This window comes from Sphingomonas sp. SFZ2018-12 (assembly GCF_022496715.1).
Classification (GTDB): Bacteria; Pseudomonadota; Alphaproteobacteria; order Sphingomonadales; family Sphingomonadaceae; genus Sphingomonas.
In genome coordinates this window covers 112540-156576 of the sequence record NZ_WTFM01000006.1, presented here as the reverse complement: position 1 = coordinate 156576, position 44037 = coordinate 112540, and the positions used below count along the sequence as shown (strand labels likewise).

Sequence of the window (44037 nt, the reverse complement as noted above, 5' to 3'; positions counted from 1 at the left end):
GGCTGCGCGACGTCATCGAACGCATGGTGGACGGCCATCCCGCCAACCGACTCGACGATCTCCTGCCGTGGAACTGGGCGGCTAATCATCGTCTGGCCGCCTGACGTGCAACGACCGGACGGATACGTCCGAATCTTGCTGCCTTGCCGATTCCGCCGATGGTATTCCGCAGCCACCTAAAGGCCGCCAAGCAACGCTTGCCTGCGATGGGCACGAAATGCCCTGCTTTGATGAAGTTTGGCCGGGAAGCGGAACACCCGCCGCAAGCCTCCCTACCTGTCCCCCACTTTCCGGCAGCCTGTTTGTCTGCGCTGGGCTGCGAGGAGTAGCCAGGCGCAGAGGCGGCGATAGAGAGCTGCCTTCGCTTCAGGCAATATGGCGCGCACGAAATCCATCTGACGAAAGCGAAGTTCATGCCCCGCGCCCTGCCCAAAAATGCCGCCATACCGGAAACCCCGCAACTGCCGCTGGAGCCGTTGACCGTGCGTATCCCGGTCGCGGTACAGCTGACAGGAATTGGCCGGTCGAAGCTGTATGAGCTGATCGCGGCGGGCGAGGTCGATGTCGTCAAGATCGGCGCGTCAACACTCATCACCGTTGCCAGCCTGCGCCGCCTTATCCAGAAATCGCGGCGCTAGGCGGCTAGTGGGACAATGCTGCCGTTCGACGTGCGCCGCTCAAACGGCAGACTTCGCCGCAACCCGCCTTAGCTAGCGTGAGATGGGGCGGATGGGGGTCTGGGGCAAAAGGTTTCCGGCTCAGGTGTCAACACCGGGACAAAAAACGGGCCAGGCTGTCAAGACCGGTCGACAGTCGAGCACTGGCGCACTTCGGTGATTACCTCTGCGGTCGGGGATCCCCGAGTCCGAAGGCATACTCGCTAATCAGCGAGCCGCAGACACCGTTATTCCCGCTACATCATCTAGTGGAAGCTATGCACCACAATCATTGCTGGCGACGTTACCGACACGCTGGATCTGGCTTTGCCCCATACCACCTGCCCCCACGAGTTGCACAGTGGCAAGTGGTATGGCTAGCCGCTCATCCTTTAGGTTTCAGCGTCAATGGAAGGCCGGCGAACATTATGACTGCCTCTTCAACCACTGCCGCTATTTCCTGATTGATGCGGCCCGCAACATCGCGAAACCTTCTGGCAAGGGCGTTGTCGGGTACAATGCCCAGACCCACTTCGTTGGCGACCAGAATGACCGGCCCCCGTGCGGCTGAAAGCGAGCGCGCCAGTCCTTCCGTAGCGGTAGCAGTATCGCGTTCCGCTAGCATCAGGTTCGAAGCCCACAACGTCAGGCAATCGACCAGCACCACCGTTTCCGGCGTGCTATATGCCGTGATTGCCACCGCCAGGTCCAGCGGTGCCTCGACAGTTGACCAGCGCGGACCGCGATCGGCGCGGTGCAGCGCGATTCGTTCGCGCATCTCATCATCGAAGGCCTGGGCTGTCGCCAGATAGACCAGTTTACCTGTCAGGGTCTCTGCCCGGCCTTGGGCAAAGCGGCTTTTGCCCGAACGAGCTCCGCCCAGCACCAGCAAATGGGGCAAGGCACTGCTCATGCACTGTCTCTCGCTGGGACGGAGGCGGGGCGTTCCGCCATCGCCAGCGCCACCAGCGCGTCGATATCGAGATCCTCCTCCAGCGCGACTGCGATCTCGTCAAGCGCCGCCTCGACGGTGAAGCCATAGTCCACGCCCCCGGCTTCTACATCCATGCGCGACAGTAGTGCCCGGCGCAGCTCCGCATCGGCCAGCAGGCCGTGGACATAGGAACCAAACACCGTTCCGCCTGCATTAATCGCGCCATCGCAGCGTCCATCGGAAAGCAGGGCGAAGGGCCGCTGCGTGTCCGGCCCGCTGGTTTGCCCCATGTGCATTTCATACCCCTGAAAAGGCGCGTCCATCGCCAGCCCGCTGACCGGGCGCAACGCCTTGTGGGCGTGCAAGGTTGATTCGACATCAAGCAGGCCAAGGCCGCTGGCAGCGCTGGCCGGACCTTCAATCCCATCGGGATCTGCGATACTTTTGCCGAGCATTTGGTAACCACCGCAAATCCCAAGGATCAGCCCGCCACGCCGGTGATGCGCCAGAATATCGATGTCCCAGCCTTCGTCGCGCAAAGCGGCCATATCGGCAATGGTCGCCTTTGATCCGGGCAGGATGATGAGCGCGGCTTCTGCCGGAATCGGCTGACCGGGCGGAACCATGTGCAGTTCTACCTCGTGTTCGAGCTTCAGCGGATCAAGATCATCGAAATTGGAAATGCGCGGCAGGATCGGACAGGCGATCATGGTGCGCCCCCCTGCGCGCATCTTGCCGCGTTCCAGTACCACGGCATCCTCGCTTGGCAGACGCGCGGTGGCCCCCAGCCACGGGACAACACCTAAACCCCGCCAGCCTGACAAGCTTTCGATCTGGGCATAGCCATCGGCGAACAAGGCGGGATCGCCCCGGAACTTATTGATGATGAAGCCCTGGATCATCGCCGCGTCGGCCGGGTCGATAATCGTTTTCGTGCCAACGATGGCGGCAATTACTCCGCCGCGATCAATATCGCCCACCAGCACGACTGGCACGCCTGCCGCGCGCGCAAATCCCATGTTGGCAATGTCGCCTGCGCGCAGGTTGATTTCCGCAGGAGATCCTGCGCCTTCGACCACGACGATGTCGCAGGCCTGACGGAGCCGCTCATAGCTGGCCAGAACTTCGCCCAGCAAAGCGCCCCGTGCCTGCCGGAAATTGCCCGCGCCCAATGTGCCTCGCACCCGGCCATGCACTATCAGTTGCGATGTGCGATCCGCCTGCGGTTTCAGCAGCACCGGATTCATGTCGGTATGCGGCTCCACCTTGCAGGCGATCGCTTGCAAGGCCTGCGCCCGGCCGATCTCGCCGCCATCGCTGGTGACGGCAGCATTGTTCGACATGTTCTGCGGCTTGAACGGCAAGACCCGCAAACCCCGCTGCACCAAGGCGCGACACAGCCCCGCCACCAGCACGGATTTGCCCACATCAGAGCCGGTGCCCTGAAGCATTATAGCGCCCATGCTGCACCTCCTGCAATTCCGGCCGCTATCAACCACAGGCACAGACATGCACGGGCGTAGATGCCCAATCCGCGCTGAATATCCTCTGCCCGGGCCGGGCGGTCTCCCTCCCCAATCCAGAGCTTGTCCGAAAGAATCCCGTCATAAGCGATTGGCCCCGCCAGACGCAGCCCCAGCGCCCCGGCCATCGCGGCCTCGGGCCAGCCCGCATTGGGCGAGGCGTGCCTGGACGCATCGCGCCATACTATCCGCCAGCCACCCCCGCCGCACAGGCAGATCAGCAATCCCGCGAGACGCGCTGGCGCGAGATTCATCGCATCGTCGGTGCGGGCCGCAGCCCAGCCATAGGCGCGCCATCGCTCCTCGCGGTGCCCAATCATGCTGTCGGCGGTGTTGATCGCCTTATAGGCCCAGATACCGGGCAGCCCCAGCACCAGCAGCCAGAACAACGGCGCGACCACCCCGTCGCAGAAACTTTCCGCCAGACTCTCGATCGCCGCTCGGGCAACACCCGCTTCATCAAGCGCCGCCGTATCACGGCCAACGATCATGCCGACTGCGGCGCGCGCGCTGGGCATATCCTGCCGCTCCAGCGCATCGGCAACGGGGCGCACGTGGTCGTACAGGCTGCGCTGCGCCAGACCCGGCCAGGCCAGCACAGCGATCAGGGGCCAGGCCCAAGGCCCGGCGATTGCCACGAGCAGACTTTGCAGCACCCAGCCCGCACCGCCCGCCACACCCAGCAGGAGCAGGACGGTGACCGCCCCGGCCATGCGCCGCTGTCCATCGGACCGCGAGGGGACATTCCAGCGCCGTTCCAGCGCGGCGATAATCCGCGCAAAGATGCCCACAGGATGGCCGATCCGGCGATACAGCGGCTGAGGCCAGCCCACTGCCGCGTCGAGCACCAAGGCCAGGAAAGCAGTCAGATCAATCATCAGCCAGCGCCGCATCAAGGCGATCCAGCGCCTCTCGGTCGGCGGGCAGGCCCAGGCGCAGCCAGCGCGGATCGTAATCGAACGGCCGCGTCAGGATGGCATGGCGCGCAAGGCGTTCGAACAGCGCGGCGGCATTGTCCGTTTCGATCAGCCGGAACAGCGGGCAGGCACCTATCGCGCTGAAACCTCGCCGCGCCAGCACCGCGTCCAGCGCATCCGCCTGTTCAAGCAAGGCCATCCGCATGGCGGCTGTCCAGTCCACATCCTGATATGCCGCCGTGCCGATGGCCAGCGCCGCTGCCGATAGCGGCCAACTGCCCAACCGCTGCCGATATTGCGCGATCAGCGCGCGCGGTCCCAGCACAAAGCCGAGCCGCACCCCGGCCAGCCCGAAGAATTTGCCGAACGAGCGGAAGATGATCAGCCGCTGTTCGTCCTGCACATGGGCGGCAAGGCTGCTGTGCGGGGCGGCATCGACAAAGGCTTCGTCCACGACCAGCCACGCTGCGCTGTCGCGCCGCGCCTCCAGCCAGCCCAGCAGCGTCGCGGGCGGGGTGATCTGCCCATCGGGGTTGTTGGGATTGGCGATGATGAGGGTCGCTTCCTCTGTCCCCGCCAATTCGGTCAGGGCTACGGGACGGCTGCGGGGAATCATCTCGCCATGGGTGCGATAGCTGGGCTGGGCATGGATAGCGGGGCCGGGCAGGATATCGCCAAGCATGCGCAAGCCGATCTCCGTGCCCGGAACAGCGCAGACATGGGCAGGGTCCGCGCCGAAACAGGCGGCGGCGGCGGCCTCCAGATCGTTCAGCGCGCCGGTGTCGGGCAGCGCCTGCCAGTCCACTGCCAGATTGTCCGCGCCGGGCCAGCCATGCGGATTGATGCCGGTGGACAGGTCGATCCACGGCGCCTTGCCCATGCCGAACTGCGCCATGGCATCGGCCAACCTGCCGCCGTGAAAACTAAAACTGTTCATGTCGTGTGTATCCATAGGCCCGTGATTGCCACGCTCAGCAGCAAGCCGGTTTCGATCAACTCGATGCCTGCACCATGGCCATCGCCGGAAATCCCGCCCAACGCGCGGCGCACGTGCCTCCCCCACCACAGAACGAGCAATGGTGTGACAAGCAGCGCCGGAGTGAACCACGCCGCCGCTGCCAGCGCGGCCGCCCAGCCCGCAAGATCGATCGCGCCGATGGCGGAACGGAATCGAGCCGCCAGCCCCTGATGCAGCGGCATCAGCCACCATGTCCACACCAGCGGGCCGATGCGCGCGGCAAACGGCACCAGTACCAGCGCGCCAAACGCCCGTGCATCCACCAGCATATCCAGCAGCACCAACTTGCTCAGCAGTTGGAGCACAATCGCGACAACGCCGAAGCTGCCGACATGGGGATCGGCCAGAACGGCCAGCAGCCGCTCGCGATCTTTATGCGCCGCGCCGCTGGCATCGGCGAGGTCGGCCAGGCCATCAAGGTGCAGCGCGCCGGTCACGCCCACCCAGACGATCAGTGCGGCTAATGTGCCCAGCCGGTGATCGACCAGCGCGCCTGCCCATGCGGCTCCCGCAACCGCTGCACCAATAACCAGGCCTACAGCGGGAAACCAGCGCATCGACCGGGCAAACGCGGCATCATCCACGACTATTGTCCGCAGTGGAGTTGGCATAGGCAGCCGCGTCAGGAATTGCAGGGCGATGATGAAGCCCCTCACGGATAAAGCCCCGCGATCTGTGCCGTGGGGGTTGCTCCGGGCCAGACGCGCAACGTCAGCAGGCAATTGTAGGGCAGGTCAACGGCCCACGTCTGGTGCATGTCAAACCCGCACAACACCGCCAGCGCCGCCCGCATCGCGCCAGCGTGCGTGACGATCAGCGTTGGCCGCGCGGCCAGATCGTCAATGGCAGCGGACACACGCTCCACCAGCGCCGACCAGCGTTCTCCACCGGGCGGCGCATGGCCATCGGGATCGTCCCAAAACCGCGCCAGCGCCGCGCCTTCGACATCGCCCGGCGCCATCCCGTCCCATGCGCCAAAGTCCAGCTCGCGCCAGCGCGGATCGATTGACAGCGGCACATCGGTCGCCAGCCCAATGGCCTCGCCCGCCAAACGCGCCCGTGACAGGTCGGACGCGATCAGCACTTCCGCCGCCAGATCCCGCGCCTGATCGGCGCAGGCCGCGATACCGGCGGCCGTAGGCGGCGCATCGGTGCGGCCGATCAGCCGCCCCGCGCCTTCCGGTTCGCCATGGCGCAAGAGGTAAAGTGGAAAGCTGCTCACAAGCCGTCTGCCACCCCGGCCTCGGCAAATGTCGCCATACCATTGTGCGTGGCCAGCGCTGCCCGGATTACCGACACCGCCAGTGCGGCGCCGCTGCCTTCGCCCAATCGCATCCCCAGCGAAAGCAGGGGATCAAGGCCCAAATGCCCCAGCAGTCGGATATGCCCCGGTTCAGCCGAACAATGGCCCGCCAGGCAATGATCGGTGATCGCCGGAACGGCGGCGGCCAGCGGCGCCAGCGCGGCGCAGCTGATGAACCCGTCCAGCACCACCGGAATACGCAGACGGCGCGCCTCCAGCACGGCCCCGGCAATCGCGGCGATTTCGCGCCCGCCCAACCGGCGCAGGATTTCAAACGGGGTGTCCGGCGCATTGGCATGACAGGCCAGTGCCTGTTCCACCACCGCCACTTTGCGCGCGATTCCGCCCGCATCAACCCCGGTGCCCGGCCCGACCCATTGCGCGGGCGTGCCGCCATAACTGCGCGCGCAGAGCGCGGCGGCGGCGGTCGAATTGCCAATGCCCATTTCGCCGACGACCAGCAGGTGCAGCCCCGGCTCCACCACCGCCGCTCCGGCAGAAAGTGCAGCAAGGCACTCCGTCTCGTCCATTGCCGCAGCGACAGTGAAGTCCGCCGTGGGCCGGTCGAGATCGAGTGCAACCACCCGCAGATCCAGTCCGGCCGCCCCGGCCAGTGCGTTGATCGCCGCGCCGCCAGCAGTGAAATTGCCGACCATCGCGGCGGTCACGCTGGCGGGAAAGGAGCTGACCCCGTGGACGACGAAGCCATGATTCCCGGCAAAGATCGCCGCGCGACCCTGTTCGATCACCGGCTGCGCCGTGCCCTGCCATCCGGCCAGAAACACGGCGATGTCTTCCAGACGCCCTAGCGATCCGGCTGGCTTGGTCAGACTGGTCTGCCGCGCGCGCGCAGCGGCGATGGCGTCCGCATCAGCGATTGGCATATCTGCAAGGGCTGCTTCAAACGCGGCCAGCGTGGCAAACCGGCTCATTCCGCGACGAAGCCCGGCGGCGGGGTGCGCGTGATGAAATGGCCCTTCACGCCTTGCGGCCATTGCTTGAACGGCACCCGGCCATGCTCGCTGGCGGCATAGTGGACCGCATAGTCCAGAATGGCGGTAGCGGCGTCCTCGTCCGGGGCGAAGCGGCCCAGCACATAGCCGACCTTGCCCGGCGCGCGCAGGTGGATGGTGCAGAAATCGGTGCAGGCAAACAGGCAGGCCATTTCCTGCACGGCAACCCCGGCATAGCGCGCGTCGCTCTGCTGAACCGAGCGCAGCGCGGCAACAAGTTGCGCGCCGCCGCGCGTTCCGGCGGCGTCCTCACGCGCATCGGCACTGTGGCGGCAGGTGTTGCAGGCCACGATAGCGGGGCCGTCCTCCACGGGTATCAGCATGGTTTTCTGGTCCTTTGATTGATAATCATCGTTCGAACACCCGGTCGGCCCACGGTTCACGCGGCTGCCAGCCGCGCTGTTCCAGTTCGGGGGTGTCGGAAATATCGGCTGGGTAGCCGATGCACAGCAGCGCGATCAGCGACCAGGTGGCGGGAACGTCCAGCAGGGCATGGACCGCCGGGGGATCGACAATCGACACCCAGCCAAGGCCAAGTCCGCGCAACCGTGCCGCCAGCCACAGATTGTGGATCGCCAGCACGCAGGAATAGCGCAACATTTCGGGCATGGTGGCAATGCCAAGGCCGTGCCCCGCCTCGGGCTGTTCGTCACAGAACACCGCGATCAGTTCGGGCGCCTCACGCAGGCCGTGCAGCTTGAGCGACAAGTAGTGATCGTGCCGCTCCTGCCCGGCATAACGCTCTGCCGCATGGGCGCTTTGCCCGTCGACATGGGCGGCCAGCGCCTTGCAGATGTCCGGCGTCCGTATGCGCACGAACCGCCACGGCTGGGCATTGCCGACCGATGGCGCCAGCGCGGCGCAGGCCAGCAGCGCGCGCATGTCCGCTTCCGCCACAGCGCGGCGATCGAATTGCCGCACATCGCGCCGCCAGCGCAGCAATTGCGTGAATTGCTCCGCAAATTCCGCGTCGAACACAGGCGGGGCGTCGCTCAGAATTCGATCCCCGCCTGCGCCTTCACGCCCGAACGGAAGGGGTGCTTCACCATGGTCATCTCGGTGACAAGGTCCGCCACCTCGATCAGCGCGTCGGGCGCGTTGCGACCCGTAACGATCACATGCTTCATGGCATCGCGCGCGGTCAGCACCGCCACCACTTCATCGACCGGCAGATAGTCATACCGCAGCACGATGTTCAGTTCGTCGGCCAGCACCATGTGATAGCTGGGGTCGGCGATCATGCGCTTGACCTCGTCCCAGCCGGCGCGGGCGGCCGCGATATCGCGCGTGCGGTCCTGTGTGTCCCAGGTAAATCCCTCGCCCATCGGCTTGAATTCGACATTGTCCGGAAAGGCATCGAACACGGCCTTTTCACCCGTTTTCATCGCCCCTTTGACGAACTGGACCACCCCCACTTTCATGCCGTGGCCAATGGCGCGAACCACCATGCCCAGCGCCGCGCTGGTTTTGCCCTTGCCCTTGCCGGTGTGGACGATCAGCAGGCCCTGTTCGCGGGTCTTGCTGGCCATGATCTTGGCCTGCGCGGTCTGCTTCTTGCGCATCTTTTCGGCGTGGCGGGCATCGCCGCCTGCAACTTCTACTTGGTTTTCAGGTTCCATCGGCCAATTCCCTTCGCATGAGATAGACATCCATGATCCAGCCATGGCGCGCGCGCAGTTCCGCCCGGCGCAACGCGATCCGGGGACCGGCTTGCGCCAGGGGGCCCTGTTCCAGCGCCTCGTGCGCCATGCCCAGATAAGCGCCCCACCAGATGGTGATGCCTTGCGGTTGCAGCCCCTCGAACGCGCCGCCGCTATCGAGCATGACGACAATCGTGTCGGCTCCGGCAGGCCAGCCATGGGCGCGCAGCAGCCGCCCGGTGGTGATCGTCACCGGGCCGGCCAGCGGGTTCAACGGCATGGCATGGGCGGCGGTCAACGCCTGAAGGCTGGTGATGCCCGGCACCACCCGCACGGTGATTTCAACGCCCGCGCTGCTCAGCCGATCGGCAATGCGCAAGGTGCTGTCATACAGCGAGGGGTCGCCCCAGACGAGCAGCGCCAGTGTGCCGCCACCGGGCAAATGCTGGGTGATCTGCGCCTGCCACGCATCCGCGATGGCATCATGCCAGGCATTGACGTCATCCAGATAAGTGGCCCCATTACCGCGCACTGGCCCACCTCTTACTGGCAGGTCAAATTCCACAATCCGCGTTGGCCCCGTCAGAACCTGCGCGCAGATCTCCCGGCGCAGGTCGATCAGGTCGGACTTGGCCTGCCCCTTGCGCGGCAACAGGATCAGGTCAGCTTGGTTCATCGCCGCCACGGCCTGCGCTGTCAGGTGATCGGGGTTGCCCGTGCCGATGCCGATCAGGTGGAGGTCGATCATTGGGCTTCTCGGCACGAAGCGGGCGCGATCATGTGGAAATAGCTGCCGGTGACATGGCCGCGATGCGATCCGCTTTCGGCCACCGCCGCGCCTTCGGCATCGGTCACAAGCGCCAGCGGCGCGTCGCTTTGTTCAACGATGGTGGAATAGTGGAACTCGTGCCCGCGCAGTCTGGTCCCGGCGGCAAGGCCCGATATCGGCACCAGCAGTTCGGCATGGCGATAGCCAAGGTGCATCTTGCGCTGGGCATGGCTGGTGACCAGCCCCAGCAGCCCGGCCATCCGGTGCCGTTCACCACTCTTGTCGATCAACCCCTGCCCCAGCACCATATAGCCGCCGCATTCGCCGTGAACGGGCCGCGTTTCGGCATGGCGGCGTAGGCCGGACAGGAATGTCGTGGCGGCGGCGATGGTCCCGGCGTGCAATTCGGGATAGCCGCCAGGCAGCCACACCAGATCGGCATGGGCGGCGGGCGCCTGATCGGCCAGTGGCGAAAACGGCAGGATCTCCGCCCCGGCGCGCCGCCAGCCTTCGATCAGATGCGGGTAGACGAACGAAAAGGCGGGATCGCGCGCCATGGCGATCCGCTGGGCCGGAGGGGCGGGCAGCTTGCCGCCGTCGGCTTGTGGTGCGGCACCAGCGGCAAGGCGAATAGCGTCAAGATCGACATGGGCGCGCAGGAACGCTGCAAACTCGGCAATCGCGCGATCAAGATCGGGATGCTCCACCGCCTGAACCAGCCCCAGATGGCGTTCGGGCAGGGTCAGGTCGCCGCGCCTTGGCAGGGCGCCCAGCACGGGGATGCCCACCGCCTCAATCCCCTTGCGGACCAGCCGTTCATGGCGCGGACTGGCCACGCGGTTCAGGATCACCCCGGCAAATGGCAGCCCCGGATCAAGGCTGCTGAACCCCAGCGCGGTGGCGGCGGCGGACTGCGCCTGCCCCGACACATCCAGCACCAGCACGATCGGCCAGCCCATCCGGCGCGCCATGTCGGCGCTGGCACCATTGCCCGACGCACCCTTGCTGGCCACGCCGTCAAACAGTCCCATCGACCCTTCGGCCAGCACCATGTCCGCACCCCCGACCTGCGCCGCAATGCCAGCGATCAGATCGTCCTCCATCGCCCAGCTATCGAGATTGAACGACGGCCTGCCACTGGCCGCGCGGTGAAACGCGGGGTCGATATAGTCCGGCCCGCTCTTGAACGGCTGCACAGCCAGCCCGTCTTCGGTCAGGGCGCGCAGCAGGCCCAGCATCACCGTGGTCTTGCCTGTGCCCGATGCGGGGGCGGCGATCATCAATCCCGGAGTCTGGTGGCGCGCGCTCATTCGACCGCACCGGCAAAGCGTGACGTGGCATCCTGCGGACGAAAGCGGCGGTCATAACCGGGCGCGTAAAGGCTGCTTTCGGCAAAATCCTGTGCTGCCAGCACCCGCCCGACAAGGATCAAGGCGGTGCGCTCCATACTGCCCGCCACGGCCTGCTCGATCGTGTCGAGCGTGGCCCGGACAATCCGCTGATCGGGCCAACTGGCGCGCCAGACCACGGTGACGGGGCAATCTGCGCCATAGGCCGGCGTCAGGTCCGCCACCACTTGCGCCAGATTGTGGACCGACAGGTGAATGGCCAGCGTCGCGCCGGTCATGGCAAAATTGGTCAGGCTTTCGGCGGGCGGCATGGTGCTGGCGCGGCCCGGCGTGCGGGTCAGCACCAGCGATTGCGACAGCGCGGGCAGCGTCAGTTCTGCCTCCAGCGCAGCGGCGGCGGCGGCGAACGCCGGGACACCGGGCGTCACGGTAAAGGGAATGTCCAGCGCGCGCAGGCGGCGCAATTGCTCGCCCATCGCCGACCAGACCGAAAGATCGCCCGAATGCAGCCGCGCCACATCGTGCCCAGCGGCGTGGGCGGCGGCGATCTCGGCCATGATCTGGTCCAATTCCAGCGGCGCGGTGTTCACGATCCGCGCGCCCGGCGGGCAGTGATCCAGCACGGCCACCGGGATCAGCGACCCGGCATAAAGGCACACCGGGCACTCTGCGATCAGGTCGCGTCCACGCAAGGTCAAAAGGTCGGGCGCGCCGGGACCGGCGCCGATGAAATGGACGGTCATGTTGGGATTTCCTGAAGGTTGACGCTGGCAGCAATGGCGCACGTCGCCATGCGATCGGGGGAGATGTGGCGCGGCGACAGCAGGCGCGCACCCGCGCCAGCAGCGGCAAGCGCGGACGCTTCGGCAACGCTGCCGACGTGACGAGCGTTCAGGCTGGCGATGGAGCGCGTGGGGGTGGAAACGGCGGCCAGTGCATCGGACGCCACGCCCATCAGCGGCAGGTCCAGCACTTCGGCCAGCGGCACCAGCGCCGCAAGCTTGTCATGCGCCGCAGCCAGATGGGTGACCGGCGGCTGCCCCTGCCCCGCCAGCGCGAACGCGGCGCGCAGCGAACACAGGCTGACGCCCGACCGAAAGCCGAAGCCCGCGACAATCACAGCACCGCGCTCCATTGCACCACCGGATAGCGCGCGCGCCAGCCGTGGCGGCTGCCCAGCGGCGCGGCGTCGGCCAGTTCGATGCGCAGGAGGCTCCCGCCCGTCTGGCCATGCCACCGGGCAAGCAGCGCTTCTGATTCCAGCGTCACCGCATTGGCTACCAGCCGCGTTCCGGCGGGCAAACGCGCCCACAGCGCGTCCAGCAAAGCATCGGACAATCCACCGCCGATGAACACCGCATCGGGCGATGGTCCCGGTGGCAAGGTATCCGGCACCGTCCCGACGACCACCTTCAGCCGGTCAACGCCCAGCGCAGCGGCGTTGGCCCGCACACGGTCCGCGCGCACCGGATCCGCCTCTATCGCGCAGGCCCGGTTGGCCGGGTGGGCCAGCAGCCATTCGATCCCGATCGATCCCGATCCCGCGCCAATATCCCACAGCAGCTCACCCGCACACGGGGCCAGCGCCGATAGCGTCAGCGCGCGTACCGGACGCTTGGTCAACTGCCCGTCGGACGCAAACCAGTGATCCGGTCGGCCCGCCGTCAGCGGCAAGGACGGGCCATGCCCGGCACACTCGATCCCGGCCGCTACCGGATGGGCGATGTCGGTGAAAGACAGCCCCTCGGCGCGCGCGGTGCGAACCCGTTCGCGCGGCCCGCCCAGCGCTTCCATCACATGCAACGCTGACGCGCCAAAGCCTTGGCCGGTCAGATAGTCCGCCAGCGCGGCCACCGCCGCGCCATCGCGCAACAGTGCAATGACGCGCCGCCCTGGTGCCAGGTGGGGCTTGAGCCGATCTAACGGCGCGGCATGGAGGCCAAGACAGGCCACATCCTGAACCGGCCAGCCCAGCCGCGCAACCGCCAGCGTGAAGGTGGAAGGCGCGGGGATCGCAACCCATTCGCCCGGATCAAGCAGGCTCGCCACACTGCTTCCCGCCCCGAACCAGAACGGATCGCCCGATGCCAGCATCACCACCCGCTGCCCGCGATGTTGCATCAGCAGGGCAATGCCATCGGCAAAGGGTACTGGCCATTCGATCATGGTACAGGTAATCGCGGGCAGCAGCGACAGGTGCCGTGCCGGTCCCATGACCAGTCCGGCCTGCGCCAGCGCCGTGCCGGCGGCGGCGGAAAGGCCGTCCGGCCCGTCCTCGCCAATGCCGATGATCGTCAACCACGCTTCAGGAGCCATATCAGCCATGCCCAACGTCCTCCTGCTGGGCGGCACGACAGAGGCCAGCGCGCTTGCCCGCCTGCTTGGCGCGCGGGGCATTGCGACGACGCTCAGCTATGCCGGACGGACCGAAAACCCCCGCGCTCAACCGGTGCCGGTGCGTGTCGGCGGGTTCGGCGGTGTGGCGGGGCTGGCCGATTATCTGCGCCACCACCGCGTGACTCATCTGGTGGACGCGACCCACCCCTTTGCCGCAACGATGAGCAGCCATGCCGTGGAGGCGGCCCGTCTGGCCGGAGTGCCTCATGTAGCGCTGACCCGCCGGGCGTGGCAATCGGTCGCCGGAGACCGCTGGACCCGCGTTGCCAGCATCGACGGTGCGGTGGCAGCGCTGGCAGGCCCGACCCGCCGCATCATGCTGGCGCTGGGCCGGATGCATGTGGCAGCCTTCGCTGCCCAGCCGCAGCATCATTATCTGTTGCGCTTTGTCGATGCGCCAGACCAGCCGCCGGGCTTGCCCCATCACACCCTGATCGTCGATCGCGGGCCGTTCACCGCAACAGGCGACAGCGCATTGATGGAGGCGCACGCCATCGATCTGGTGGTGTGCAAGAACGCTGGCGGGCAAGGCGCTGAGGCCAAGCTGATCGCGGCGCGGTATCTGGGCTTGCCGGTCCTGATGATTGATCGCCCCGTCGTTCCGGACCGGGCCGAATGCTATCGCCCTGAAGATGTGCTGGTGTGGCTGGGTCATGATGCCGAACCCAAGGCCGAGCGGGGCGTATAGAGGATGGGGCTAGGCTTTCGCGCACTTGGGCGTTCGATGATCCGCGTCAGGCTTGATCCGACGATCACCATGGTCCGCATGTCGGCCATGTCTGCACGGGCCTGACCCAGCGGTACGATCCGCAATTGCTCGTCCGGCGTCGATACGGCGCGGGCGAACAGGATCGGGCGATCCGGGCCGCACACTTCGCGCAGCAGGTCCAGTACACGTTCGAAACCTTCGGGCCGGGCTTTTGACCTCGGGTTGTAGAAGGCCATGGCAAAGTCCGCCTCTGCCGCCAGCCGCAACCGTTTTTCGATCAAATTCCACGGCTTGAGATTGTCCGACAGGTTGATCGCGCAAAAATCATGACCCAGCGGCGCCCCCGCCCGCGCGCTGGCGACCAGCATCGCGGTGATGCCGGGCAGCACCCGGATGTCGAGATCGCGCCAGTGGGCCGGGCCTGCCTCCAGCGCCTCGAACACGGCGGCGGCCATCGCGAAAACGCCCGGATCGCCCGATGATACCACCACCACGCGCCGCCCCTGCGCCGCGAGGTCCAGCGCATGGGCGGCCCGGGCCAGCTCCACCCGGTTATCGGACGGATGCAGTGTCAGCCCGGCGCGCGGGGCGATCCGGGCGACATAGGGAATATAGCCGATGACATCGCTTGCCCCGGCCAGAGCGGCGGTGACTTCGGGCGTAATCAGCGCCTCGTCGCCCGGCCCTAGACCGGCGATGGCCAGCCAGCCGCTCATGGCCCCGGCACTCATGGCCGGCGCCCCTGGCCGTGAATCAGCAGGATCGAGAAATAGGGCGTGACCGTTTCGGCCTCGATCAGCCGCGTGACCCGCTGACCTGGCATGGCGGCATGTTCGACCAGCCATGCCGCATCCTCGCGCCCGGCAGCGGCCACCGCGCGGCGCAGTTTGGGCAGGTTGCGCCCGATCTTCATCACCACCAGCGCATCTGTATCGCGGATGCGTCGCACCAGTTCATCCTCGGGCAGGGTCGCCATCGCGATGGTCAGCACATCGTCGCCCCAGGTGATCGGGATGCCGGTTGCGTTCCACGCCCCGGCCATGCCGGTGATACCCGGCACCACTGCCACCGGAACCGTGCCCGCCAGCCGGGTGTGCAAATGCATGAACGAACCGTAGAAAAACGGATCGCCCTCACACAGCACGACCACGTCTTCGCCTGCCTGCGCCAGCATGACCAATCGCTGCGTGCATTCGGCATAGAAAGCGGAAAGACAGTCGTTGTAGCGCGGGTCGGATAACGGAATCTCGGTCGTCACCGGATATTCCATCGGGATTTCGATCACGTCGGGGCGGAGCATTCCTTCAACAATCCGCCGCGCCTGACCCGGCCGCCCGGCCTTGCGGAAATAGGCCACGTGGCGGGCGCCGCGCACCAGCCGGTCGGTGCGAACGCTCAACAGATCGGGCGCACCCGGACCCAAACCCACGCCGTGGATCGTCCCGCAGGAAAGGGCCGCGCTCATTCGTTGCCGCTCGCCAAAGCGTTGATCGCAGCAACCGTGATCGCGCTGCCGCCCAGCCGCCCTTCAACGATGCAGCACGGCACCGGCGGCGCGGCCCATAACGCGGCCTTGGATTCGGCCGCGCCGACAAAGCCCACCGGACAGCCGATGATCGCCGCAGGGCGCGGGCAATCGGGATCTTCCAGCATATTCAGCAGATGGAACAGCGCGGTTGGCGCGTTGCCGATGGCCACCACCGCGCCTGCCAGATGCGGCCGCCACAGTTCCAGTGCGGCGGCAGAGCGGGTGTTACCCATTGCCCGCGCCATGTCGGGCACTTGCGGCGCATTCAGGGTGCAGATGATCTGATTATCAGCAGGCAGCCGCGCACGGGTGATCCCTTCGGACACCATCCGCGCATCGCACAGCACCGGCGCGCCAGCGGCCAGCGCCGCCCGCGCCGCACTGGCAAAGCCGGGTGAGAAGCGGATATGCGCGGCAAGGTCCACCATCCCGGCGGCGTGGATCATGCGCACCGCCACCGGTTCCTCATCAGCGGAAAAGGGCGCCAGATCGGCTTCGGCGCGGATCGTGGCGAAAGACTGGCGATAGATGGCCGCGCCATCGGTTTCATAGATATGGGGCATCAAGCGGCTCCGAAATGGGCGAGAAGCTCGGCTGGGCTGAGCGCAGAGCGAACTGGCAACGCACCGGCGGGTGCGTTCAGGGAAAGATCGAACAGGCCATCGCGGCCGGTCAGCGTGACATCGGCGGCGCGCTGGCGGGCGCAGCCCTTGGCACAGCCCGAAACATGCAGCCGCCCGGCGACATGCGGTGCAAGGCGGCGGGCAAGATCGCGGGTTTCAACCGAGGCCTGCGGGCAGCAGGGCGCGCCGGGGCAAGCATCGACATGCAGCAGCGGGTCGGCAGGATTATCGATCAGCCCACCGGCGCAAACGGCAGGCGCGCCTTCCACCAGCAGCACACGCCACGGCGTGATCCGCACCGCTGCGGCGGGCGATGCTTCCACCATCACGGCCAGTATCCGCGCCTCTATCCGGCCAAACGGCAAGCCATAGGCCCAACTCCCATCACGGAGGCCCAGATCATGAAGGCCCGGCACGATGCAAGCAGCCGACGGCGCGGGCAGAATGTCGCCACAGGCCCATTCGGGCAGGACCAGCCGGTGTCGCGCCATGCGCCCCGCTTTCGCGCCGCCGCTGGCCGCAAACCAGTGGGCGAGCGCGATCAGCGCGTCCACTTCCCTGCCAGCAGCAACCGCCATACCGGTGGCGCGGCCATCGGCGCGCAGGATCAGACCGCCATCGCCGCCGCGCTCAATGCGGAAATCGCCCGCCTCGCCACCCAGAATGCAGGTCTGACCGGCATCGATGGCAAAGCACACTTTACCGGGCAGATCGGGCAACTCATCCAGCCGGGTCAGCAATGCGCCCGCAATGCGGTGGCTGTCATCACCGGCGCGCCAATCCGGCGCGACCAGAATGTTGCGCCGCTGTTCGATGACAGGGTCAGGGTCCACCAGATCCAGCACAAGCAACCGGTCGAGCAGCGCCTGCCAGCCAGTTTCAGGCACCCCGCGAAGCTGGAGATTGGCGCGGGCGGTCATGTCGATCAGGCCATTGCCGTGCACCACGGCGGCATCGCACAGGCCCAGCACTTGCGCCCGCGTCAGGCGGCCAAGCCGAGGCTTTACCCGCACCAGCAGCCCGTCGCCCGCCATCATCGGGTGCCAGGCATCGGGGCACCAGCCCTTCACCGCAAAACTGCTCATGCCCTGTCCTCAAGCCTTGGCAGGCTGGCGAGGATGGAATTGCGCCGGGTCTGCCACAGCCCGGCGGCATGGAGCGCGGCAAAGCGGGCTTCCATCGCCGCCAGCGCAGCCGGATTCTCGCGTTCAAGAAATGCGCGAACATCGGTCTGGCCCAGTGTCGCGTCGTGATAAAGGTCGAACAGATGCGGCGGTACGCTGCCTGAAAGGTGCGCAAAGGCACCCATATGGTCCAGCGTCGCGGCCAGTTCTGCCCCCCCGCGAAAGCCGTGCCGCATCATGCCCGCCACCCAGCCTGGGTGCGCCGCGCGGGCGCGGACCACGCGGGCGATCTCTTCGGTCAGGGTGCGCGCAACGGTGCGCCCCGGATCGCGATTGTCGAGGTGGTAGAGCGCCGCCGAACCACCGATCAGCGCCTTGGCAGCGGCAAAGCCCGCCTCGTGCGCGGCATAATCGGCGGCCAGCAGCAGATCGGTTTCGGGCAAGTCCTGAAGATGGACAAAGGCGTCCGCTCCTTCAACACGCTGGCGCAGGCCGTCAGGATCGGCAAAGGTTCCGATCGCATCGGAGGCTGCGTCAAACGCATGGTCCGATGCCGCCAGCCATGCCTCACCAGCAGCGCGCCGGGCCGCTTCAGTATAGACCTCGGCTGCATCGCCAAGACCCAGTCCATAGCTGCCGGGGGCCGGGCCATAGACGCGCGGTGCCGCAGCCTGCCCTGCAAACGGGTTCCAGTCCGCCGGTTCATCGCGCAAACACAGCGCGCGCACCGCTTGGCCAAACAGTATCGGCAGCGCAGGAAAGGCATCGCGGAACAGGCCGGAAATCCGCAACGTCACATCGATACGCGGCCGGTCCAGCAGCGCCAGCGGCAGGATTTCGATGCCTGTTACCCGTTCGGACGCGGTGTCCCACAGCGGCTTTGCGCCCAGCAGGTGCAGCGCCATGGCGAATTCCTCGCCCGCCGTGCGCATCGTGGCCGATCCCCACAGATCGAGCACCAGCCCGCGCGGATAATCGCCGTGATCCTGCAGATGCCGCCGGATCAGCTCCTCTGCCAGTGTCACCCCTTGGGCATGGGCCGCGCGTGAAGGCACGGCGCGCGGGTCTATCGCATAAAGGTTTCGCCCGGTTGGCAGCACATCGCTGCGCCCGCGAAAGGGGGAGCCGGAGGGACCGGGCGGAACGCGGCGTCCGTCGAGTGCCGCCAGCAATCCGGCCCGCTCGGCTGCGCCCTGATCTCCCCGCCCGAACACATGCAGCCCGCCACCGAACTGGCTGTCCTTTACATCGCAAACGAAGCGGTCGATCCGGGTGATCGCCTCGACCAGCGTGGCCGCGTCATCAAGGCCCAGTTCCGCCTCAAGTCCCAGCACGCGCGCTTCGTCGCGGATGTTCACTTGCAGACGGTCGCGGCGGGCCGGGTCCAGCCCGCCAGCGTTGGAGAATTCATCCAGCAGCGCCTCGATCCGGGCCAGCCCCGCACCGCTTTGCGTTTGCACCAGTGGCGGGGGAACGTGCCCGATCGTAACCGCGCTGATCCGGCGCTTGGCCTGCGCCGCTTCGCCGGGATCGTTGACGATGAACGGATAGATCACCGGCATCGCGCCGGTCAGCGCCTCGGGCCAGCAAGCATCGGACAGCGCGACTGATTTGCCCGGCAGCCATTCCAGTGTGCCATGTGCGCCGACATGCACCAGCGCGTCCACGCTTCGCTGGCGCAGCCACAGGTAGAACGCCACATAGCCATGGCGCGGGCAGCGGGACAGGTCGTGATAGTCGCCGTCGCGATGGGCGCGCTCGCCGCGTTCGGGCTGCAAGGCTACCAGCGCGTTGCCGATGGGCAGCGCGGCAAAACGGAACGCGCCATCGGCGGCGGCAGCATCGGCTTCCGGCTCGCCCCATGCGGCGAAAAGTTCAGCGCGCAGGGTATCGGGCAGTGCTGCCAACGCCTTGCGGTACTCTGCCAGCGGCCAGTGCTGATGTGTGCATTCAAGGAGCGCTGCCAGTCTGGCCTGCGCGTCAGTGGCATATCCCGCCTCGGCCAGATCGGCCAGGATCGCCTCGGCAGAAGCCAGCGCATCCAGCCCCACGGCGTGGGCGATCTGGTATGCCTTGCCGGGATAAGTCGACAGGACCAGCGCAACCCGCCGCTCGGCAACCGGCGTTTGGGCAAGTGCGATCCAGCCCGCTACCCGCGCGGTGATCGCTTCGATCCGGCCGGCATCGGCGCGATGGATGGTACGGGCAAAGCCAAGCGCGGGATCGCGCGTCCCCGCCTCCTTGAAGCTGGCGATGCCTGCAAACACCCGCCCGTCAATTTCGGGCAGCACCACATGCATGGCAATGTCTGCGGGGGAAAGCCCGCGCGACGCCGCCGCCCATCCCGCGCGCCCGGACGTGGCCAGCGCCAGCTGAAACACGGGAACGCCCGCGCCATCAAGCGGGGTGGCGCCGTCCTCGCCCCGCGCGGAAAAAGCGGTAGCGTTGATGATCGCTACCGGGCCAAGTCCGCGCACCCAGCGGTCCACCTGTTCGCGCACCTGCGGGGCTTTCAGCGAGGGGACGAAGATCGACAATGCATCGAAACCGCGCTGCTCGAACGCGGTATGCAGGGCGGCAAACGGGTCCAGATCGTGGGCGGTCAGGTAAGAACGATAGAACACGATCAGGACCAGCGGCCTTGCCGGATCGCGCACAAAGGCTTCAGGATCGACCACGCCAAAGCCGGGATGCCAGCCTCCCGCCATCGGCAGCGGATCGCATGTCCGGGCGGGGGCATCAATCAGCCCCGCCAGCTGCGACAGCGCGGCAAGCGCCGCCTGCGCCGCCCCTGCACCGCCAGCATCGCACCACTGCGCAAGTTCGCGCAATGCAGGCACCGGCACGGTCGAAACCGCATCCAGCCGCGCGTCCTCCCAGCCGTCGCCGGGCAGCACGGCCAGGGCGATGCCGCGCGACCGGGCCAGCGCCTCGACCTGTTGCAGCCCGTAGCTCCAATAGGGCGTGCCGCCGATCAGCCGGATCAGGATCGCCTTTGCACCCGAAAGTGTCCGCTCGACATACGTGTCGACCGACAGCGGATGCATCAGCGCCGCCAGATTGGCGAGCCGCAGCGAAGGGAACGCCACATCGCCCGCGCGGGCCTGATGCCATGCCGCCGCGAATGCGCCCAGGTCGCTGTCCGAAAAGGACAGGACCACCAGATCCGCAGGCTCTTGCCCCAGATCCTGCGGGACGGCGGTTTCCTCCATCCCGTGCGTTTCGCGGAAAATGACGTGCATGGCCCGCGCCTTACGCCAGCAGCACCGCGCGAATGGCGTCTGCATCGACATGATCGTGCTCGGCAATGGCGACCAGCGTGGTGCGGCGCGGCTCGTCAGGCCGCCACGGGCGGTCGTACTGGTGGCGCACCCGCGCGCCTACCGCCTGCACCAGCAGCCGCATCGGCTTGCCCGCAACGGCGGCATAGCCCTTCACGCGCAGGATATGGTGATCGCGCGCCAGCGTTTCGATCCGCGCCACAAGCACTGCCGGATCGGCGATCTCGCCCCATGCGATGACGGTGCTGTCAAAGTCGTCGTGCTCGTGGTCGTCATCTCCATCATGGTGCGATGGGCGCGCGGCGATGTCGTCCTCGGCAGCGGCATCAAGGCCCAGAACCACGCGCGGATCGACCACGCCTTCGGTCAGTTCGATCACCGGAACCGGGCGACTAAGCTCCGCCGCGATGATCGCGCGCGCTGCGGCGACACCTTCCGGACCTGCCAGATCAACCTTGGTCAGCAGAATCATGTCGGCGCAGGCAAGCTGGTCCTCGAACACTTCCGAAAGCGGCGTCTCATGATCGATGCTGGGATCGGCGGCGCGCTGGGCGTCAAGCGCGGCCACATCGGGCGCGAACCGGCCTGCCGCCACCGCTTCGGCATCGGCCAGCGCCAGCACACCGTCCACGGTGATCCGGCTACGAATCGCGGGCCAGTCAAACGCCTTGAGCAGCGGCTTGGGCAAGGCCAGACCCGATGTCTCGATCAGGATGTGATCCGGGCGCGGATCAAGCGCCAGCAGCTTTTCCACCGTGGGGATGAAGTCATCCGCCACGGTGCAGCAGATGCAGCCATTGGCCAGTTCTACGATGTTTTCCGCCGGGCAATCCGGAATGGCGCAAGATTCCAGAATCTGGCCATCCACGCCCAGCGAGCCGAATTCGTTGACCACCACCGCCAGCCTGCGCCCGCCCGCATTGCGGATCAAATGGCTGATGAGCGTGGTTTTCCCCGCGCCCAGAAAGCCCGTAATGATGGTGACAGGCACCTTTGACAGGTCGGCCACAAGCAATTCCTCCGCGCGCCAGAGCGACAAACGGCGGGGCTTGCCGGACAAGTCCGGTCGGCGCATCGCAACGGGCAGGCGCGATGAAGCACCCGTTACCACGCGGCCGTGCAGCCCCAGCCGCACAGCTTCGTCGCTCAGACGGAGAGTTACCGTGCCGTGACCATCCCCTGGATCAGGCAAGAGCGACCGGTGCGCCGGCAGGTCTCCTGGCTCGCGGGTCACAGCTTGATGCACGCCTTCCCAGACTTTGCGCCAAAGCGCTGTCCAGTGGCAGCTCCTGTGTTCAGGAGCATGTGCATCGCGCTATCCGCTTACAGTTGCAGGGACAGCCACGGATTTGGGAGCAAGCTCCCGCACCGCATTCCCGATTAAGCCCCTTGCGGGGCACCGGCGCGATCATTGAAGGGCGGGTTGCCCCGGTCCTTCGCCGCGCGCTCTAGACGAAAATGCCAGCCAAGCCAATTGAAGTTGTTGCTTCATCCTCTTTACGCCATCGCCTTATCTCGGATGGGTTGGCTGCCAGGCGCTCGATCGCATCGCAGGGATAAGTCCAGAGCGTTATTTCGGTTACGCCTTTTCTGATCCTGGAAGCCCCCGATAGGGCCAAGCGGCCGTCCTTGGCCCACCGTGTTCGCTCGCGGGACGTGATGCAGAGAATATCCTCGACCTGCCGTTGACTGACAGGCTTGCACGCTATCCGGAAAAGCCGTTTCCGTATGGCATCGACGAGATCTTCCGCAGCCTGCCTTGAATTCGGATCAAAGACACAACTTTTTCTGGATTTAACGAATGTTCCGTTGGAACGAGCCATCAGCATCCGGATCGCCGCGTCGCGCTCGCCGTGATGTACGCGAAGCCCGAGCGGCATTCGGACATCAAGATCGATTGAGACGGTGCAGGACTGGTCATCGTGGCTGAGTATGACGCAACGATCCACGCAGTGACGGTCAGGCAACGACCGAAACCTCGATTTCATCGAACCGCTTCCAGCGATAGATCGCGTAACTCGCCAGCCAGCAGAACACGAAAAGACCGATGATGGCGAAGCCCAGACCATTGAAATTTTCGCCCAGTTCAGCGGCGACCCGCCATGGCCTACCCGTAAGGGCCAGCTTGTCGCCAATCAGGGCCAGCGTTTCGATTCCACCAATGACAATCGCCACGATGGCCGAGATCAGGGTAATGGTGATGTTGTAGTAGAGCTTGCGGATCGGCTTCACGAAGGCCCATTCATAAGCGCCCAGCATCACCACGCCGTCCGCCGTATCGATGAGGGCCATACCGACCGCGAACAGGGCGGGCAGGACCAGGATTGTCCCGATCGACAGGCCATCGGCGGCCTGGCTGGCCGACATGCCCAGAATGGCAACTTCGGTTGCTGTATCGAACCCAAGCCCGAACAGAAACCCCAGCGGGGCCATATGCCAGCTTTTGTTCACGAGGCGGAACATCGGCCTGAACAGTCTGGAAAGCAGACCGCGCCCACCCAATAGCAGATCAAGATCGTCCTCGGCATAGCTGCCGCCTGCACGAGCATGGGCAAAAGTCCGCCAGACAGAGCGCAGGATGACCAGGTTCATGCCGGCGATCGTGAACAGGAAAAGCGCGGAAATCACGGTTGCAATCACGCCACCGATTTCCTTGAAAGCGCCAAACTGCGACAGCGCGCTGGCCGTCACCGCAATGATGATCGATGCTATGGCAATGATTCCGGAATGCCCGATCGCGAACCAGAATCCGACCGAAACCGGACGCTGCCCGTCCTGCATCAGCTTGCGGGTCACATTGTCGATCGCCGCAATATGATCGGCATCAACCGCGTGACGCAGGCCCAGCCCCCAGGCAAGCACGGCGGTGCCGAGCATCAACGGCTGTGCATGAAACAGGCTGAATGCCCAGACCCAGACGCCAATGTTGGCGGCGATCAATCCGGCAAACAAGGCACCAATTCGTCGGCGCAGAGACAGGGACGGCAGTGTCTTCGTGAGGGGCATGATTGGCTCGGCGATTGAGGAATGAACAAACGAAGGACGGTGCCGCAGACGTGCCGCAGCGCCGCCCATCAAGGGATTTCGCTAGAAATTGACCTTTGCGCCAATCCTCACAGTTCGAGGCTCGACCACGCGGCTCAACCGGCCTTCCACCGGAGCACCTGCATCAAAGGCGGGGATGTAGGACTCGTAATAATAGGCGATGTCCTTGTCTCGGCTGTCGAAGATGTTCAGCACTTCTCCAAATATCTCGACCTTCTTGCCCTTCCACGCGGCTCGGGCATTCATGACCGTGCTGCCCCGATCCCGGACACTGTTGTCCTCGACAAGCGGAGAAGGTCCAAGGTGGCGCACCCGAATGCTGGCTTCCCAGGGATCAAGAATGATGGCGGCACCTGCTGAAGCCGCGTTCTCGAATGCATTGGGGATGTGATCGCCATTGTCGAAGCGCGCATGGCTGGCGGTATAGTTTCCATCAAGCGCAAGCCAAGGGAACGGCCGCCAGAAGGCGACGATTTCATAGCCATGACGCCCACTGGCACCCGACGGTTCAACAGCATTGGAATCGCCAATGAAACGAAGTTCGCTGCCGACATGCAGCCACCAGTAAGTCGCGGTTAACGTGACCCCTGAGAATTGAATGCGTCCTCCCAGTTCCTTGCCAATGCCGCGAACCAGAACGGGAACAGGCGTGTCCCTGTTGACCGCACCCCGAACATCATTGGAATGGAATCCACGGCCCCAGTTGGCGTAGAGTTCAAGATGCGGCGTAACCTGATAGGCGATTGACGCCTTGGGAGAGAGAATCGACGCTGAGCCACTGCCTTCGCCCAGCGACGCCGCAACAGAATCTCGTGCACGCACGGAATAGTGATAATAGTCCCCGCGAAGACCACCTGTCACACGCAGTCCCGCCAAGGGTTTCCAAGCGACTTCGCCGTAGAGCGCGGAAGACAATTCCCCGACCCGGTAGTGCCCGAGTGACGCAAGAAATGCGCGGGCAGCCGTTCGATCGACACCAACATTCCCGACGGCGTCGTATCTGTTTTCGGTGCCAAGGCTCACAGCCAGACTGTCAGCGATTTCCCAATGTTTTTGTGCGGACAGCCCGAGGACCCAACGCCGGTCGAACTGCTTGATCTGCGCGCTTGTGCTATCCGGATCGGTGTAAGTGGGGTTCGAGAACATCGACCAGTCATAAAACTGGGCATAGACATTGGCGCGCCATGTCGGTTGCTTGACCGCGATGTTAGCCACCAGGCGCGTCGTCTCACCCCGCGCGGAAGGATCTGGAGAGCAGAACACATCCGCACACAACGCCGTGCCGATAATGCGCTCGGGGATTTGCTCGGTTGGGTGCCATGTCGCCCGGTAGGCATGGAGAGATGCCTCCAATGTGCCCGCACCGGTCGGCATCCTATATTTCGCGAACCCCGAGTAGTGGCGCAGACGTTCAGGTTCCTGCCACGGTCCGTCATAGGTCTTGGCCTGGGCGACAAGCGTGAGGTCTCCAGCACCCAGGTCGTGCAATGTTCCGCCCGCAGCGACGCGGCGCCAACCATATGATCCAGCCTCGGCCGATGCCCATGGCCGGTCATAACCCTTGATGGTCGTCATATAGGCTGCTCCCGCCAGAGCGAAATCACCGCCATCGGCGCGGTAGGGCCCTTTACGAAAATCCTCCCGGCCCACGATCTCCGGAATGAGCCCGTTGAGGTCGAGATAGCCATGACCATGTCCGTGGGTACGAAAGTTCATCTGCACATCATCGATATAAGTACTGAAGTCAGACCCATGGTCGAGGTTGAAACCGCGCAGGAAATACTGGTTGGCTTTGCCGCTCCCCGAATGCTGGGCTGCAACCAGCCCCGGCACCGCTTCCAGCAGTTCGGCCACGCGGAGAAGAGGCCGCACGAGGAGATCGGCCCCTCCGACGCTTCCTTCGCTCGCTGATTTGGCAGTGCCGATCATGGCCTCACCGCGACCGAAAACCACAATGTCGTTGTCTGCCACGACTGCATCCGCGCTTGTTTGCGATCCCTTTTCAGAGGTTTCGGCAAAGGCCGGTGTTCCGATACAGATCAGCGGAAGTGCGCTGCTGGTAGTAATGGTCTTGATCACGAAATAGTCCCCCGGCGTCTTGCGACGTGGCCGGGGCATACCCGCGCGAACGGGCGACACGCGCGGCGACCGGACGCCATGGGTGGCCGACGCACGTCTCCGATGCGACCCCAGCCGCTCGTTCGTCGCTCAGACGGAGTTCACCGTGCCGCAGCCATCCTCTGGACCAAGGCAAGAGCGACCAGACGCCGGCAGGTCTCCTGGCTCACGGGTCACAGCTTGATGCACGCCTTCCCAGACCTCGCATGATTTAGCGTCCGGCCCAGTGGCTGCCCCTTCAAATGAGGAGCGATGTACATCGCGCTATCCGCTTACAGTTGCAGAGACAGCCACGGATTTGGAAGCAAGCTTCCGCACCGCATTCCCGATTAAGCCCCTTGCGGGGGGCACCGGCGCGATCAATGAAAGCCGGAATGATCCGGTTCTCGATCCCTCGTCTAACTGAAGTGATCGGAAAAGCCAATAACGCTTGGAGCAGGGATTGAATCAACGATTACTGCATCCCGCGCCACCATTGCCATTGGCACGGCCAGAGCGCACCAACCGCGCGCACTCGATTTGAATGGCGGGTTTTCACTGAACCTATCGTTGGCCATCGGACTCCTGTACGACCGGAAGTGGTCGAATCCAGACGTATGGAGGCGGCACTATCTGCGGGTCGGTTCGGCCTGAGCCTGCGCCGCCTTATCCAGAAATCGCGGCGCTAGGCGGCTTGCGGAAACTGCCTTGCAGGATCTTCGCGCCTGACCGGAGCTGGTCGAGATAGTCGGACCAGCTTTTCATCATGGCCAGCCGCTCTTCCCAATGCTCGCCACGCGCATAGGCTCGGCGGACGTCATCGGTCTCGGCATGGCCAAGCTGTCGTTCGATGGCGTCGGGATTCCAGTGGCCCTGCTCGTTCAGCAACGTGCTGGCCATGGCGCGGAAGCCGTGGGCGGTCATCGTCTTGCTGTCGAACCCCATGCGCCGCAGGGCGAGATTGATCGTGTTTTCGCACATGGGACGATCCCGTTTGCCTTGGGCCGGGAAGAGGTAACGGCGGTTGCCGCTGATCTCGCGCAGTTCCTCCAGGATGGCGAGCACCTGCCGGGTCAGCGGCACGCGGTGGGCGACGCGCATCTTGGTTTTCTCGGCGGGGATGGTCCAGACATTCTTGGTCAGGTCAAATTCGGTCCATTCGGCGTGCCTGAGCTCGCCAGGACGCACGAAGACGTGAGGGGCGATGCGAAGGGCTGCATGGGTGACTGGATAGCCCGAATAGGCGTCTATTGCCCGAAGTAGCACACCTGCCTCCATCGGGGAGGTAATGGCCGCCCGATGCGTGACTTTGGGCACAGTAATCGCGCCGCGCAGGTCTGCCGAAATGTCGCGGTCGGCGCGTCCGGTGGCGATGGCATAGCGGAAGACCTGCCCGCAGGTGCTGCGCAGCCGTCGCGCTGTCTCATAGTGGCCGCGCTTTTCAACCGCGCGCAAGACCGCCAGCAATTCGGGCGCTTTGATCTCACCAATCTTGCGTGCGCCGATTATGGGGTGGGCGAACTCCAGTAGCCATTTCAGCTTGCCCAAGGTAACTTCCGCGCGGCCTTCCCGGCGGGCTTTGTCGAGCCATTCCTCGGCAACGGCCTGAAAGCTGTTCACGTTGGCCAGCGGCCCGGTAATCTTGTCGATCTTGCGCTTGGCCGACGGGTTCATGCCATCGGCAATCTGCTTCTTGATTTCCAGCCGCTTGGCCCGCGCCTCAGCCAGTGAAACGGTGGGATAGACCCCAAGGGCTGCGGTGGCCCGCTTTTCCCCGAAACGATAATCAACCCGCCAGCACCGCTGACCGGCTTTTGTGACGAGCAGGTATAACCCGCCCCCGTCAGAAAGCTTGTAGGGCTTCTCGCGTGCAATTGCCTTTCGGACGGCCAGATCGGTAAGCATGACGCCACCTTTTTGTCGGTTTCGATACCGTCAAAAATACCGTCGGATACCGTCAATTGCAACGAATTTGACCGGATGCGGGTGGACGCGCAAGCCGTCAAAAACCTTTGATTTTGGGGACTTCTCCGGACATTTATGGACATGTCCGGAGGAAGCGATGGTGCCCAGAAGAGGACTCGAACCTCCACGCCCTTGCGAGCGCCAGCACCTGAAGCTGGTGCGTCTACCAATTCCGCCATCTGGGCACGGGGTAGGAGGCGCGACCTAGGGGGGGCGAATACGGATGTCAACCGGCTTGATTGGGGGTCGGTATGGAAAAACGCCGCCAGGCCCGCGGGGTCGCTCGGGCGAGGCGTGCACCCGCCCCCGCCCTGCCCGCCCGGCCTTTGCGGCGCGCCTACGTAGCGCCTGCGGCGCGTCGCGACTTGCCGTTTGGCGCGACAGACGGCAAGGGCGATGCGGTAAAGCCATCAGCCCATTGCGGGGACCGAGGACAGGAATGACCGACCAACTCATCACGCTGTTCGGTGGCGGCGGATTTCTGGGCCGCTATGTCGCGCAGGACCTGTTGCGCGCCGGGCATCGCGTGCGCGTCGCCCAGCGCGACCCGCGATCCGCGCTGTTCCTGAAAACGCAGGGCGCAGTCGGCCAGACCCAGTTCGTCGCGACCGACCTGACCCGTGCGGACAGCGTCGCGCGCGCGCTCGCCGGGGCGGACGGCGTCGTCAACCTGGTCGGCATCCTGAACGGCCGGTTCGACGCGGTTCAGCGCCAGGGCGCGGAGAATGTCGCGCGCGCTGCGGCGGCGGCCGGATGCGGCGCGCTGGTCCATATCTCCGCGATCGGGGCGGATGCACGATCGGCGTCGGCCTATGGCCGGTCGAAGGGCGAGGGCGAGGCCGCAGTGCGTGCGGCTTTCCCCGCCGCCACGATCCTGCGCCCGTCGATCGTGTTCGGACGTGAAGACCAGTTCATCAACCGGTTCGCGGGGCTGATCGCGACCGCGCCGGTCGTGCCGGTGCTGAAGCCGGACACGCGCTTTCAGCCGGTCTATGTCGGCGATGTCGCGGCCGCTGCGGTCGCGGCGCTGGCCGATCCCGGCGCCTATGGCGGCAAGACGTTCGAGCTGGGCGGTCCCGACGTGATCACGATGGGCGCGCTGGTGCGATGGATCAACGACGAAACGGGGCGCGGGCGTGTGATCGTCGATCTGCCCGACGCGGCCGGCGCGGCGATCGCGTCGCTGGGCTTCCTGCCGGGCGCACCGATCACGAAGGACCAGTGGCGGATGCTGCAGGCCGACAATGTCGTTTCGCCGCAGGCCGAGGGCATCCGGGCGTTCGGCATCGATCCCACGCCGATGTCGGCGGTGGCGCCCGCCTATCTGGTGCAGTATCGCAAGCATGGCCGGTTCGCCGCGCGCGTCGGCAACTGACCCCGCCCCCTGCCCGTTCGACCCGCCGCCGATCGGTGCGGGGGTCGTTGCCGCACCGACCGGAGCCCCTGAATGCACGACCTGCTGACCGTCATCCTGCTCGGCATTCTGGAGGGGCTGACCGAATTTCTGCCGGTATCGTCGACCGGGCACCTGATCCTGGCGGGCGAGTTGCTGGGATTTACCGGCGAAGGTTCGGCGACGTTCAAGATCGCGATCCAGCTCGGCGCGATCCTGGCGGTGATCGTCGTTTACTGGCGGCGATTCTGGGATGTCGGCACGGGCCTGATCGCATGGCGGCGACCCGACGTGATGTTCACGCGCAACATCCTGCTCGGTTTCGCCCCCGCGCTCGTGATCGGCGTGCTGGTCTATGACGCGGTGCGTGCGGCGCTGGAAAGGCCGGTCATCGTCGCCGTCGCGCTGATCGTCGGCGGGGTGCTGATCCTGGCCATCGAGCGCATGGTCAAACGGGTGCGGTTCGAGGCCGTCGAAGCAATGCCGTTCGGCACCGCGCTGTCGATCGGCATCGTGCAGTGCCTTGCGATGCTGCCCGGCGTCAGCCGTTCGGGCGCGACGATCATGGGCGCGCTGCTGATGGGGGTCGAGCGGCGCACCGCGGCCGAGTTCAGCTTCTTTCTGGCGGTACCGACGATGGCGGCGGCGACCGCTTATGCGCTGTGGAAAGACCGCGCGCTGCTCAGTCTCGACGATCTGGGCGCGATTGCGATCGGCTTCGGCGCGGCGTTCGTGACCGCCCTGATCGTGGTTAGAATATTCGTCGCCATTGTCGGGCGTTACGGGTTCGCGCCCTTTGCCTGGTACCGCATCGTGGTGGGCGCAACCGCATTGGTCTGGCTGCTCCAACGTTAAAGGTCCGCTTCGGGCCTTTGTTGTCGAATATGGAATGACAACGATCCCGAGATTAGGGGATACCGCAAGATATAGGTAAGTATAGCTGATATATTGGTCGTTTTTTGCGTGACTCCCGCGCATTGTGAAGCTAAATGGCGCGCGAAACCCGGGATCAAGTCATGGCCAGTGAAAAGCTCCTCCAGTTCGTCGATCGGGCACAGGCCTATCCGCCCAAGCGCGACGCAGGGCACCGCGCGAGCGATTTCCGCGAGATTGCCGAACGCTACGCGCCGCCCAGCGCGGAGGAGCAGGCGGGACGCTGTTCGCAATGCGGCGTGCCCTATTGCTCGGTCCACTGCCCGCTGCAGAACCATATCCCCGACTGGTTGCGCCTGACCGCGGAGGGTCGGCTGCGCGAGGCCTATGCGCTGAGCAATTCGACCTCGACCATGCCCGAGATTTGCGGGCGCATCTGTCCGCAGGACCGGCTGTGCGAGGGCAATTGCGTGATCGAATTCACCGGCCATGGCGCGGTGACGATCGGGTCGGTGGAAAAGTTCATCACTGATACCGCCTGGGAACAGGGCTGGGTCGAGCCGCTGGTGCCCGGTCGCCCGCGCGGGCAGTCGGTAGGCATCATCGGCGCGGGACCGGCGGGACTGAGCGCGGCGGAATATCTGCGCGTCATGGGCTATGACGTCCATGTCTATGACCGCTATGATCGCGCCGGCGGGCTGCTGACCTATGGCATTCCCGGTTTCAAGCTGGAAAAGCACGTGGTCACTCGCCGGGTCGAGCGGCTGGTCGCCGGCGGCATCGTCTTCCATGCCAATTTCGAGGTCGGGCGCGACGCGAGCCTGGAGGCGCTGCGTCAGCAGCACGACGCGGTGCTGATCGCGACCGGGGTCTACAAGCCGCGCGAGATCAAGGCACCCGGCGTGGGGGCCGGCGGCGTGGTCGAGGCGCTCGACTATCTAACCGCGTCCAATCGCAAGGGGTTCGGCGACGCGGTGCCGGCGTTCGACGACGGCAGCCTGAATGCCGCGGGCAAGCATGTCGTGGTGATCGGCGGCGGCGACACCGCGATGGATTGCGTGCGCACCGCGGTCCGCCAGGGCGCGAAGTCGGTCAAGTGCCTGTACCGCCGCGACCGCGCCAACATGCCCGGCAGCCAGCGCGAAGTCGCCAATGCGGAAGAGGAAGGCGTCGAGTTCGTCTGGCTCTCCGCGCCCGAAGGCTTCACCGGCGGCGGCCAGGTCAATGGCGTGCGCGCCGCGCGGATGCGGCTGGGCGCACCCGACGCCAGCGGCCGCCGCGCACCCGAGCCCGAGCCGGACAGCCAGTTCACGCTGGACGCCGACCTGGTCATCAAGGCGCTCGGCTATGATGCGGAGGATTTACCGAGCCTGTTCGGATCGGGTGAGCTGGGCGTCACCCGCTGGGGCACGGTGCGCGTCGACCAGCGCACGATGATGACCAGCCTGGACGGCGTGTTCGCCGCCGGCGACATCGTGCGCGGCGCCAGCCTGGTCGTCTGGGCGATCCGCGATGGGCGGGACGTCAGCGACAAAATGCACGCTTTTCTGAAGGTGAAGGCACGGACGGCGGAAGCCGAGCAGGTGGCGGCATGATTTGGCCAACGACGCTAATCACGGTTGCTTTGATCCAAAGCACCTCGACGCCCGTTCAAAGTTCGACAGCGCCGGCAAGCTCATTGAGCGAGGATCAAGCCGTCTATAGTGAGCTCGTCGGCTATATCGCCGCTGAGGCCGACATCCTGTCATCAGGGGCTGCCAATTTCGAGGCATCTTTCAACAAGGGCTTGGCTGCTAATGGCGGTGAAGCGCTCGAAGCACGGTTCCCTGGGATCACGAAAGTCGTAGGGACTGCGGGCAAGAACGAAACGCTCGCCATATTGCGCGAAGGATACCCCGAAATTCGCGGGATCATCCTTGCCGAGTTGAGGAAGAACCTGACCCCACAAGAGGCGCGGGACGCCAACAGATTTTATGGCTCGCCGACTGGCCAGAAGCTTATCCGCGCTGGGGTCGCCGGGGCGCGTGGCAGCAGCTTTGATGCGATTTCGACCTCGGGGCAGCAGAGCGCCGTCGCGGCGATGGGGCCTGAGGATCAACCCGCGCTCCTTCAATTTGCAGGCACCAGCGCGTTCAAAAAGATCGCGGTGCTTGGGCCGCCACTGCAGAGAATGTCAGCTGACTGGGCCACTGCTTTGATCGCCAAGTCCGACGCAAGACTGAAAGCGGTCGTTCAAGCGGCAATGAACGCGCACCTTTCGAAATTGCGATCGAAAAAGTGAACTACATGAAGCGGCTTAGCAGCAGGAAGTTATGACCGAAGTAGTCAATCATCTTGGCTTTGAACGTGCCCGTCTGGCGCGCGAGGGCATGTATCGTCCCGAGTTCGAAGGCGATGCGTGCGGCGTCGGCCTGGTCGCGGCCACCGATGGCCGGGCGTCGCGGCGCGTCGTGCGATCCGCCATCGATGCGTTGCGCGCGGTGTGGCATCGCGGCGCCGTCGACGCGGACGGCCGCACCGGCGACGGCGCGGGGCTGCATGTCGATCTGCCGTTGCGCTTCTTCGACGATGCGATCGTCAATTCGGGGCACAAGGTGCTGCCCAACCGGCTGGCAGTCGGCATGGTGTTCCTGCCACGCACCGACCTGGGCGCGCAGGAGACGTGCCGAACGATCGTCGAGAGCGAGATCATCGACGCGGGCTACACCATCTACGGCTGGCGCCAGGTGCCGGTCGATGTCTCGGTGATCGGCCAGAAGGCGCAGGCGACCCGGCCCGAGATCGAGCAGATCATGATCGCCGGCCCGATGCCCGACGAGGTGAGCGCGGCGGAGTTCGAGAAGAACCTCTACCTTGTCCGCCGGCGCATCGAGCGCCAGGTGATCGCCGCGCAGATCAGCGGCTTTTACGTCTGCTCGCTGTCGTGCCGCTCGATCATCTACAAGGGGCTGTTCCTGGCCGAGAGCCTGTCGGATTTCTATCCCGACCTGAACGACGACCGTTTCGAAAGCCGCGTCGCGATCTTTCACCAGCGTTATTCGACCAACACCTTTCCGCAATGGTGGCTGGCGCAGCCGTTCCGCTGTCTCGCGCATAATGGCGAAATCAATACGATCCGCGGCAACAAGAACTGGATGAAGAGCCACGAGATCAAGATGGCCTCGATCGCGTTTGGTGAACGCAGCGAGGACATCAAGCCGGTGATTCCCGCGGGCGCGAGCGACACCGCCGCGCTGGACGCGGTGTTCGAGGCGATCTGTCGTTCGGGTCGCGACGCGCCGACCGCCAAGCTGATGCTGGTGCCCGAAGCATGGCAGGGGCGCAGCGACCTGCCGCCCGATCATCGCGCGATGTACGAGTATCTGGCGAGCGTGATGGAGCCATGGGACGGCCCGGCCGCGCTTGCGATGACCGATGGCCGCTGGGCGGTTGCCGGCACCGACCGCAACGCGCTGCGCCCGCTGCGCTACACGCGGACGAGCGACGGGCTGCTGATCGTCGGTTCGGAAGCTGGCATGGTCGTCGTGCCCGAGGCGAGCGTGATCGAGAAGGGCCGCCTCGGCCCCGGCCAGATGATCGCGGTCGATCTGGATCAGGGCGTGCTGTTCGCCGATCGCGCGATCAAGGACAAGCTGGCGGGCGAGGCCGATTATCCGGCCATGATCGGAAAGTTTCTGACGATCGCCGACCTGCCCGATGTGGCGGGCGCTGCCGATGGCGGCTATGACCGCGCTGACCTGGCGCGGCGGCAGGTCGCGGCGGGCCAGACGCTGGAGGACATGGAGCTGATCCTGTCGCCGATGGTCGAAAGCGCCAAGGAAGCGGTGGGCTCGATGGGCGACGATACGCCGCTCGCCGTTATCAGCGACAAGCCGCGGATCATCAGCCAGTTCTTTCGCCAGAATTTCAGCCAGGTGACGAACCCGCCGATCGACAGCCTGCGCGAGCGTCACGTCATGTCGCTCAAGACCCGCTTCGGCAATCTGGCCAACATCCTGGACGACGAACCGCGCGCCAATCCGGTGCTGGTGCTCGACAGCCCGGTGCTGACCAACCGGGAATGGCATCGGTTGAAAGGCTATTTCGGCGCGACCGCCGCTGACATCGACTGCACCTTCCCCGCCGGCAGCGGCCCCGAAGGGCTGCGCGCCGCGATCGCCCGCATCCGCGCCCAGGCCGAACAGGCGGTGCGCGAGGGCCGCAGCGAGCTGTTCCTGACCGACGAGGCGATCTGTGCGGAGCAGGTCGGCATTCCCGGCGTGCTCGCCGCGGCGGCGGTGCACACGCACCTCGTGCGCAAGGGGCTGCGCTCCTATGCCAGCGTCAACGTTCGCGCCGCCGAATGCCTCGACACGCATTACTATGCGGTGCTGATCGGGGTCGGCGCGACGACGGTCAACGCCTATCTGTCCGAAGCCGCCATCGTCGACCGCCAGGCACGCGGGCTGTTCGGCGACCTGTCGATCGAACAATGCCTGGAACGGCATCGCACCGCGATCAAGGAAGGGCTGCTCAAGATCATGTCGAAGATGGGGATCGCGGTGATCTCCAGCTATCGCGGCGGCTATAATTTCGAGGCGGTGGGCCTCAGCCGCGCCCTGGTCAACGACCTGTTTCCCGGCATGCCGGCGAAGATCTCGGGCGAGGGCTATGCCTCGCTCTACGTCAATGCCAGCGAGCGTCACGAGGCCGCGTTCGACAAATCGGTGGTGACGTTGCCGATCGGCGGCTTCTATCGCCAGCGCGCGGGCGGGGAGGCGCACGCCTATTCGGCACAGCTGATGCACCTGCTGCAGACCGCGGTCGGCACCGACAGCTATTCGACCTATCTGCAGTTTTCGCGCGGAGTGCGCGAGCTGCCGCCCATCTATCTGCGCGATCTGCTCGAGTTCAACTTCCCCGCGGAGGGGATGGCGATCGACCAGGTCGAGGCGATCACCGAGATCCGCAAGCGTTTCGTGACGCCGGGCATGAGCCTGGGCGCGCTGAGCCCGGAGGCGCACGAGACGCTGGCGATCGCAATGAACCGGATCGGGGCGAAGGCGGTGTCGGGCGAGGGTGGCGAGGACCGCATCCGGTACCAGCCGTACGAAAACGGCGACAACGCCAATTCGGTCATCAAGCAAGTCGCATCGGGGCGGTTCGGCGTCACCGCCGAATATCTCAACGCGTGCGAGGAGATCGAGATCAAGGTGGCGCAGGGCGCGAAGCCCGGCGAAGGCGGGCAGCTGCCCGGGTTCAAGGTCACCGAGTTCATCGCGCGACTGAGGCATTCGACGCCGGGCGTCACGCTGATCTCCCCCCCGCCCCATCACGACATCTATTCGATCGAGGACCTGGCGCAGCTCATCTACGACCTGAAGCAGATCAACCCGCGCGCACGGGTGTGCGTGAAGCTGGTCAGCTCGGCGGGCATCGGCACGGTCGCGGCGGGCGTCGCCAAGGCGCATGCCGACGTCATCCTGGTCTCCGGCCATGTCGGCGGTACCGGGGCCAGCCCCCAGACGAGCATCAAATATGCCGGCACGCCGTGGGAAATGGGGCTGAGCGAAGTCAACCAGACGCTGACACTCAACGGCCTGCGCGGGCGGGTGAAGCTGCGCACCGATGGCGGCTTGAAGACCGGGCGCGACATCGTCATCGCCGCCATCCTGGGCGCGGAGGAGTTCGGCATCGGCACGCTCAGCCTGGTGGCGATGGGCTGCATCATGGTGCGCCAGTGCCACTCCAACACCTGCCCGGTCGGCGTGTGCACGCAAGACGACAAGCTGCGCCAGAAATTCGTCGGCACGCCCGAAAAGGTCATCAACCTGATGACCTTCATCGCCGAGGAAGTGCGTGAGATTCTCGCGCGGCTGGGCGTGCGCTCGCTCGACGAGGTGATCGGGCGGACCGAGCTGTTGAAGCAAGTCTCGCGCGGGGCCGAGCATCTCGACGATCTCGATCTCAACCCGATCCTGGCCAAGGTCGACGCACCCGATGTCGAGCGCAAGTTCAGCCTGTCGACCTTCCGAAACGAGGTGCCCGACAGCCTGGACGCGCAGATGATCCGCGATGCCGCCGCGGTATTCTCGCGCGGGGAAAAGATGCAGCTCACCTATTCGGTGCGCAACACGCACCGCGCGGTCGGCACGCGACTGTCGAGCGAGGTGACGCGCACCTTCGGCATGGACAAGCTCGCCGACGGGCACATCCATGTCCGGCTGCGCGGCAGCGCTGGCCAGTCGCTCGGCGCGTTCCTGTGCCGCGGCATCACGCTCGAGGTGTTCGGCGATGCCAATGATTATGTCGGCAAGGGGCTGTCGGGCGGCACGATCGTGGTGCGGCCGATGGTGTCCTCGCCGCTCGCCAGCCAGGACAACACGATCGTCGGCAACACCGTGCTTTATGGCGCGACCACCGGCCGGCTGTTCGCCGCCGGTCAGGCGGGTGAGCGTTTCGCCGTGCGCAATTCGGGTGCCCAGGTCGTGGTCGAAGGGTGCGGCGCCAATGGCTGCGAGTACATGACCGGCGGGATCGCGGTCGTGCTCGGACGGGTCGGCGTCAATTTCGGCGCGGGGATGACCGGCGGCATGGCGTTCGTCCTCGACAGCGACAACAGCTTTGCGCGGCTCGCCAATCCCGAAAGCATCACGTGGCAACGCATCGCGTCGGCGCACTGGGCAGGGATATTGCGCGACCTGATCGAGCAGCATCATCGCGCGACGGACAGCAAATGGTCGGGCGGACTGCTCGAGGACTGGGACCGGGTGATCGGCCAGTTCTGGCAGGTGGTGCCAAAGGAAATGCTGACCCGGCTGGAATATCCGCTGGCCGATCGCGCCGACGTCGATCTGGTGGCCGCGGAATAGTCTCACGCGCGTCCACGCGCTACGCGAGGCTTGACCGGAGCGACTGAGCGACCTTGGCCCCGGATTTGCCGTCGCCCCGGGTCTGATCCGGGGTCACGTTTCTTCTCGCGCCGGATCAGGCAGCGAAACCCGGCACAAAGCCGGGGTGACGGGGGCAGGCTGGCTGTGTTTTGCGCCGGTATCCATGCCGATCAGTCGCTCGGGGTGCGCGTTCGATGATTTGCGATCATCCGCTGTGCCTGCCGCGCCGCGACAGCTCGATCAGGCGACTGGTGCGGACGGCGGGACTTGAACCCGCACTGGTTGCCCAAGCGGATTTTAAGTCCGCTGCGTCTACCGATTTCGCCACGTCCGCGTGCCGCACGCGCTGCGATGCCATAGCGGGCGGCGTTGCGCGAGCGGGTTTCGCGGTCACGCGGAACGGTCGGCGCCTCACATGTTGAGGCGCAGGCGCATTTCCTTGCCGGGCTTGAAATAGGGGACGCGCTTGGCGTCGACCGACACCGTCTCACCGGTGCGCGGATTGCGGCCGACCCGCGCATCGCGCGCGCGGGTGGAGAACGCGCCGAAGCCGCGCAGTTCGACGCGCCCTTCGGCGGTCAGCCGGCTGGTGATTTCATCGAAAAAGATCGTGACGACCTGCTCGACCTCACGCAACGACAATTCAGGATTGTCGTTGGCGAGCATCTGAACGAGTTCCGAACGGATCATGTTATGCCCCACGGCCATGCGGTGAAAAAATGTACGCGAAAACAACATCGCCGTCATTCTTCTCGGGCTGTCGCATGATAAGCTGGTTTCTTGATCTGAATCAAGCTGGCTTTCGGGGCAGGTGACCAAAATCGAGGCGCGGCGGGACCCGAAGGCCCCGCCGCGGTCTCGAATCAACGCTGTTCGTTGCGCGCCTTCAGGGCCTCGCCCAGAATGTCGCCGAGCGACGCGCCCGAGTCGGACGAGCCGTACTGGGCGACCGCCTGCTTCTCTTCGGCGATCTGCATCGCCTTGATCGAGAAGGTCGGCTTCTTCGAGCGATCGACCCCGGTGACCATCGCGTCGAACTTCTGGCCGACCTGGAAGCGCTCGGGGCGCTGCTCGTCGCGGTCGCGCCCAAGGTCGGTGCGCTTGATGAAGCCGGTCGCGCCGTCTTCGCCCGCCTGAACCTCAAGCCCGGCGTCGCGGACTTCGAGTACGGTGACGGTGACGATGGCGTTCTTGTTGAGCCGCTCGCCGGTCGCCGCCGCGCCGCCGACCGACGGACCGCCGCGCTCGAGCTGCTTCATGCCAAGCGAGATGCGCTCCTTGTCGGGCTCGATCGCCAGCACGACCGCCTGGACGGTCTCGCCCTTGCGATGCAGGTTGAGCGCGTCCTCGCCCGAGATGCCCCAGGCGATGTCCGACATGTGCACCATGCCGTCGACGTCGCCGTCCAGGCCGATGAACAGGCCGAATTCGGTCGCGTTCTTGACTTCGCCCTCGACGGTCGAACCGACCGGATGCTCCTCCGCGAACTTTTCCCACGGATTCGCCTGAGCCTGCTTGAGGCCCAGCGAGATGCGGCGCTTGTCCTCGTCGACCTCGAGCACGACGACATCGACTTCCTGGCTGGTCGACACGATCTTGCCGGGATGGACGTTCTTCTTGGTCCAGCTCATTTCGCTGACATGGACCAGGCCTTCGATGCCGGCCTCCAGCTCGACGAATGCACCATATTCGGTGATGTTGGTGACGCGGCCCGACAGCTTGGCGCCGACAGGATACTTGGCGATCGCGCCGTCCCAGGGATCGCTTTCCAGCTGCTTCATGCCCAGCGAGATGCGCTGGGTGTCGCGGTTGATGCGGATGATCTGGACGCGGACGGTCTGGCCGATTTCCAGGGCCTCGGAGGGGTGGTTGACGCGCTTGTAGGACAGGTCGGTGACGTGCAGCAGGCCGTCGATGCCACCCAGGTCGACGAACGCGCCGTAATCGGTGATGTTCTTGACCACGCCGTCGATCACCTGGCCTTCGGTCAGGCTGAGGATCAGGCCCGAACGCTGCTCGGCGCGGGTTTCCTCGAGCACCGCGCGGCGGGAGACGACGATGTTGCCGCGCTTGCGATCCATCTTCAGGATCTGGAAGGGCTGCGGAATGTCCATCAGCGGGGTGACGTCGCGCACGGGGCGGATGTCGACCTGGCTGCCGGGCAGGAAGGCGACGGCGCCGTTCAGGTCGACGGTGAAGCCGCCCTTGACGCGGCCGAAGATGACACCCTCGACGCGGGCGGTCTTGGCGAATTCGGTTTCCAGCTTGTCCCACGCGGCTTCGCGGCGGGCGCGGTCGCGGCTCAGCATCGCTTCGCCGTTCGCATTCTCGACGCGGTCGACATAGACCTCGACTTCGTCGCCGACCTTCAATTCGGCCTTCTGGCCGGGCGCGGCGAATTCGCGCAGCGGCACGCGGCCTTCGGACTTCAGCCCGACGTCGATGACCGCCAGGTCGTTTTCGATGCCGGTGACGGTGCCGATGACGACGCGGCCTTCAAAGCTGTCGGCGGTGCCGAGCGTCTGTTCGAGAAGTGCTGCGAAATCATCGCGGCTGGGATTTGCCGAAGTGGCCATAGAGCGTGAGATCCTGTTCGTTCGTTTCCGGCCGGCCGGTTGTCTCCGGCGGTCTTGGTGGCCGATTTGCCCCACCGGCCCCATGCCGATACGGCATCCGCGCGACCGGGCGTGCCGAAGGAGATTTGCGCCCGAAAAAGCGAAAAAGGGCGCGAGAGAATCATGTTCTCCGCGCCTCCCCGACCGCGAGCACCCGCTCGTCAGACGCGCGGCGCATAACGCAACCGCCGCGCAAAGGCAAGGTGATGCGGGCAACTCCCGCTGCGCGCCATCCATCCTGCCGAAACATAACGAAAATGTCACGGATGGAAACGGCCGGTTAACCCTAAGTCGCTAAGCTTCCCGCATGGCGAGCGTAGATGAGCCTAGCGAGCGGGAACCGCGTGCCTCGGTGATCCTGCGTGCCGTGACCGTGGTCGCGGGGCGCGGAATGATCGGCGACCTGCGCGTGCGCAACCTGTCCGCGCACGGTGCCTGCCTTGACCATGAGGACGCTTTGAAGCCGGGCGATCGCCTGGCGATCGACATGGGACAGGTGACCGGCCTCACCGCCACGGTGATGTGGGCCAATGCACGCCAGGCGGGCGTCCAGTTCGATCAGCAGGTCGATATCGAACAGGCGCGCAAACCGCGCAATGCCACCCCGGCGGTCCGTACGGGATGGGTGGCCGACCTGCGTTCGCCCTACTGAACGCCGCTTCAGGACGCCGGCCGCTGCCCTGACCCGGTGGGCGCGACGCTGGCGCCGACCCGCTTCGCCTCGACGATGGCGATGGCGCGCTGGATCGCCGCATCGATCGCGAGGAAGCTGGTGTCGAGGACGACCGCGTCCGCGGCCGCGACCAGCGGGGCGGTCGCACGGCGGCTGTCACGTTCGTCGCGCGCGCGGATGTCGGCGAGCACGCGGTCCAGGCTGACGCTCGATCCCATAGCGCGCAGGTCGCCCAGGCGACGCTGGGCGCGGATCATCGGCGTCGCCCGCACGAACAGCTTGGCGTCGGCATCCGGCGCGATCACCGTTCCGATGTCGCGCCCGTCGAGCACCGCGCCGCCCGGTTGCGCGGCAAACCGCCGCTGGCGCTGGAGCAGCGCCGAGCGCACCAGCGGATGCGCCGACACGATCGAGGCCGCGCGTCCGACCTCCTCACCGCGCAGCGCCGGGTCGTCGAACAGCCGATCGTCGAAATCGCAGGCGGCGACCGCGTCGGCCTCCTTCTCCGGGTCGAGCTCCTCACGCAGAACGGTGGCCGCGACCGCGCGATACAGCAGCCCGGTGTCGAGATGCGGCAAGCCATAGTGGCGCGCGAGCGCGCGGGCGATCGTCCCCTTGCCCGACGCAGCCGGGCCATCGACGGCGATGATCATGCGACGATAGGTCCGGTTGTCATGTCGACGGCAGCGAACACTCAACCGGCCAGCAGGTCAAGCGTATCGAAAAACGCTGGATAGCTGGTGGCGACGGGTGCCACGTCATCGATCGTCAGCGGCGCGCGGCACGCCAGCCCCGCGACCGTCATCGCCATCGCGATACGATGATCCAGTTTCGATTCGATCGTACCGCCCCCGGGCAGCGGATCGCCACCCGTGCCGGTGATCGCCAGGCCATCGGGAAACTCCTCGATTCGCGCGCCCGCGGCGGTCAGCGCCGTCGCCATGGCGGCAATGCGATCCGATTCCTTGACGCGCAGCTCCTCCGCCCCGCGCGCGACCGTCCGCCCCGCGGCAAGGGCGGCGGCGACGAACAGCACCGGATATTCGTCGATCATGCTGGGCGCGAGTTCGGGCGGCACCTCGATCGCGCGCAGCGGCGCATGGCGGACGCGCAGGTCCGCGACCGGCTCGCCACCGACGACCCGCGCGTCCTGCGCGTCGATCGACGCCCCCATCGCCCGGAGCGCGGTCACGATGCCGGTGCGCGTCGCGTTCATGCCGACATTGCCGATGACGATGTCGGACCCGGGCACGATCGAGCCCGCGACCAGCCAGAATGCCGCCGAGGACGGATCGCCCGGCACGGTGATCGTCTGGGGGGCCAGTTCGGCCTCGCCGGTGATCGAGATGATGCGGCCCGCCGGACCGGGCTCGATCGTCACCTGCGCGCCGAAGCCGGCGAGCATCCGCTCGCTATGGTCGCGCGTCGCCACCGGCTCGATCACGCGCGTGATGCCCGGCGTGTTGAGCCCGGCAAGCAGCACCGCCGACTTGACCTGGGCGGAGGCGACGGGCAGCCGGTATTCGATCGGCACCGCGGGACAGATGCCCCGCACCATCAGCGGCAGCCGGCCGCCCGGCGATGCGGCGATGTCGGCGCCCATTCGGGTCAGCGGATCGATGACGCGTGCCATCGGCCGCGCCGACAGCGATGCGTCGCCGATAAAGGTCGCGGTGATCGGGTGCGCGGCGACCAGCCCCATCAGCAGCCGGGTCGACGTTCCCGAATTGCCCATGTCGAGCGCACCGGCCGGCTGGAGCAGCCCGCCGACACCGACGCCATCGACCACCCATTCGCCGTCGTCGCGGCGTTCGATCCGCGCGCCCATCGCGCGCAGCGCCGCGGCGGTCGCCAGCACGTCCTCGCCCTCCAGCAGGCCGCGGATGCGACTGGTGCCCACCGCGAGCGCGGAAAACATCAGGGCACGGTGGCTGATCGACTTGTCGCCCGGCACATGGAACGCGCCCTTCAGCGCGCCACGCGCGGCGATCGTCATCGGGCGGGAATGGGGGGAAGCGGACATGGGCAGCGGGCTTTTGACAGCGGCGTTGCGCTATGGCAAGGCGCGCCCCACTTTGCGGGGCCCGCCCTGCGATCATCGCATTCTTGAAAGGTAGAGGCGACACATGGTGAAGCCGGAATGGGGCACGAAGCGCACGTGCCCGAAATGTGCGACGCGTTTCTATGATCTGACGAAGGACGATCCGGTCACCTGCATCAATTGCGGCTACGCCTGGGAACCCGAGCCGATCCTGAAGTCGAAGCAGCCGCTGCCCTATGAAGCGGCGAAGAACCCGGCCGCGGTCGCGAAGACCGAGGATACGGACCTGGGTGACGACGAACTGGACATCGAGGCCGACGACGACACGCCCGCAGACGACGATGTCGACCTGGGCGGTGACGACGATCTGGGGGTCGAGGCACCCGAGGACGACGACGAAAGCTGATCGGGACTGAATTGCAGGCGTCAGCAGGCGCTTGCCAAAACCGCGTCGCTCGATTAGTGGGCGACGCCTTCCCGGGCTGCACCAGCCGGGACGATGGGGCCGTAGCTCAGCTGGGAGAGCGTCGCAATGGCATTGCGAAGGTCAGGGGTTCGATCCCCCTCGGCTCCACCATTCCACCGACAAGCGCGCTGAACGCCTGTTCCTGCCGGCAGGCGTTTTCAACGCCGCCTTTGGGCACCGGACGCGCGCCGGGGTGGCCGCGCACGGATCATCACGGCGTCGACAACCCGACGACATACCGCACAGCCGGGGCGCCCGCCGAAATCGCGCCATGCGGCGCGCTTTCGACTTTGAACGACGTGACGATGCCGCTACCCTTCACATTCCGATCCGGGAGGGGTGTGATGGGTATTTTCGATTTCCTGTCGAAGCAGTTTGTCGACGTCATCGACTGGGTCGAGGAGCCCGGCGTCCTGGCGATCCGCTATCCGATGCAGGATCGCGAGATCCAGAATGGCGGCCAGCTGACGGTGCGCGAGGGGCAGGTCGCGTTTTTCTATAACGAGGGGCAGATCGCCGATGCGTTCGGGCCGGGCCAGCACACGCTGGAAACCGCCAACCTGCCGCTGCTCACCGCCCTGCTCAACTGGGACAAGGGCTTCAAATCGCCGTTCAAGGCCGATGTGCTGTTCTTCACCCAGAAGGAGCAGACCGGGCTGAAATGGGGCACCGCCCAGCCGGTGACGGTGCGCGACAAGGAATTCGGCCCGCTGCGCATCCGCGCGTTCGGCGGCTATTCGTTCCGGATCGAGGACGTGCCGACCTTTCAGGCCAAGCTGATGGGCACGCTGGCGCAGGTCCGCGTCGAGGACATCGAGGATCAACTGCGCTCGGCGATCTCGACCCAGCTCGCCAGCGCGCTCGGCCAGTCGGAATTCGCCTTCGTCGACATGGCGGCGGACCAGGCGGCGATGTCGGCGCGGCTGCGCGATCTCGTCCAGCCCGCGTTCGCGCAATGGGGTCTGTCGTGCCAGACCTTCTTCGTCGAAAGCCTGTCGCTGCCCGAGGAAGTGCAGAAATATCTCGACAAGGCATCATCGATGCGAGTGGTCGGCGATCTCGACCGCTTCGTGAAGTTCCAGTCGGCCGATGCGATCGGCACGGCGGCGGCGCAGGAAGGCGGCATTGCCGGGCTGGGCGTCGGCGCGGGTGCCGGTATGGCGCTGGGCCAGGCGATGGCGGGCGCGCTGGGCGGCGGCGCGGCGGCTGGCGC

The 44037-nt window shown here is 65.7% G+C and carries 39 protein-coding genes, 3 tRNA genes and 2 riboswitches (1 of these 44 only partly in view); of the genes, 11 read left to right on the top strand and 31 right to left on the bottom strand.

From position 1 onward, the window contains the following. The first annotated feature begins 413 nt into the window (after positions 1-413). On the top strand, positions 414-638 hold the full coding sequence (locus GO308_RS16905; protein ID WP_066653771.1) for a helix-turn-helix domain-containing protein: 225 nt from the start codon (positions 414-416) through the stop codon (positions 636-638). 403 nt (positions 639-1041) lie between these two features. Here GO308_RS16905 and cobU read toward each other — a convergent pair whose 3' ends face one another. Genes cobU through GO308_RS16830 form a run of 15 tightly spaced genes read right to left on the bottom strand, consistent with a single transcriptional unit; the run spans position 1042 to position 13447 of the window. Beyond that, a complete protein-coding gene (gene cobU, locus GO308_RS16900; protein WP_066653774.1) occupies positions 1042-1569 on the bottom strand; it encodes a bifunctional adenosylcobinamide kinase/adenosylcobinamide-phosphate guanylyltransferase in 528 nt (175 codons plus the stop codon). Then, entirely contained in the window at positions 1566-3053 is a 1488-nt protein-coding gene (locus GO308_RS16895) for a cobyric acid synthase (protein ID WP_066653776.1), read from the bottom strand. The genes cobU and GO308_RS16895 overlap by 4 nt, the downstream gene beginning before the upstream one ends. Continuing rightward, positions 3041-3991, bottom strand: a complete 951-nt coding sequence (gene cbiB, locus GO308_RS16890; protein WP_066653886.1) for an adenosylcobinamide-phosphate synthase CbiB — start codon at positions 3989-3991, stop codon at positions 3041-3043. Before cbiB ends, GO308_RS16895 begins: the two co-directional genes overlap by 13 nt. Then, entirely contained in the window at positions 3984-4967 is a 984-nt protein-coding gene (gene cobD / locus GO308_RS16885; RefSeq protein WP_066653882.1) for a threonine-phosphate decarboxylase CobD, read from the bottom strand. Before cobD ends, cbiB begins: the two co-directional genes overlap by 8 nt. After that, entirely contained in the window at positions 4964-5704 is a 741-nt protein-coding gene (locus GO308_RS16880) for an adenosylcobinamide-GDP ribazoletransferase (protein WP_066653778.1), read from the bottom strand. The genes cobD and GO308_RS16880 overlap by 4 nt, the downstream gene beginning before the upstream one ends. Next, positions 5701-6270, bottom strand: a complete 570-nt coding sequence (locus tag GO308_RS16875; RefSeq protein ID WP_066653780.1) for a histidine phosphatase family protein — start codon at positions 6268-6270, stop codon at positions 5701-5703. The genes GO308_RS16880 and GO308_RS16875 overlap by 4 nt, the downstream gene beginning before the upstream one ends. After that, positions 6267-7283, bottom strand: a complete 1017-nt coding sequence (cobT, locus tag GO308_RS16870; RefSeq protein WP_066653783.1) for a nicotinate-nucleotide--dimethylbenzimidazole phosphoribosyltransferase — start codon at positions 7281-7283, stop codon at positions 6267-6269. Before cobT ends, GO308_RS16875 begins: the two co-directional genes overlap by 4 nt. Beyond that, entirely contained in the window at positions 7280-7687 is a 408-nt protein-coding gene (locus tag GO308_RS16865) for a DUF1636 domain-containing protein (protein ID WP_066653785.1), read from the bottom strand. Before GO308_RS16865 ends, cobT begins: the two co-directional genes overlap by 4 nt. 25 nt (positions 7688-7712) lie before the next feature. Then, on the bottom strand, positions 7713-8342 hold the full coding sequence (gene bluB, locus GO308_RS16860) for a 5,6-dimethylbenzimidazole synthase (RefSeq protein WP_124810531.1): 630 nt from the start codon (positions 8340-8342) through the stop codon (positions 7713-7715). A 14-nt stretch (positions 8343-8356) separates the two neighbouring features. After that, positions 8357-8983, bottom strand: coding sequence for a cob(I)yrinic acid a,c-diamide adenosyltransferase (gene cobO, locus GO308_RS16855; protein ID WP_066653789.1), 627 nt, complete (start codon positions 8981-8983; stop codon positions 8357-8359). Next, complete coding sequence (cobF, locus tag GO308_RS16850; RefSeq protein ID WP_066653792.1) at positions 8973-9752, bottom strand: precorrin-6A synthase (deacetylating); 780 nt, start codon at positions 9750-9752, stop codon at positions 8973-8975. Before cobF ends, cobO begins: the two co-directional genes overlap by 11 nt. Then, positions 9749-11083, bottom strand: a complete 1335-nt coding sequence (locus GO308_RS16845) for a cobyrinate a,c-diamide synthase (protein ID WP_066653794.1) — start codon at positions 11081-11083, stop codon at positions 9749-9751. Before GO308_RS16845 ends, cobF begins: the two co-directional genes overlap by 4 nt. Next, a complete protein-coding gene (gene cobM / locus GO308_RS16840) occupies positions 11080-11865 on the bottom strand; it encodes a precorrin-4 C(11)-methyltransferase (protein ID WP_066653796.1) in 786 nt (261 codons plus the stop codon). Before cobM ends, GO308_RS16845 begins: the two co-directional genes overlap by 4 nt. Next, positions 11862-12242: a cobalamin biosynthesis protein gene (locus tag GO308_RS16835; protein ID WP_066653889.1), complete on the bottom strand. Its 381-nt coding sequence runs from the start codon at positions 12240-12242 to the stop codon at positions 11862-11864. The genes cobM and GO308_RS16835 overlap by 4 nt, the downstream gene beginning before the upstream one ends. Further along, complete coding sequence (locus GO308_RS16830) at positions 12239-13447, bottom strand: bifunctional cobalt-precorrin-7 (C(5))-methyltransferase/cobalt-precorrin-6B (C(15))-methyltransferase (protein ID WP_066673515.1); 1209 nt, start codon at positions 13445-13447, stop codon at positions 12239-12241. The genes GO308_RS16835 and GO308_RS16830 overlap by 4 nt, the downstream gene beginning before the upstream one ends. On the opposite strand from GO308_RS16830, the gene GO308_RS16825 reads away from it, so the two are divergent. Beyond that, positions 13446-14207, top strand: a complete 762-nt coding sequence (locus GO308_RS16825) for a cobalt-precorrin-6A reductase (protein WP_066653801.1) — start codon at positions 13446-13448, stop codon at positions 14205-14207. The genes GO308_RS16830 and GO308_RS16825 overlap by 2 nt on opposite strands. On the opposite strand, the gene cobJ is transcribed toward GO308_RS16825, so the two are convergent. From cobJ to GO308_RS16770, 11 genes are all read right to left on the bottom strand, one after another. Beyond that, entirely contained in the window at positions 14171-14944 is a 774-nt protein-coding gene (gene cobJ, locus GO308_RS16820; protein WP_124810533.1) for a precorrin-3B C(17)-methyltransferase, read from the bottom strand. The genes GO308_RS16825 and cobJ overlap by 37 nt on opposite strands. A gap of 11 nt (positions 14945-14955) precedes the next feature. After that, positions 14956-15693 carry a precorrin-2 C(20)-methyltransferase gene (gene cobI / locus GO308_RS16815; RefSeq protein ID WP_053556447.1) on the bottom strand — a complete coding sequence of 246 codons (738 nt, stop codon included), beginning with the start codon at positions 15691-15693 and terminating at the stop codon, positions 14956-14958. Further along, positions 15690-16319, bottom strand: coding sequence for a precorrin-8X methylmutase (locus GO308_RS16810; protein WP_066653804.1), 630 nt, complete (start codon positions 16317-16319; stop codon positions 15690-15692). Before GO308_RS16810 ends, cobI begins: the two co-directional genes overlap by 4 nt. Beyond that, positions 16319-17464 (bottom strand): cobalamin biosynthesis protein CobG, encoded by a 1146-nt coding sequence (locus GO308_RS16805; RefSeq protein WP_066653805.1) that lies wholly within the window; start codon positions 17462-17464, stop codon positions 16319-16321. The genes GO308_RS16810 and GO308_RS16805 overlap by 1 nt, the downstream gene beginning before the upstream one ends. After that, a complete protein-coding gene (gene cobN / locus GO308_RS16800) occupies positions 17461-20745 on the bottom strand; it encodes a cobaltochelatase subunit CobN (protein ID WP_066653892.1) in 3285 nt (1094 codons plus the stop codon). Before cobN ends, GO308_RS16805 begins: the two co-directional genes overlap by 4 nt. 10 nt (positions 20746-20755) lie before the next feature. Beyond that, positions 20756-21793, bottom strand: coding sequence for a cobalamin biosynthesis protein CobW (gene cobW, locus GO308_RS16795; protein ID WP_066653895.1), 1038 nt, complete (start codon positions 21791-21793; stop codon positions 20756-20758). A gap of 181 nt (positions 21794-21974) precedes the next feature. Continuing rightward, positions 21975-22203, bottom strand: a riboswitch (cobalamin riboswitch). A 29-nt stretch (positions 22204-22232) separates the two neighbouring features. Beyond that, on the bottom strand, positions 22233-22664 hold the full coding sequence (locus GO308_RS16790; RefSeq protein ID WP_129926376.1) for a hypothetical protein: 432 nt from the start codon (positions 22662-22664) through the stop codon (positions 22233-22235). A 79-nt stretch (positions 22665-22743) separates the two neighbouring features. Then, on the bottom strand, positions 22744-23790 hold the full coding sequence (locus GO308_RS16785; protein WP_066653898.1) for a HoxN/HupN/NixA family nickel/cobalt transporter: 1047 nt from the start codon (positions 23788-23790) through the stop codon (positions 22744-22746). An 81-nt stretch (positions 23791-23871) separates the two neighbouring features. Next, positions 23872-25908 (bottom strand): TonB-dependent receptor, encoded by a 2037-nt coding sequence (locus GO308_RS16780; protein WP_082730635.1) that lies wholly within the window; start codon positions 25906-25908, stop codon positions 23872-23874. Positions 25909-26080: 172 nt separating this feature from the next. Continuing rightward, a riboswitch (cobalamin riboswitch) is annotated at positions 26081-26317 on the bottom strand. Positions 26318-26592: 275 nt separating this feature from the next. After that, positions 26593-27831: an integrase arm-type DNA-binding domain-containing protein gene (locus tag GO308_RS16775; protein WP_066653811.1), complete on the bottom strand. Its 1239-nt coding sequence runs from the start codon at positions 27829-27831 to the stop codon at positions 26593-26595. Between the two features lie 158 nt (positions 27832-27989). After that, positions 27990-28076, bottom strand: a tRNA-Leu gene (locus GO308_RS16770). A gap of 254 nt (positions 28077-28330) precedes the next feature. Here GO308_RS16770 and GO308_RS16765 point away from each other — a divergent pair. From GO308_RS16765 to gltB, 5 genes are all read left to right on the top strand, one after another. After that, positions 28331-29266 carry a complex I NDUFA9 subunit family protein gene (locus GO308_RS16765; protein WP_240886249.1) on the top strand — a complete coding sequence of 312 codons (936 nt, stop codon included), beginning with the start codon at positions 28331-28333 and terminating at the stop codon, positions 29264-29266. A gap of 72 nt (positions 29267-29338) precedes the next feature. Next, positions 29339-30139 (top strand): undecaprenyl-diphosphate phosphatase, encoded by an 801-nt coding sequence (locus GO308_RS16760; RefSeq protein WP_066481586.1) that lies wholly within the window; start codon positions 29339-29341, stop codon positions 30137-30139. 161 nt (positions 30140-30300) lie between these two features. Continuing rightward, positions 30301-31752, top strand: a complete 1452-nt coding sequence (locus tag GO308_RS16755) for an NAD(P)-dependent oxidoreductase (protein ID WP_240886248.1) — start codon at positions 30301-30303, stop codon at positions 31750-31752. Next, on the top strand, positions 31749-32438 hold the full coding sequence (locus GO308_RS16750; RefSeq protein ID WP_082731265.1) for a DUF2059 domain-containing protein: 690 nt from the start codon (positions 31749-31751) through the stop codon (positions 32436-32438). Before GO308_RS16755 ends, GO308_RS16750 begins: the two co-directional genes overlap by 4 nt. Before the next feature lie 31 nt (positions 32439-32469). Next, positions 32470-37008: a glutamate synthase large subunit gene (gltB, locus tag GO308_RS16745; protein ID WP_240886247.1), complete on the top strand. Its 4539-nt coding sequence runs from the start codon at positions 32470-32472 to the stop codon at positions 37006-37008. A 270-nt stretch (positions 37009-37278) separates the two neighbouring features. Here gltB and GO308_RS16740 read toward each other — a convergent pair. The 3 genes from GO308_RS16740 to rpsA all read right to left on the bottom strand — a co-directional run bounded on the left by GO308_RS16740 (position 37279) and on the right by rpsA (position 39605). Further along, a tRNA-Leu gene (locus GO308_RS16740) sits at positions 37279-37363 on the bottom strand. Positions 37364-37440: 77 nt separating this feature from the next. Then, a complete protein-coding gene (locus GO308_RS16735) occupies positions 37441-37719 on the bottom strand; it encodes an integration host factor subunit beta (protein WP_082731267.1) in 279 nt (92 codons plus the stop codon). 173 nt (positions 37720-37892) lie between these two features. Then, the gene (rpsA, locus tag GO308_RS16730) at positions 37893-39605 is read right to left on the bottom strand and encodes a 30S ribosomal protein S1 (RefSeq protein WP_066481579.1); all 1713 of its coding nucleotides are present in this window, start codon (positions 39603-39605) and stop codon (positions 37893-37895) included. Between the two features lie 346 nt (positions 39606-39951). Here rpsA and GO308_RS16725 point away from each other — a divergent pair, with 346 nt between their 5' ends. Continuing rightward, positions 39952-40296 carry a PilZ domain-containing protein gene (locus tag GO308_RS16725; RefSeq protein WP_082731264.1) on the top strand — a complete coding sequence of 115 codons (345 nt, stop codon included), beginning with the start codon at positions 39952-39954 and terminating at the stop codon, positions 40294-40296. A gap of 8 nt (positions 40297-40304) precedes the next feature. On the opposite strand, the gene cmk is transcribed toward GO308_RS16725, so the two are convergent. Together cmk and aroA are read right to left on the bottom strand one after the other, a co-directional pair. Then, complete coding sequence (cmk, locus tag GO308_RS16720) at positions 40305-40970, bottom strand: (d)CMP kinase (RefSeq protein WP_066481568.1); 666 nt, start codon at positions 40968-40970, stop codon at positions 40305-40307. Between the two features lie 41 nt (positions 40971-41011). After that, on the bottom strand, positions 41012-42313 hold the full coding sequence (gene aroA / locus GO308_RS16715) for a 3-phosphoshikimate 1-carboxyvinyltransferase (protein ID WP_231726241.1): 1302 nt from the start codon (positions 42311-42313) through the stop codon (positions 41012-41014). 130 nt (positions 42314-42443) lie between these two features. Here aroA and GO308_RS16710 point away from each other — a divergent pair, with 130 nt between their 5' ends. The 3 genes from GO308_RS16710 to GO308_RS16700 all read left to right on the top strand — a co-directional run. Next, positions 42444-42764 carry a TIGR02300 family protein gene (locus GO308_RS16710; protein ID WP_240886246.1) on the top strand — a complete coding sequence of 107 codons (321 nt, stop codon included), beginning with the start codon at positions 42444-42446 and terminating at the stop codon, positions 42762-42764. 95 nt (positions 42765-42859) lie between these two features. Beyond that, a tRNA-Ala gene (locus GO308_RS16705) sits at positions 42860-42935 on the top strand. A gap of 233 nt (positions 42936-43168) precedes the next feature. Next, a protein-coding gene (locus GO308_RS16700) for an SPFH domain-containing protein (protein ID WP_066481563.1) crosses the window boundary here: on the top strand, positions 43169-44037 show its 5' portion. Its footprint extends 127 nt past the window's final position; 869 of the gene's 996 nt are visible here — the first part of the coding sequence; it begins with the start codon at positions 43169-43171; its stop codon lies beyond the right edge, outside the window.

Coding starts and splice junctions, on each gene's coding strand:
- cobD (WP_066653882.1), bottom strand. CDS start 4,967: ATGAACAGTTTTAGTTTTCACGGCGGCAGGTTGGCCGATGCCATGGCG.
- gltB (WP_240886247.1), top strand. CDS start 32,470: ATGACCGAAGTAGTCAATCATCTTGGCTTTGAACGTGCCCGTCTGGCG.
- aroA (WP_231726241.1), bottom strand. CDS start 42,313: ATGACGATCGCCGCGCGTGGCGCGCTGAAGGGCGCGTTCCATGTGCCG.
- GO308_RS16725 (WP_082731264.1), top strand. CDS start 39,952: ATGGCGAGCGTAGATGAGCCTAGCGAGCGGGAACCGCGTGCCTCGGTG.
- cobU (WP_066653774.1), bottom strand. CDS start 1,569: ATGAGCAGTGCCTTGCCCCATTTGCTGGTGCTGGGCGGAGCTCGTTCG.
- rpsA (WP_066481579.1), bottom strand. CDS start 39,605: ATGGCCACTTCGGCAAATCCCAGCCGCGATGATTTCGCAGCACTTCTC.
- GO308_RS16755 (WP_240886248.1), top strand. CDS start 30,301: ATGGCCAGTGAAAAGCTCCTCCAGTTCGTCGATCGGGCACAGGCCTAT.
- cobT (WP_066653783.1), bottom strand. CDS start 7,283: ATGAGCCGGTTTGCCACGCTGGCCGCGTTTGAAGCAGCCCTTGCAGAT.
- cobF (WP_066653792.1), bottom strand. CDS start 9,752: ATGATCGACCTCCACCTGATCGGCATCGGCACGGGCAACCCCGATCAC.
- GO308_RS16785 (WP_066653898.1), bottom strand. CDS start 23,790: ATGCCCCTCACGAAGACACTGCCGTCCCTGTCTCTGCGCCGACGAATT.
- GO308_RS16765 (WP_240886249.1), top strand. CDS start 28,331: ATGACCGACCAACTCATCACGCTGTTCGGTGGCGGCGGATTTCTGGGC.
- GO308_RS16735 (WP_082731267.1), bottom strand. CDS start 37,719: ATGATCCGTTCGGAACTCGTTCAGATGCTCGCCAACGACAATCCTGAA.
- GO308_RS16750 (WP_082731265.1), top strand. CDS start 31,749: ATGATTTGGCCAACGACGCTAATCACGGTTGCTTTGATCCAAAGCACC.
- GO308_RS16895 (WP_066653776.1), bottom strand. CDS start 3,053: ATGGGCGCTATAATGCTTCAGGGCACCGGCTCTGATGTGGGCAAATCC.
- cobJ (WP_124810533.1), bottom strand. CDS start 14,944: ATGAGCGGCTGGCTGGCCATCGCCGGTCTAGGGCCGGGCGACGAGGCG.
- cmk (WP_066481568.1), bottom strand. CDS start 40,970: ATGATCATCGCCGTCGATGGCCCGGCTGCGTCGGGCAAGGGGACGATC.
- GO308_RS16810 (WP_066653804.1), bottom strand. CDS start 16,319: ATGCCCCATATCTATGAAACCGATGGCGCGGCCATCTATCGCCAGTCT.
- GO308_RS16905 (WP_066653771.1), top strand. CDS start 414: ATGCCCCGCGCCCTGCCCAAAAATGCCGCCATACCGGAAACCCCGCAA.
- cobN (WP_066653892.1), bottom strand. CDS start 20,745: ATGCACGTCATTTTCCGCGAAACGCACGGGATGGAGGAAACCGCCGTC.
- cobM (WP_066653796.1), bottom strand. CDS start 11,865: ATGACCGTCCATTTCATCGGCGCCGGTCCCGGCGCGCCCGACCTTTTG.
- cobI (WP_053556447.1), bottom strand. CDS start 15,693: ATGAGCGCGGCCCTTTCCTGCGGGACGATCCACGGCGTGGGTTTGGGT.
- GO308_RS16845 (WP_066653794.1), bottom strand. CDS start 11,083: ATGAGCGCGCGCCACCAGACTCCGGGATTGATGATCGCCGCCCCCGCA.
- GO308_RS16790 (WP_129926376.1), bottom strand. CDS start 22,664: ATGCCGCTCGGGCTTCGCGTACATCACGGCGAGCGCGACGCGGCGATC.
- GO308_RS16825 (WP_066653801.1), top strand. CDS start 13,446: ATGCCCAACGTCCTCCTGCTGGGCGGCACGACAGAGGCCAGCGCGCTT.
- GO308_RS16775 (WP_066653811.1), bottom strand. CDS start 27,831: ATGCTTACCGATCTGGCCGTCCGAAAGGCAATTGCACGCGAGAAGCCC.
- GO308_RS16830 (WP_066673515.1), bottom strand. CDS start 13,447: ATGGCTGATATGGCTCCTGAAGCGTGGTTGACGATCATCGGCATTGGC.
- cobO (WP_066653789.1), bottom strand. CDS start 8,983: ATGGAACCTGAAAACCAAGTAGAAGTTGCAGGCGGCGATGCCCGCCAC.
- cbiB (WP_066653886.1), bottom strand. CDS start 3,991: ATGATTGATCTGACTGCTTTCCTGGCCTTGGTGCTCGACGCGGCAGTG.
- GO308_RS16710 (WP_240886246.1), top strand. CDS start 42,444: ATGGTGAAGCCGGAATGGGGCACGAAGCGCACGTGCCCGAAATGTGCG.
- GO308_RS16805 (WP_066653805.1), bottom strand. CDS start 17,464: ATGAGCAGTTTTGCGGTGAAGGGCTGGTGCCCCGATGCCTGGCACCCG.
- GO308_RS16865 (WP_066653785.1), bottom strand. CDS start 7,687: ATGCTGATACCCGTGGAGGACGGCCCCGCTATCGTGGCCTGCAACACC.
- GO308_RS16760 (WP_066481586.1), top strand. CDS start 29,339: ATGCACGACCTGCTGACCGTCATCCTGCTCGGCATTCTGGAGGGGCTG.